The sequence below is a fragment of the Embleya sp. L77 genome (assembly GCF_055557415.1).
The window spans coordinates 851,155-908,105 of the sequence record NZ_CM145710.1 but is presented as its reverse complement, the minus strand read 5'-3'; the positions used below and the strand labels follow the sequence as shown (position 1 = coordinate 908,105).

Annotated in this window: 49 protein-coding genes and 2 pseudogenes (2 of these 51 only partly in view); 31 read left to right on the top strand and 20 right to left on the bottom strand. The window is 71.4% G+C overall.

All coding sequences use genetic code 11. From position 1 onward, the window contains the following. A protein-coding gene (locus tag ACZOOI_RS34010) for an Lrp/AsnC family transcriptional regulator (RefSeq protein ID WP_465283407.1) crosses the window boundary here: on the bottom strand, positions 1-451 show its 5' portion. Its footprint begins 62 nt before the window's first position; 451 of the gene's 513 nt are visible here — the first part of the coding sequence; the start codon lies at positions 449-451; its stop codon lies off the left edge, out of view. A 103-nt stretch (positions 452-554) separates the two neighbouring features. On the opposite strand from ACZOOI_RS34010, the gene ACZOOI_RS34005 reads away from it, so the two are divergent. Together ACZOOI_RS34005 and ACZOOI_RS34000 are read left to right on the top strand one after the other, a co-directional pair. Beyond that, positions 555-1,553: an EamA family transporter gene (locus tag ACZOOI_RS34005; RefSeq protein WP_465283406.1), complete on the top strand. Its 999-nt coding sequence runs from the start codon at positions 555-557 to the stop codon at positions 1,551-1,553. A 141-nt stretch (positions 1,554-1,694) separates the two neighbouring features. Continuing rightward, on the top strand, positions 1,695-2,510 hold the full coding sequence (locus ACZOOI_RS34000; RefSeq protein WP_465283405.1) for a class I SAM-dependent methyltransferase: 816 nt from the start codon (positions 1,695-1,697) through the stop codon (positions 2,508-2,510). A 96-nt stretch (positions 2,511-2,606) separates the two neighbouring features. Here ACZOOI_RS34000 and ACZOOI_RS33995 read toward each other — a convergent pair whose 3' ends face one another. Further along, positions 2,607-2,984 carry a hypothetical protein gene (locus ACZOOI_RS33995; RefSeq protein ID WP_465283404.1) on the bottom strand — a complete coding sequence of 126 codons (378 nt, stop codon included), beginning with the start codon at positions 2,982-2,984 and terminating at the stop codon, positions 2,607-2,609. Positions 2,985-3,407: 423 nt separating this feature from the next. Here ACZOOI_RS33995 and ACZOOI_RS33990 point away from each other — a divergent pair, with 423 nt between their 5' ends. Then, positions 3,408-3,773, top strand: a complete 366-nt coding sequence (locus ACZOOI_RS33990; protein ID WP_465283403.1) for a cupin domain-containing protein — start codon at positions 3,408-3,410, stop codon at positions 3,771-3,773. An 88-nt stretch (positions 3,774-3,861) separates the two neighbouring features. On the opposite strand, the gene ACZOOI_RS33985 is transcribed toward ACZOOI_RS33990, so the two are convergent. Further along, a complete protein-coding gene (locus ACZOOI_RS33985) occupies positions 3,862-4,470 on the bottom strand; it encodes a TetR/AcrR family transcriptional regulator (protein WP_465283402.1) in 609 nt (202 codons plus the stop codon). A gap of 76 nt (positions 4,471-4,546) precedes the next feature. Between ACZOOI_RS33985 and ACZOOI_RS33980 the strand changes: the two genes are divergently transcribed. Both ACZOOI_RS33980 and ACZOOI_RS33975 read left to right on the top strand, forming a co-directional pair. Then, the gene (locus ACZOOI_RS33980) at positions 4,547-5,404 is read left to right on the top strand and encodes a class I SAM-dependent methyltransferase (protein ID WP_465283401.1); all 858 of its coding nucleotides are present in this window, start codon (positions 4,547-4,549) and stop codon (positions 5,402-5,404) included. 405 nt (positions 5,405-5,809) lie between these two features. Next, positions 5,810-6,337 (top strand): DUF1990 family protein, encoded by a 528-nt coding sequence (locus ACZOOI_RS33975; RefSeq protein WP_465283400.1) that lies wholly within the window; start codon positions 5,810-5,812, stop codon positions 6,335-6,337. A 244-nt stretch (positions 6,338-6,581) separates the two neighbouring features. On the opposite strand, the gene ACZOOI_RS33970 is transcribed toward ACZOOI_RS33975, so the two are convergent. Continuing rightward, on the bottom strand, positions 6,582-8,087 hold the full coding sequence (locus ACZOOI_RS33970; protein ID WP_465283399.1) for a S1 family peptidase: 1,506 nt from the start codon (positions 8,085-8,087) through the stop codon (positions 6,582-6,584). Positions 8,088-8,310: 223 nt separating this feature from the next. Then, on the bottom strand, positions 8,311-9,270 hold the full coding sequence (locus ACZOOI_RS33965) for a LysR family transcriptional regulator (RefSeq protein ID WP_465283398.1): 960 nt from the start codon (positions 9,268-9,270) through the stop codon (positions 8,311-8,313). A gap of 272 nt (positions 9,271-9,542) precedes the next feature. Between ACZOOI_RS33965 and ACZOOI_RS33960 the strand changes: the two genes are divergently transcribed. Both ACZOOI_RS33960 and ACZOOI_RS33955 read left to right on the top strand, forming a co-directional pair. Beyond that, a complete protein-coding gene (locus tag ACZOOI_RS33960; RefSeq protein ID WP_465283397.1) occupies positions 9,543-9,971 on the top strand; it encodes a VOC family protein in 429 nt (142 codons plus the stop codon). Between the two features lie 298 nt (positions 9,972-10,269). Then, complete coding sequence (locus tag ACZOOI_RS33955) at positions 10,270-11,469, top strand: serine hydrolase domain-containing protein (RefSeq protein ID WP_465284096.1); 1,200 nt, start codon at positions 10,270-10,272, stop codon at positions 11,467-11,469. A gap of 602 nt (positions 11,470-12,071) precedes the next feature. Here ACZOOI_RS33955 and ACZOOI_RS33950 read toward each other — a convergent pair. Beyond that, a complete protein-coding gene (locus ACZOOI_RS33950; protein ID WP_465283396.1) occupies positions 12,072-13,193 on the bottom strand; it encodes a hypothetical protein in 1,122 nt (373 codons plus the stop codon). 323 nt (positions 13,194-13,516) lie between these two features. Here ACZOOI_RS33950 and ACZOOI_RS33945 point away from each other — a divergent pair, with 323 nt between their 5' ends. Then, a complete protein-coding gene (locus ACZOOI_RS33945; protein WP_465283395.1) occupies positions 13,517-14,368 on the top strand; it encodes a DUF4344 domain-containing metallopeptidase in 852 nt (283 codons plus the stop codon). Between the two features lie 136 nt (positions 14,369-14,504). Here ACZOOI_RS33945 and ACZOOI_RS33940 read toward each other — a convergent pair whose 3' ends face one another. After that, positions 14,505-15,365: a LysR family transcriptional regulator gene (locus tag ACZOOI_RS33940; protein WP_465283394.1), complete on the bottom strand. Its 861-nt coding sequence runs from the start codon at positions 15,363-15,365 to the stop codon at positions 14,505-14,507. A gap of 385 nt (positions 15,366-15,750) precedes the next feature. On the opposite strand from ACZOOI_RS33940, the gene ACZOOI_RS33935 reads away from it, so the two are divergent. From ACZOOI_RS33935 to ACZOOI_RS33925, 3 genes and pseudogenes are all read left to right on the top strand, one after another. Continuing rightward, positions 15,751-16,644, top strand: coding sequence for an NAD(P)H-binding protein (locus tag ACZOOI_RS33935; protein WP_465283393.1), 894 nt, complete (start codon positions 15,751-15,753; stop codon positions 16,642-16,644). A gap of 1,078 nt (positions 16,645-17,722) precedes the next feature. Then, positions 17,723-18,496 (top strand): annotated as a pseudogene (locus ACZOOI_RS33930) (ABC transporter ATP-binding protein); the annotation flags it as partial. Beyond that, the gene (locus tag ACZOOI_RS33925; RefSeq protein ID WP_465283392.1) at positions 18,496-21,039 is read left to right on the top strand and encodes an ABC transporter permease; all 2,544 of its coding nucleotides are present in this window, start codon (positions 18,496-18,498) and stop codon (positions 21,037-21,039) included. The pseudogene ACZOOI_RS33930 and the gene ACZOOI_RS33925, both read left to right, overlap by 1 nt. 324 nt (positions 21,040-21,363) lie before the next feature. On the opposite strand, the gene ACZOOI_RS33920 is transcribed toward ACZOOI_RS33925, so the two are convergent. Then, the gene (locus tag ACZOOI_RS33920; protein WP_465283391.1) at positions 21,364-22,785 is read right to left on the bottom strand and encodes a DUF2252 domain-containing protein; all 1,422 of its coding nucleotides are present in this window, start codon (positions 22,783-22,785) and stop codon (positions 21,364-21,366) included. Between the two features lie 627 nt (positions 22,786-23,412). Between ACZOOI_RS33920 and ACZOOI_RS33915 the strand changes: the two genes are divergently transcribed. Both ACZOOI_RS33915 and ACZOOI_RS33910 read left to right on the top strand, forming a co-directional pair. After that, complete coding sequence (locus ACZOOI_RS33915; protein WP_465283390.1) at positions 23,413-23,766, top strand: VOC family protein; 354 nt, start codon at positions 23,413-23,415, stop codon at positions 23,764-23,766. Positions 23,767-23,922: 156 nt separating this feature from the next. Further along, a pseudogene (locus tag ACZOOI_RS33910) lies at positions 23,923-24,092 on the top strand (transposase); the annotation flags it as partial. 195 nt (positions 24,093-24,287) lie between these two features. On the opposite strand, the gene ACZOOI_RS33905 reads toward ACZOOI_RS33910, so the two are convergent. Further along, on the bottom strand, positions 24,288-24,746 hold the full coding sequence (locus ACZOOI_RS33905; RefSeq protein WP_465283389.1) for a MarR family winged helix-turn-helix transcriptional regulator: 459 nt from the start codon (positions 24,744-24,746) through the stop codon (positions 24,288-24,290). Between the two features lie 63 nt (positions 24,747-24,809). Between ACZOOI_RS33905 and ACZOOI_RS33900 the strand changes: the two genes are divergently transcribed. From ACZOOI_RS33900 to ACZOOI_RS33875, 6 genes are all read left to right on the top strand, one after another. Beyond that, positions 24,810-25,178: a VOC family protein gene (locus tag ACZOOI_RS33900; RefSeq protein ID WP_465283388.1), complete on the top strand. Its 369-nt coding sequence runs from the start codon at positions 24,810-24,812 to the stop codon at positions 25,176-25,178. 521 nt (positions 25,179-25,699) lie between these two features. Further along, positions 25,700-25,834 carry a hypothetical protein gene (locus tag ACZOOI_RS33895; protein ID WP_465283387.1) on the top strand — a complete coding sequence of 45 codons (135 nt, stop codon included), beginning with the start codon at positions 25,700-25,702 and terminating at the stop codon, positions 25,832-25,834. A 61-nt stretch (positions 25,835-25,895) separates the two neighbouring features. Next, positions 25,896-26,543 carry a dihydrofolate reductase family protein gene (locus tag ACZOOI_RS33890; protein ID WP_465283386.1) on the top strand — a complete coding sequence of 216 codons (648 nt, stop codon included), beginning with the start codon at positions 25,896-25,898 and terminating at the stop codon, positions 26,541-26,543. A 215-nt stretch (positions 26,544-26,758) separates the two neighbouring features. Continuing rightward, complete coding sequence (locus ACZOOI_RS33885) at positions 26,759-28,405, top strand: alpha/beta hydrolase (RefSeq protein WP_465283385.1); 1,647 nt, start codon at positions 26,759-26,761, stop codon at positions 28,403-28,405. 369 nt (positions 28,406-28,774) lie between these two features. Beyond that, on the top strand, positions 28,775-30,346 hold the full coding sequence (locus ACZOOI_RS33880; protein WP_465283384.1) for an MFS transporter: 1,572 nt from the start codon (positions 28,775-28,777) through the stop codon (positions 30,344-30,346). A gap of 175 nt (positions 30,347-30,521) precedes the next feature. Then, positions 30,522-31,112: a TetR/AcrR family transcriptional regulator gene (locus tag ACZOOI_RS33875; RefSeq protein ID WP_465283383.1), complete on the top strand. Its 591-nt coding sequence runs from the start codon at positions 30,522-30,524 to the stop codon at positions 31,110-31,112. Positions 31,113-31,600: 488 nt separating this feature from the next. Here the strand turns inward: ACZOOI_RS33875 and ACZOOI_RS33870 are convergent, their stop codons facing one another. Genes ACZOOI_RS33870 through ACZOOI_RS33850 form a run of 5 tightly spaced genes read right to left on the bottom strand, consistent with a single transcriptional unit; the run spans position 31,601 to position 36,987 of the window. Beyond that, positions 31,601-32,440 carry an ABC transporter ATP-binding protein gene (locus ACZOOI_RS33870; protein WP_465283382.1) on the bottom strand — a complete coding sequence of 280 codons (840 nt, stop codon included), beginning with the start codon at positions 32,438-32,440 and terminating at the stop codon, positions 31,601-31,603. After that, positions 32,437-33,516 carry an ABC transporter ATP-binding protein gene (locus ACZOOI_RS33865; protein WP_465283381.1) on the bottom strand — a complete coding sequence of 360 codons (1,080 nt, stop codon included), beginning with the start codon at positions 33,514-33,516 and terminating at the stop codon, positions 32,437-32,439. Before ACZOOI_RS33865 ends, ACZOOI_RS33870 begins: the two co-directional genes overlap by 4 nt. Continuing rightward, positions 33,513-34,412, bottom strand: coding sequence for an ABC transporter permease (locus ACZOOI_RS33860; protein ID WP_465283380.1), 900 nt, complete (start codon positions 34,410-34,412; stop codon positions 33,513-33,515). The genes ACZOOI_RS33865 and ACZOOI_RS33860 overlap by 4 nt, the downstream gene beginning before the upstream one ends. Then, a complete protein-coding gene (locus ACZOOI_RS33855; protein ID WP_465283379.1) occupies positions 34,409-35,368 on the bottom strand; it encodes an ABC transporter permease in 960 nt (319 codons plus the stop codon). Before ACZOOI_RS33855 ends, ACZOOI_RS33860 begins: the two co-directional genes overlap by 4 nt. Beyond that, the gene (locus ACZOOI_RS33850) at positions 35,368-36,987 is read right to left on the bottom strand and encodes an ABC transporter substrate-binding protein (RefSeq protein ID WP_465283378.1); all 1,620 of its coding nucleotides are present in this window, start codon (positions 36,985-36,987) and stop codon (positions 35,368-35,370) included. Before ACZOOI_RS33850 ends, ACZOOI_RS33855 begins: the two co-directional genes overlap by 1 nt. 834 nt (positions 36,988-37,821) lie before the next feature. Here ACZOOI_RS33850 and ACZOOI_RS33845 point away from each other — a divergent pair. Together ACZOOI_RS33845 and ACZOOI_RS33840 are read left to right on the top strand one after the other, a co-directional pair. Continuing rightward, complete coding sequence (locus tag ACZOOI_RS33845; RefSeq protein WP_465283377.1) at positions 37,822-38,220, top strand: SSI family serine proteinase inhibitor; 399 nt, start codon at positions 37,822-37,824, stop codon at positions 38,218-38,220. A gap of 205 nt (positions 38,221-38,425) precedes the next feature. After that, positions 38,426-39,691 carry an APC family permease gene (locus tag ACZOOI_RS33840; RefSeq protein ID WP_465283376.1) on the top strand — a complete coding sequence of 422 codons (1,266 nt, stop codon included), beginning with the start codon at positions 38,426-38,428 and terminating at the stop codon, positions 39,689-39,691. A gap of 97 nt (positions 39,692-39,788) precedes the next feature. On the opposite strand, the gene ACZOOI_RS33835 is transcribed toward ACZOOI_RS33840, so the two are convergent. Next, the gene (locus ACZOOI_RS33835) at positions 39,789-40,103 is read right to left on the bottom strand and encodes an Rv3488 family transcriptional regulator (protein WP_465283375.1); all 315 of its coding nucleotides are present in this window, start codon (positions 40,101-40,103) and stop codon (positions 39,789-39,791) included. A gap of 320 nt (positions 40,104-40,423) precedes the next feature. On the opposite strand from ACZOOI_RS33835, the gene ACZOOI_RS33830 reads away from it, so the two are divergent. The 3 genes from ACZOOI_RS33830 to ACZOOI_RS33820 all read left to right on the top strand — a co-directional run bounded on the left by ACZOOI_RS33830 (position 40,424) and on the right by ACZOOI_RS33820 (position 44,171). Continuing rightward, the gene (locus tag ACZOOI_RS33830) at positions 40,424-40,849 is read left to right on the top strand and encodes a hypothetical protein (protein WP_465283374.1); all 426 of its coding nucleotides are present in this window, start codon (positions 40,424-40,426) and stop codon (positions 40,847-40,849) included. A 587-nt stretch (positions 40,850-41,436) separates the two neighbouring features. Next, a complete protein-coding gene (locus ACZOOI_RS33825) occupies positions 41,437-41,625 on the top strand; it encodes a hypothetical protein (RefSeq protein WP_465283373.1) in 189 nt (62 codons plus the stop codon). 11 nt (positions 41,626-41,636) lie between these two features. Next, positions 41,637-44,171, top strand: a complete 2,535-nt coding sequence (locus tag ACZOOI_RS33820) for an ABC transporter permease (RefSeq protein ID WP_465283372.1) — start codon at positions 41,637-41,639, stop codon at positions 44,169-44,171. On the opposite strand, the gene ACZOOI_RS33815 is transcribed toward ACZOOI_RS33820, so the two are convergent. Then, positions 44,168-44,680, bottom strand: a complete 513-nt coding sequence (locus ACZOOI_RS33815; protein WP_465283371.1) for a MarR family winged helix-turn-helix transcriptional regulator — start codon at positions 44,678-44,680, stop codon at positions 44,168-44,170. The two genes, ACZOOI_RS33820 and ACZOOI_RS33815, sit on opposite strands and share 4 nt — an antisense overlap. A gap of 153 nt (positions 44,681-44,833) precedes the next feature. On the opposite strand from ACZOOI_RS33815, the gene ACZOOI_RS33810 reads away from it, so the two are divergent. Beyond that, positions 44,834-45,691 carry a haloalkane dehalogenase gene (locus ACZOOI_RS33810; RefSeq protein ID WP_465283370.1) on the top strand — a complete coding sequence of 286 codons (858 nt, stop codon included), beginning with the start codon at positions 44,834-44,836 and terminating at the stop codon, positions 45,689-45,691. A gap of 61 nt (positions 45,692-45,752) precedes the next feature. Here the strand turns inward: ACZOOI_RS33810 and ACZOOI_RS33805 are convergent, their stop codons facing one another. From ACZOOI_RS33805 to ACZOOI_RS33790, 4 genes are all read right to left on the bottom strand, one after another. After that, on the bottom strand, positions 45,753-46,349 hold the full coding sequence (locus tag ACZOOI_RS33805; protein ID WP_465283369.1) for a dihydrofolate reductase family protein: 597 nt from the start codon (positions 46,347-46,349) through the stop codon (positions 45,753-45,755). Between the two features lie 128 nt (positions 46,350-46,477). Beyond that, positions 46,478-47,068, bottom strand: coding sequence for a TetR/AcrR family transcriptional regulator (locus tag ACZOOI_RS33800; RefSeq protein WP_465283368.1), 591 nt, complete (start codon positions 47,066-47,068; stop codon positions 46,478-46,480). A gap of 200 nt (positions 47,069-47,268) precedes the next feature. Continuing rightward, positions 47,269-49,596: a HelD family protein gene (locus ACZOOI_RS33795; RefSeq protein ID WP_465284095.1), complete on the bottom strand. Its 2,328-nt coding sequence runs from the start codon at positions 49,594-49,596 to the stop codon at positions 47,269-47,271. Positions 49,597-50,181: 585 nt separating this feature from the next. Then, on the bottom strand, positions 50,182-51,354 hold the full coding sequence (locus tag ACZOOI_RS33790) for a serine hydrolase domain-containing protein (RefSeq protein ID WP_465283367.1): 1,173 nt from the start codon (positions 51,352-51,354) through the stop codon (positions 50,182-50,184). A gap of 979 nt (positions 51,355-52,333) precedes the next feature. On the opposite strand from ACZOOI_RS33790, the gene ACZOOI_RS33785 reads away from it, so the two are divergent. The 6 genes from ACZOOI_RS33785 to ACZOOI_RS33760 all read left to right on the top strand — a co-directional run. Beyond that, positions 52,334-53,158, top strand: coding sequence for a hypothetical protein (locus ACZOOI_RS33785; protein WP_465283366.1), 825 nt, complete (start codon positions 52,334-52,336; stop codon positions 53,156-53,158). Positions 53,159-53,484: 326 nt separating this feature from the next. Continuing rightward, positions 53,485-53,685 carry a hypothetical protein gene (locus ACZOOI_RS33780; RefSeq protein WP_465283365.1) on the top strand — a complete coding sequence of 67 codons (201 nt, stop codon included), beginning with the start codon at positions 53,485-53,487 and terminating at the stop codon, positions 53,683-53,685. A gap of 252 nt (positions 53,686-53,937) precedes the next feature. After that, positions 53,938-54,489 carry a MauE/DoxX family redox-associated membrane protein gene (locus ACZOOI_RS33775; RefSeq protein ID WP_465283364.1) on the top strand — a complete coding sequence of 184 codons (552 nt, stop codon included), beginning with the start codon at positions 53,938-53,940 and terminating at the stop codon, positions 54,487-54,489. Positions 54,490-54,491: 2 nt separating this feature from the next. Further along, complete coding sequence (locus ACZOOI_RS33770; protein ID WP_465283363.1) at positions 54,492-55,049, top strand: hypothetical protein; 558 nt, start codon at positions 54,492-54,494, stop codon at positions 55,047-55,049. Beyond that, positions 55,046-56,908, top strand: coding sequence for an ABC transporter ATP-binding protein (locus ACZOOI_RS33765; protein WP_465283362.1), 1,863 nt, complete (start codon positions 55,046-55,048; stop codon positions 56,906-56,908). Before ACZOOI_RS33770 ends, ACZOOI_RS33765 begins: the two co-directional genes overlap by 4 nt. A gap of 11 nt (positions 56,909-56,919) precedes the next feature. Beyond that, positions 56,920-56,951, top strand: partial view of a S26 family signal peptidase gene (locus tag ACZOOI_RS33760; protein WP_465283361.1) — the start only. Its footprint extends 592 nt past the window's final position; the window shows 32 of its 624 coding nt (coding positions 1-32); its start codon is at positions 56,920-56,922; its stop codon lies beyond the right edge, outside the window.

The window sequence follows — 56,951 nt, the reverse complement described above, 5'->3', positions numbered from 1 at the left end:
ACAGCAGCGGTCGTTCGAACACCGTGCGCAGCACGATCGTGGTTCCGGTACCCCGGATCACCGGGACCGCCCGGATGCGGTCGAGCGTTTCGGCCAGGTCGGCCGTCGAGGCGACCCGGACCTTGATCCAGAAGCAGTCCTCGCCGGCGACCTCGTGCGCCTCCAGGACGGCCGGCTCGCGCCGGATCGCCGCCTCCACCTGGTCGCGTGCAGCCTTGCCGGCGTCGAAGCGCAACGCGATGAACGCGGCGGTGCCCGCCTCGACCGCCTCGGGCGCGAAGGCCGCGTGGTAGCCGGTGATCACCTCGTCGCGCTCCAGCCGCTGGAGGCGATCGCGGACCGCCGGCTCGGACAGGTCCACCGACTTGGCGAGCGCGCGTACGGTCCGCCGGCCGTCGTTGCTCAGTGCGCGAAGCAGTGCCCGGTCGATGTCGTCCAGCGGCCGTGTCATCGAATCCCCTTGTTTCCGCGAATGAGATGGACCTACTCTAAAAAAGGCTAGCAGCCAGTTCCACCTAACTTACTGAGGTATGGGGATCACCTTGACTCCTCTAATGAGGGATCGACTGTTGCCGTGGGTCGCGCTCGTGACCGTCTGGATCCTGTGGGGTTCGACGTATCTGGGCATCCGGTACGCGATCGAGACGATTCCGCCGCTGCTCGCGGCCGGCGCCAGGTTCCTGACCGCCGGCCTGCTGATGTTCGCAGTCGTCGGCCCCCGGCACGCGCGCGGCGCGCAGCGACCGACCTGGCCGCACCTGCGCTCGGCGGCGATCATCGGCGGCCTGCTCCTGGTCGGTGGCAACGGTTTGGTGAGCCTGGGCGAACAACACCTCGACTCGGGTTTCGCCGCGCTGATCGTGGCCACGGTGCCGGTGTGGATGGTGCTGATCAACGCGCTGGTGACCAGGACGCGCGTGTCGGGCCCGGTCCTGCTGGCCTTGCTCCTGGGCACCGTCGGGATCGGCGTCCTGGTCGGCGGTCCGGGCGGTGACGTGCATGCGGGCGGCACGGTGATGGTGCTGATCGCGTGCGTGTTGTGGGCGGCCGGGTCGGTGTACGCGCGGACCGCGCCGCTGCCCAGGCACCCGCTCGTGGTCGCCTCGCTGGAGATGATCACCGCGGGCGTGGCCCTGCTCGTCCTGGCCGCGCTGCGCGGCGAGTTCGGCCGGCTGCACGTGGCCGACATCTCGACCGCCTCGTGGCTGGGCCTGACCTGGCTCGTCTTCGCGGGTTCGATCGTCGCGTTCAGCGCGTACCTGTACGTCAACAGTGTGCTGCCCAACGACACGGTGGCGACCTACGCGTACGTCAACCCGGTCATCGCGGTGCTGCTCGGCGCCGCGATCGCGGGCGAGTCGGTGGGTCTGAACGTCTACCTCGGCGGCGCGATCATCGTCGCGTCGGTGGCCCTGATCGTCGCCACCCGCTCGCGCGGCTCCCGCCCGGCCGCGCCGACCTCCAAGCCCGCCGGCTCCGACGGGAGCGGCACAACGGCGGCCGGGATCCCGAAGCCGGCCGAGGAGACCGACAGGGTCGAGCAGGCGCGATGACCCGGGGCGCGGCGCGTGCGGGCCGCGGCGCGGCGCTGCGTGGCCCGCACTCAGGCCCGAGCCTGGGCGGGCGGCGCGCGGCGGGGAGCGGCCGGCCGTATATCGATTGATGGCTGTCGGGCGGACGGTTAGCGTGCCGTCATGACGGAGATCTCCGCATCGGCGGACTGGCGCGCGGTCAACCGGGCCAACTGGGACGAGCGGGTCCCGATCCACACGGCAAGCGAGTTCTACGACATCGACGGCTTCGTCGCCGGCAAGGAATCGCTGCGCGACTTCGAAGTCGCCGAGGTGGGCGACGTCGCCGGCCGGACTCTGCTCCATCTGCAATGCCACTTCGGCCAGGACACCCTGGCGTGGGCCCGCCGCGGCGCCACCGTCACCGGCCTGGACTTCTCCGCGCCGGCCGTGGCCGCCGCAAGCGACCTCGCCTCGCGGATCGGGGTCGATACGGCCCGATTCGTCACCTCGGACCTGTACGACGCCGTCGACACCCTCGAAGGCCGGACCTTCGACATCGTCTACACCGGACTGGGCGCGCTGTGCTGGCTCCCGGACGTCGACCGCTGGGCCCGCACGGTGGCAGCGCTGATCGCACCGGGCGGCTTCCTCTACCTGGCCGAGTTCCATCCGTTCGCCGACGTCCTGGCCGAGGACGGCCGCACCGTCGAGTCGGACTACTTCCGCCGCGATGCGCAGATGTGGGACGAGCCGGGCACCTATGCCGACATGGCCGCGCCGACCTCCGCGAACGTCACGTTCGAGTGGCAACACGGCATCGGCGACGTGGTCAGCGCCCTGACCGCAGCCGGCCTGCGCCTGGAGTTCCTGCACGAACACGACTTCTCGCTTTTCGCCCGCTTCCCGGTCCTGGACCGGAACGAGGGCATCTATCGCTTTCCGGCAGGCCACCCGCGCGTTCCGCTGATCTACTCCCTGCGTGCGACGAAGGCGTAGCGGCCGAGGCGCAGCGGCTGCGGTCGGTACAGCCGGCTGCGGACCGGGCTGCGGCGGCGCCGGAGGTCTTTGCGGATGCCGTCGGGCCGGGGGCGCTCAGTGGGTCGTGCCGCGGAGGGCTGCCGGGACGTGGTAGCGGGGGACGAGGTAGCCGCCACGCTCGTCGTCGTGGCCGACGGCGCCGATCGCGACCAGGCGGCGGGCGACGTCGAGTACGGCGTCCACGTCGGTCGGTGACTCCTCCTCGCCCGGCAGCAGCAGCGGTTGGGCGTTCAGGCACATCAACACCACGGCGGCCATCGCGCGTTCGGTCCTGGCCGGGATCAGCCCGTGGCCCAGCGCCCACAGCGCCTTGGCGGCATCGACATCCAGCGGCGTGCCTTCGAGGTCGAATCTGTGCGTCGCCGGGAACACCCGGTCGCCCACCACCTCGATCCGCTCGCGGAACACCACGCCCCGCGTGAACGACGGCACCTCGGCCTCCACCATGGGCCCCGGAACCGCCACACGCCCGCCACGCACCCGACTCTTGCGACTCATTCCCTATCAACTGCCGCGGGGCACGCACGGTCACGCCGATCCGGCGCCCGGCACCCGGCACCCGGCGCGCTGCGCCGATGCACTTATTTCTTCGGGTACATGTCGCTGTGCGCGCGTGACGTAGCCGATGTCTGCGAACCCCGACCGACCTCGCTCGATCCGGGCCCGGCGCGATTCGGGCCGATGTGGCTCGGGAAGCCGGCGGCGGACTCGGTCGGGTGGAGTCGGCGGTTCTGCACACACCCGCGGCCGGTGTCACGCTGGAAGGGCCACACCGGATCTCCGCGGTCCGCGCGGCGGCCCGTGGACCCATGCCATGGATCCGAGGTCCGGTCCGGACCGGCCCATGGAGGAGCCATGACCGCAACGACCCGCGACGACACGCCCGTCGCGATCCAGGGCAACGGCGTCGAACTGCGCACACGCGACGTCGGCGGCGGCATGTCCGTCGCATTCGTGCGACTCCCGCAGGGCACCGACATGGGGCCGGGCCTCAAGGGCCTGCCCGACGACATGTGCCAGTGTGCCCACTGGGGTTACCTGCTCAAGGGGCGGCTGCGGATGCGGACCAAGGACGGGGCCGACGTCTACGAGGCCGGCCAGGCGTTCTATTGGGCACCCGGTCACGTGCCGGACGCGCTCGAGGACTGTGAGTACGTGGACTTCTCGCCGACGAAGGAATTCACCGAGGTGATCGACCACGTCAAGTCCTCGATGGGTTGATCCGTCGCCGCTGCTCCGGCCGCCTCGAGGAGGCGAGAACGGGTGGCGCAAGGATCGGCCGGCGGCACTGCGGGATGCGCTCGTGCGATCACCGATTCGGCGTGCGCGGTCGGGTTACGACGCCGGCGACGACTGCGGTGACGACCCTGTGGACGGTTGCCGCCTCCGGTGGGGCGGCCTTGCGGTCGGCGAAGAGCATGTGGCCGGTGCCGATCAGGGTGGGAGCGAGGGTCTCGACGTCGGCGTCGGCCGTGATGCGGCCCAGGGCGCGTTCGGCGGTGAGGTAGGCGGCGATTGCGGCGGCGGCTTCGGTCAGGATGGGGATGCCTGCGGGGGTGGTGCGGCGGAGACGGGCGCGCAGGTCGTCCCGGGAGGTGATCAGGCCGACGATCGCCACGGCGACGGACCCGAACAGGTCCCGCAGGACCTCGGTGAGATTGTCGGCGACGGTGCCGGTGCCGGCGGCGTCGTACAGGACGGCGGCCCGGGCATCGAGCCGGGTGATGCGGTTGCGCACGAGTTCGGCGAGGAAGTCGTCGAAGTCGGCGAAGTGCCGGTGCAGGACGCCTTTGGCGCAGCCCGCCTCGGTGGTCACCGACCGGCTGGTCAGCGCGCTCGGTCCGGCCCGTAGCAGGACACGTTCGGCGGCGTCGAACAGCTGCTCGCGCGCGTCGCGGATGGCTACGCCTGTCGGCACCGTGCATCCCTCCTTCGATCGGTTCTCGCGGCCCGCCCGGTTGACGGGTGGGCGATCGCCCACTCATAGTGGGCACATGCCCACCATACCATCGGGGCGAGCCCCGCTCCCTGCCCCCGAGCCGGCCGAACACCGGGCCGTCGCACGGTCGTTCGGCTCGGATGCCGAACGCTACGACCGGGCCAGACCCCGCTATCCGGACGCCATGGTGCGGCGGATTGCCGCAGCCGCGCCCGGCCCGGACGTGCTCGACGTCGGCTGCGGCACCGGCATCGCCGCCAGACAGTTCCGGGCACGCGGCTGCCGGGTGCTCGGCGTCGAACCCGACCCGCGGATGGCCGAGTTGGCCCGGGGGCTCGGCGGCGAGGTCGAGGAGGCCGCCTTCGAGGAGTGGGACCCGAACGGCCGGGAGTTCGACGCGGTCGTCGCCGGCCAGGCATGGCACTGGATCGACCCGGTCGCGGGCGCGGCCAAGGCAGCCGGGGTGCTGCGCCCGGGAGGCGTGTTGGCGCTGTTCTGGAACGTGTTCGGGTTTCCGCCCGACGTGGCGGATGCCATCGTCGACGTCTGCCGGCGGGTGTTGCCCGACGCGCCGTTCGACATCGAGGCGATGACCAAGGAACCCCTGCACGCCTATCGGGCGATGTCCGCCCGGGCGGCCGACGGCATCCGCGAGGTCGGCGGATTCGGCGAACCGGAGCAGTGGCGATACGACTGGGAGTGGTCCTACTCCCGAGACGTATGGCTGGACCAGATGCCCACCCTGGGCGCCTTCACCCGACTCCCGCCGGCCACGATGGCGCAGGTGTCGGAGGGCATCGGAGCAGCCCTCGACACGCTCGGCGGCAGCTTCACGATGCGATACACGACCATGACCGTCACCGCGACCCGAACCCCCGCCACGAACCCGGACATTGCCCACCCCGGCAACTGACGCATCCGCCACCCGGCAAGTCGGCACGTGTCGGCTTCGGCCCCTGCACACCTTCACCCCGGGTGCCGACGGCCGGTTCACCGCTGCGCGGCGGACCCACTCCGTCCCGGGCGGCGCGGGCTTCGCGAACGCCGGATTCGCGGCGGGCGACGTCACGGCGACCACCGCGCGGACGTCTTCGCGCTGCACCCCGACAACGGCCAAGCCGACACCACCTACACGATGTTGGGCGAGCCCGACGCCGACCTGACCCACGCCTTCCGAGGCTGGACGGGCTGACCCGGACCGAGCCGCCCGGCACCGGTCGTTGCCGGTGGCGCGCGGCCCGCGGCAACGGGTGAACGGACCCGGCCCGTTCGGCGGTGAGGATTCGGGTGGCGTTCGGTGCGGGTGAGTGGGTGGAGAATGGCGCGTATGCCGGGAGCTTTGACCTACCCCGAGGTTGGGGTGACGTTGCGGGATGGAGTGGCGATGCCGGTCGGGTACCACCACGTCGAGCGGCGGGTGCGGGTCGGCGAGGGTGCGGACGTGTTTCGGCGCGTTGCGGACGGGGTTCTGGGCTGGGAGGTGTCGCGCGGGGCGGGGCTCGTGGTACGGACCGATGCGGTGCGCGTTGCGGTGGGGGCGGAGGTGACCTCGACGCTGCGGCTGGGCCCGGTCCGCTTCGCGGCGCCGTGTCGGGTGGTCGGCGTGCTCGACGAACCGGACCGGGTCGGCTTCGCGTACGGCACGCTGCCCGGGCATCCGGAGTCGGGGGAGGAGGCGTTCGTGGTCGAGCGGGACGCCGACGGCGTCGTGTGGTTCACCATCCGAGCCTTCAGCCGACCCGGCACGTGGTGGTCGTACCTGGGCGGCCCCGCCGCCCGCGCGGTCCAGCGCCGCGTGACCACCCGCTACCTCGCCGCGGCTTGCCGGCTCGCGGGCACGACGTGACCCGGCAGCGCACGACGGCCGCCGACGCGAGCACCGTCCGGGGCCGGCCCTGCGCTCCGGCGAACAGCCCGCCTCGCGGATCGGCGGTCCCGGAGCCCGCGCACGGCTCGCCCCCGCCTGTCGTATGCGACGACGGGTACAGGCGTCCGGGACGACGCCTGTACCCGTGCGGCGGTGCGCTGTCGGCCGTTCACCTGCTCGGCCGGTCGAGGCCCCGGCGTTCAGGGGCCGGGCGCGGTGGTGGTCAGGGCTTGCTCACGCCCAGGGTGTAGCTGCCGGAGCCGCTGTAGGCGAGCACGATGTAGCGGTAGCGGCCGGCGGTTCCGTTGTAGGAGATCGTCTCGTCCGGCTCCGGGGTCGTGCCTTCGGCCACGTCGGTCCAGGTGGAGCCGTTCCACTTCTGCAGGGTGAGGTCGAAGTCCGCGCCGGCCGGGCCGGTCAGGCAGCCGGTGTGCGTGCCGGAAGCTGTGGTCTCGTAGTACGAGTTGTTGGGCTGCACGGCCTGCGCGCCCGATGCGAGCGTGCCGGAGTAGGTGTTCTGTGCCCCCGCGCATCCGGTGGGCGGATTGCCGCCGCCGGTGGCCAGGGTCAGACCGTAGGTCTGCAGGATCTCGTTGACCGGCTGGTGGTAGGTCTCGCCGCCGGAGGAGCAGTTCCCGGACCCGCCCGAGGTGACCCCCTGGGCCTGGCTCCCGGAGATGAACGAGCCGCCCGAGTCGCCCGGTTCGGCGCACACGGTGGTGCGGGTGACGCCGGTGACGGTTCCCTGGGGGTAGGTCACGGACGTGTTGTGCTGCTGGATCGTGCCGCAGTGCCAGCCGGTCGTGGAGCCGGAGCGGCAGATGGAGGAGCCTGCCGGGGCCTGGGTGGATCCGGCGACCGGTACCGTGCCCGGGTAGCGGTTGACCAGCGGCTGCGGGGTCCAGTTGGCGTTGGTGGCGACCCACGCGTAGTCGTTGCCGGGGAAGGACGATCCCTGGAACGTGCCCTGCGCCGCGCCGTTTCCGGTGGTCGTGGCACCGACCCGGCCACAGTGGCCGGCCGTGACGAAGCCGCCCTGGGTGCCGCGGGTGATCGGGAACCCGATCGAGCAGCGGGTGTTGCCGTTGATGTTGTAGGCGTCGCCGCCGCGCAGGTCGGCCAGTGCGCGCGGCTGCACGGTGGAGGGCACGATCTCGACACCGGCCGCGTCGACTCCGGCGGCCACGACGAACGCGCGGGTACGGGCCGTGTCGTGGGACTGGAGTACGACCTTGTTGGAGGCGACGTCGACGTACCACAGCGGCGTGTCGACCGGACTCCGACGCAGCGCAGAGCGGTCGAGCGCCTCGCGGATCCGATCGAGGTCGGCGAGCGAGTGCGGGACCACGCGGGCGGTCGCGCCGTTCGCCTCGATGGCCCGGACGTCGCGCCGGTCGGTGGTGGCGATCACGAACTCGGCGGTGTCACCGCTCAGCCAGGCGCCGGCCCAGTGCGCGCCCAGGCGTTGGCGCAGTAACGGCTCCTGGATCCCGGCCCGATACTCGTTGGCCAGGCGGGCCTTGGCCGCGTCGGCGGTGAGGCCGAGATCGCGTTGGAGTGCTTCGACGATGCCCTCGGGGGCGGCGGGGGCGGGATCGACGGGAACGACGAGGGCGTCGTCGGTGGGCGGGGGAGTGGGGTCGGCTCCGGTGGCGGAGGCGGTGCCTCCGAGGGTCAGGACAGTGAGCAGGGCGGCACAGGACGCGGCCGCGACGCGCTTGAGGCGCATGGGGGGACTCCTGTCGGTGGGGACGACAGAAACGTATCTTCGAGCGGTCGGGCGAGGTACCTGTCAACAACCCCCTGTCGTGGTGTTATGGCCCGGCGTCCGGTGGCTCGGTGCGGTGGGCGTACCTGAGCCCGGTGAGATGCCGAATGCCCTGGTGGAGAGGTGGATTGACGCCGTGTCAGGTGCTCGTGCGGGGACAGTCGAGGGGGCGGGTGACACGGCGTCAGTTCGCCGTTCCGTAGCCGTCGTGACGGGCGAGCCAGTCCGGGTAGCGCGGCGCGTCCCGAACCGCCGCCGCGTGGGCGGCGCGGGCCTGGGCGGTCACCAGGGCCGCCGTGCGCGCGGCGGGTGCGTGCGGATGCCAGCCGATCAGGTGTCGCCACGACAGCGGTACGCCGGCCAGCGGTATCCGGGCGATGCCCGGCGTCGGCGGCATCGTCGCCCGACACAGTCCGACGGCCCGGCCGACCTGGGCGAGGTACACGCACGAGGCCACGTCCGTCTCGTAGATCGCCTTCGGCGCGAAGCCCGCCCGGGCGCACGCGGTGGAGAAGCAGTCGCCGAAGCAGCCTTCGCCGGGGACCACCGCCCAGGTCTCGCCGGCCAGCGCCGCCAGGTCCACTTCCGGCTCGCCGGCGAGCGCGTGATCGTGCGCCAGCATCAGGAAGACCGGGTCGGTGCCCACCTCGCGCCAGGCGAGACCAGCGTCGTGTGCCGGGCGACTCTCGCCGCACGCGCCCACGAGGACGAAGTCCAGCCGTCCGGTCGCCACCATGGCGGCCAACTCCCGGTTGGACCACGACATGTGCGTCGTGACCGCATCGGCGCTGTGTTCCTCGGCGAGGCGGTCGACCAGGCCCCCCAGCAGCGGCCCGTGGGTGCCCCCGAGGCGGAACTTGGGTGCCACCTCGCCCCGATTGGCGAACCGGACGGCCTCCTCCTGGAGTTCCCGGGCCGCGGGCAGCAGCACCCGGGCCCGATCCAGGACCAGTTCGCCCAGCGGAGTCAAGGTGACACCCTCGCGGCCACGCTCGAACAGGGCGCCGCCCAAAGCCTTTTCGATGCGTTTGAGTTGGGTACTGAGCGCGGGCTGGGCCAAGCCCAGAACGGCGGAGGCGCGGGTCAGGCTGCCCGCATCCGCGATCGCCCGAATGGTGCGCAGATGGCGCAATTCCATGTCCATGCCCGGCAAGGTACGGCCGACCGGTGGCGGCTACAAGGTACTGACGTGCCGTCACGCTGGACATGACGCAGGCGCCGAATCGCCGTACGGACGCCGGCGGCCGGGATCGGCCCGGCGGCGCGCGCCGCGCACGATCCCGAACACCGTGACCACCCGCCCGGGCGTCCGTAGATCGCCCGGCCGGGCCCGGAACCGCGCACGCGTCGGTTACGTTGGCCCCCCGCCGGTGATCGCGCAACGACCCGGCCGCGATCACGAACGAAGGTACGGACATGGACTGGACGCTGGAAGTGGTGGTTCTGCCGGTCGGCGACATCGACCGTTCGGTGATCTTCTATCGCGACAAGGTGGGCTTCGACCTCGACCACGACACGCACAACGAGCACATGCACGTCGTGCAATTGACCCCGCGCGGCTCCGGCTGTTCGATCGTCTTCGGTGACCTGCCCGCGCAGCAGGCCATGGAACCGGGGTCGATGAAGGGCCTGCAACTGTGTGTCGCCGACGCCGCCGCGGCGCACGCGGAACTCGCGGGCCGCGGTGTCGAGGTGAGCGAGATCGTGTCGTTCGGGGACCAGGACGGCAGCAAGTTCTTCGGGTTCAGCGATCCGGACGGGAACACCTGGGCGGTGCAGGAGTTGAAGGTGCGCGCCGACAAGCCCCTCATCCCGATCGAGGCCCGCGGCCGATTCGGCGGGTAGGAGTACGGGTCGGCGACCGGCGCGCCGGGCTCCGGGCTCCGGGCCGAAGTGGTGGCGGGTTCGGCCGGGATCGGCGCGTCGTGTGGCCGGTCGTCGCTTCGTGATCGACTACCGTCGGATCGACGGGATTTCGCGAGCCCACCCGACCGGGCCCGCGCGCCCTGTGCTGCCTCGGCAGGGCCGTGCGCGCTCGATGGGCGCATCGAATTACCGGCCGTGGACGTCCGGAGAACATGGGAGTAATGCCTTGCGACGCATTCCGTTGACACGTGCCGCCGCGGCAACAGCCTTGCTGAGCCTGGTTGTCACCGCCGGACCCGCGACCGCGGCCGAGGTCTCGGGGACGGAGGCCGCCACATCCGCCCGGTCGGGGAGCGCGACGACGCTGCCCGCACCGAACCTGGCGGGACTGCGCGATGCCCTGACCCGGACGCTCGCGGCCGGCGCCCCGGGGGCGATGACTCGGATCGACGACGGACGCACCGTCCACCGCGAGACGGCCGGCGTGAGCGACACCTCCACCGGCGCGGGCATGGACACGAACGCCCGCTTCCGCATCGGCAGCGTGACCAAGACCTTCTCCACCGTGGTGCTCATGCAACTGGTCGGCTCGGGCGCCGTCGATCTGGACGCGCCCGTCGATCGATACCTGCCGGGCGTCCTGCCCGACACCCGGATCACCGTGCGCCGGCTCCTGACGCACACGAGCGGGCTGTGGGACTACTCGAACGAGATGTTCGCCCGGACCATCCCGGGGTTCGAGGCGGTACGCAACAAGGTCTTCACCTTCCGTGAGCTGATCGACCTCTCCACCGCGCACCCCGCCACGGCGGAGCCCGGGACCACCTACCAGTACTCCAACACCAACTTCGTCGTCGTCGGCGCCCTGATCGAAAGGGTGACCGGACGGTCGGTGCAGGAGGAGTACGAGCGACGCATCATCCGCCCCCTGCACCTGCGGGACACCGCATACGTGCACCCGGCGACCACCATCCCCGGGAAGGAGATCCGCGGCTACCTCACCCCGGACGAGGCCGGAGCGCCGCTGATCGACTCGACCGAACAGACGGTCTCCTGGGCCCAGTCGGCCGGCGCGATGATCTCCAGCCCGGGCGACCTCGACCGGTTCGTCTCCGCGCTGCTCGGCGGTCGACTGCTGCGTGCCGACCTCCTGGACCAGATGCTCCAAATGACCCCCAGCGATGCGTCGGGCACCCGCTTCTACGGGCTGGGGCTGCGCCGACGGGACCTCGCCTGTGGCATCTCGGTGTATGGGCACACCGGTACCGTGCAGGGCTACTACACCTATGCGTTCACCACCCGCGACGGCCGACGCAGCGTCACCTCGGTGGCCAACGCCACCAACAACGGCGCCGTGAACACGGTTTTGGGCGACACCCTGGAGTCGGCCTTCTGCGGCACGGCACCCAAGCCGCGCGCACTGACGGCCGCCGCTGCGCTGCCCGAGGAGGAGACGGCCGGCTCGATCGGGCGATAGCCGGTCGACGCCGCGGCCCGTACATGCCCGCCCCCACCCTCGGATGAACCGCCGGCAGTGTGTCCGACACCCAACCGCCGGGCGAGGGCCGCGAGTTCGAGCCATGCCGGCGGCCCGGACGGCCCGGGCTCGACGCGCGGGCAGGGCCACCGGTGGGGACAGCGGGCGGCGTCCGGGGCGAGGAAGGTCTCCGCGTACACTCCCGGCGCGGCACTACATACAGTGCCCCCATGGTCGCGGTGAGGGCATCCCCCGAGGGCCCGTGGTCTTTCGAAGTTCCCGGTTGTACGCAAGGTAGTTCGAGGAAGCCGACGCCCCGGCGGCATTCGCGAGGTGGGCCGATCCCGCGGTGACGCGCTTCACCGGGGACGAGTCGCCCGCCGAGGAGGTGGCGGTGTACGTCAGCCGGGGGGTGGACGCCGGCCGGGGGACGGATGGGGCGGACGGCGGCTGCTGAGCTGGTTCACGCTCACCGGGTGTGGCTCACCTTGGTCGTGGTCCGAGCGCGGTCCGGGCCCGATCGGGCGCGGACCGGACGTGATTCACGGCGGAGCTTCGTGGTGGCGCGGACGGGATCGGGCTTGGTTCATCCGGCACTTGACTCACGCCGGGGCTTTCGCGGTGGCACAGACGGGACGGCTCCGGGCGGCGTAGGAGCGGGCGGCGGTCAGGAGGCCCAGGCCCAGGCCGCCGAAGGCCAGACCGCCGAAGGCGACCAACCACAGGGTGCCGGACGGGGTTGCGCCGAGGTCCGCGTCGGGTTCGGGGGCAGACACGACATCCAGCGCGGCAAGCGGGGCGTAGAACGCGAGGAGGACCCCGTACACCGACAGGGCGAAGCCGACCGACCAGGCAGGGGCCAACGGCAGCAGTCGCGGCACTCGACGCCCGCGCAGGAACGGCGTCCAGCCCGGAAACACCTGGCCCCAGGGGTGCATCAGGCCGATCAGCAGGAACACGCCGGCTCCCGCCGCCAACACGGTCGTATCGATGCCCACCGCCGCGAGTGCGTCCACCGCCGCCGATCCGCCGGAATTGGACTGCTTCCACTTCTCGGCCGTGATACCGAACGCGTCGCCGCCCGACGTCCAGACGGTCTTGGTCGCGGCCCACGGCAACAACCCGCACATCAGCAGGTGGGCCCGCCTCCTGGTGCGCCGGGCGGCGACCGAGGCACGAGGATGCACGAGCGCGACGTCGTACCCGCCGGAGTGCCGCAGCCCGCAGCGCGGACAAGTGCCGGCCGGCCGGCGCAGATGGGCCACACCCACCAACACCAGGAGGGCGGTCAGGGCCGCGCCGAGCAACTCGTGGGCCAGGCCGGTGGCGCTCTCCAGGCCCGAGCCCGACACCAGGGTGACGAAGTACGCGGGCAGGCCGACCATGCCCACCGCGAGCACCGGCGTCGCCACGACCAGCACACCGCCCACCACCCACCGGCCCCGCCGCCGCAGGGGCCGCCGGGTGCCCAGGGCAGCGGCGCCCGCGGCGACGGCCAGGCCGGCCAGAAGCCACTGGGCGAGCGGCGCATACGCGGTGTGCCGCGTCCACGGCACCGTGGTCGCGGTCACGGCCCACGTCGCCTGTACGGCGGCGAACACCACGCTCCCCGTCGCCGCCGCGGTGGGCGCCCAGCCGGGCCAGCGCCGCGGCCACCCGGAACGGGCCGATGTCGGCGGCGACTTCGTGCGCCGATCCGTGCGTACCGGTGCGGGGACGGCCACGGCGACCTCCGGGTCGGGGAGCGGAAACGAGACGCCCCATGCTCAGCCCGCCCGCCGGTCGATCACATCAGCCGTTCCGCCCCCGCCGATCCCCCAAGCGGGGGACCACCCTGCTCCACAGGACCGACGCCATGGCTCCGCCGGCAATCTTGTATCGAGGTCGGCGTCGGCACCCGAAGTGAGACCGTTGCGAACGGGCGAAGGCGGTTGTTGTGGCTGCCGTGGGGGCCGGCCGGTCTCGGGAGTGGGTCGGCCTCGGTGTTGTGGGTGCGTATCGCGTCGGGTGCTCGGAGGTTGGCGCAATCCTCGGGAGGGTCTTGCACATGCGGATTTCGATGCGGCGCGATCGTGGGCACGGGCGAAGCGGGTTTTGGGCGGGGCTGCTCGCGGTCGTGCTGCTCGCCGGTTGCACCGCGTCGGACGATGGGATCGACGGCATCGAAGACACCGACCGGGATGTCAGTCGATCGCCGGAGCAGCGCGGCTTCGTGGTCCGCTTCGAGCAGCCCTCCGAGGCGGATCGCGGCCATGCCGCTTTTCTGCACGACCGGAAGGTGATGGAAGCCGCCTCGGATCGCCTGAACGCCTTCGTCGGCTTGGATCACCAGGCGTTCGTCGTCGCCCGTTCGTGCGGGGGAGAAGGCTCCGAGTACGACCCGGAAGCGAAGCGCATCGTGATCTGCTACGACCAGATCGGGGAGGAACGCGAACTCTTCGAGCGCGCGGGGCACCGTCCGGCGGACGACGAAGTCGTCGCCGTGTTGGTGGAAACCATCTACCACGAGGCCGCCCACCACATCATCGATACGTTGCACCTCTCCCTCACCGAGCGGGCCGAGGAAGACGCCGCGGATCAGTTCGCGGCACTGCTGCTTCTCCGTCAAGGTGCGGACGGGGAAAGGCAGTTGCGGATGGCCGTCCAGGAGTACGAACTTTCTGCGGCCGAAGACGACGACACCGCCGGCGACAACGATCGCAGGGACGAACACTCCCCGGACCTCGTACGCGCTGCGAATCACCTGTGTTATCTCCACGGTTCCGCGCCCGGTCGGGAACGTGATCCGGCGAGTGAGCGCCTTCTTCCCCCACCGCGTGTCACGGGATGCGCGAACGAGTGGGCGCAGGTACGGGACGCCTGGATGAAGAACCTGACTCCCATCCTCCGAAAGCAGTGACGCCGGCTGCACCTTCGGTTCTCCATCGACAGCGCTCCCTTGGGGTCGGGTTCCCTTGGGCCGCGGTTGAGCACGGCTCCGGCTCGCATGCGCTGGTCGAGGATCTCGCAACCGTCCGTATCCGGCGCCGCGTTGGCTACAAGTCGCGAGTCCGGACCGCTTGGTGGTCTGGGGCGGTGGCCGCTGTGGTGGCGGCGGTGCGGATGAGGGCTGCGGTCGCCGTGGAGCGGGATTGTTGGGGCCAGGCGATGGCGAGGACCGAGGGTGGGGCGTCGGAGACCGGACGGTAGACGACGCCGGGGCGCGGATAACGGGCGGCGACGGAGGCGGGCAGCAGGGGAGTGACGCGGCCCAGGCCGACCAGGGTGAGGAGTTGGGCGAGGTCGCGGGTCTCCTGGCGGATCTCGTCGAGGAAGCGGTACAGCTCGCCGGCGTGCAGGCCGAGGTCGGCGAGCGTGAGGTGGTTGCGGTCGGCCAGCGGATGGGCGGTGGCGAGGGCGACCACGCGCGGTTCGGCGGTCAGCGTCTCGGCGTCCAGGCCGGTGTGGTCGAACGGCTCGTGGACCAGGGCCACATCGGCCTCGCCACAGCGCAGGAGACGCGGTTGTTCGTGCCATCCGCACAGCCGGATGGCGACCGGTACGGCGCCGGGTTCGCCGGCGTAGCGGTCCAGGATCGGTTCGAGCAGTCCCGCGTCACCGTCGGCCTTGACGGCCAGGACCAGTTTCCGCTCCGGGTCGGCGGCGCGCTGGGCCCGGCGTCCGGCGGCCTGCAGGGCATCCAGGGCGATCCGGGCTTCGGCGAGGAGCACGGTACCGGCCGAGGTCAACGCCACGGTATGGGTGGTTCGCTCGAACAGGGTGACGCCCAGGTCGGCCTCCAGGCGGCGGATCGCGCGGGACAACGGCGGCGCGGAGATGCCCAGTCGCTCGGCGGCGCGGGCGAAGTTGAGCTCCTCGGCGACGGCGACGAAGTAGCGCAGCGGGCGGGCTTCCATGGTCGGGCCCTCCGTTCGGTGGGGTCGTCGTCGGGAGTTGTGGGGTGTCGGCAGGTGTGGTCGGTAGGTGCCTGGTAGGTGCTGGGAATCGTCGGGTGTCTGTGCATGTCCGGGCGGGGCGTCCTCGGGCGTTGCCCCCGGTCGGTGCCGTCGGTGTCGGCTCGGTGTCGCTCGCCATCGGTCTCGGTAGCAGGGCCAGTGGTTCGGAGCTCCGAATGGCCACGGTATTACCCGGAGGGTAACAAGCGGGAGCGGGACGGTCCTTCAGTTCCGGCTCGGCACGCGGCAGGCTCAAGGACATCCCGCGAGGCTCTCCTTCCTGTGAAGCATCCCCGCGAAGCATGCCTTCCCGTTCTCTTCTTCCTCTCGTTCCTCGGAGTTGTTCATGATTGTCGTCACCACCCCGACCGGGCAGATCGGCCGACAGGTCCTCGATCGGCTCCTCGACGTTCCCGACCGCAGCAACCCGGAAATTCGAGTGATCGTCCGCGACCCCGCCCGACTGTCCCCGCGGGTGCGCGCACACGTCGAGGTCGTCCAGGGTTCGCACGCCGACCCCGTCGTGCTGACGAAGGCCTGCGCGGACGCGGACCGCGTGTTCTGGCTGGTGCCCCCGACATCGACGGCAGACAGCGTGGAGGGCCATTTCCGCGCCTTCACCGCGCCACTGTGCGAGAAGATCCGGCACGGGCGCATTCGGCGGGTCGTCGCCGTCTCCACGCTGGGCCGCGGCGTGGCCCGGAACGCCGGGCAGGTTTCGGCGTCGCTCGCCATGGACGAGGCGATCGAGGCCACCGGCGTGCACTACCGGGCGCTGTGCGCACCGTTCCTGATGGAGAACCTGCTGGGCCAGGCGGAGTCGATCCGGGACGCGGGCATGTTCTTCCTGGCCCTGGCCCGGGACCGCGTGCTGCGCACCTGCACCACGGGCGACATCGCCGCCACCGCGGCCCGGTTGCTGCTCGACGACACCTGGACCGGTCAGGAGGACGTCCCGGTGGTTGGACCCGACGACCTCTCCCCGGACGGCATGGCGCAGGTGGCCTCCGAGGTGCTGGGACGTGCGATCCGCGTGCAACAGACCGGCCCTGCGGACTACAAGGCGACGGCCGTGCGCTACGGCGCGAGCGAAGCCTGGGCACAGGGACTCGCCGACATGGTTGCGGCCATCGACGACCAGGGCTTCTACGGCACCGCCGCACCCGGTACCCCGGAATCCGCACCCACCGATTTCCGCCGCTGGTGCCACGACGTCCTCAAGCCCGCCGTTCAGGGCTGACCGCCGCCTCCCGGTACGCCCCGGCGGTACGGAACCCGTTGCGAGACGGCTCCCGTATCGCCTGGGCGCGAAGCCCCGAAGCACCGAAGCACCGAAGCCCCGAAGCCGCGCGGCGCCGCTTGGGGGAACCGACGTCCGTGGGTGCCGTCAGTGTCCGGCGTCGAACTCTTCTGCGGCAGACCCGAGTTCATGGCCGGGGCGCGAAAGTGGCCCTGCTGTCAAGGCCGGTTGGCGCCGCGTCGCACCGCAAAGGAAGCGGTGGCGGCTTCGGCGGCTTCGGCTCGAGGGGCTGTGGCACACGAGGTGAGGAAGCCGTGCACCCGGCTCCCGCCCAGCCGGCACGCGGCGCCGGCCGGCCTCGTACCCGTTACCCGTACCCGTCCGCCCCGCACCGCCCCCGTGGGCGGGATGTGACCCCGTGCAGGAGGCACCTCGGGTACCGGTACTCCGGTACCGCCCCCGTGCGGAATTCTCGTCCCGTCGCACGACGGACCGCCCCGAATGCCCTGGCAGAGTTGTGATCACAAGGCACGGGGGCGGTTCGGAACACCGATCGAGTCCCCGAATCGAGCTTCGGCCGCGCCACTTCGGCGCAGCCGGACCCACGACGAGTCACCGGTGCCCCGCGCACCGCCGGAGTGCGGGACCCCCCACCCGGGTCGGCACGGACATCCGTCGCCGCAGACCCCATCGCGTCGTGGTCGCCGAATTCTCGACGGTCGAAATCTCTACGGGAGGCACCATGTTCGGGCGAGGCAAACGAGGCGACCGACGGGCGAATACGGGGCCCGCCGCCTCCCCGCGCCCGGACCAGCCCGGACCGCACCACCTCCCACCGCACCAGGCCGACCCGTACCCGGCCCGCCCGCATCTCGCCGAGCCGTACTCCGCCGGCCCGCACCCGGCCGGCCCGTACCCCGGCGAGCCCGCCGCCTTCCCGTACGCACCCGCCGCCGCACCCTCTTCCGCACCCGCCGCCGGCGCACACCGCGGCCGCCCCCAAGACGGCCCGCGCCGCTCCGCGCACCCGGAACACCCCGGGCACCCGGCCCACCAGGCATACCCCGCACACCCGACCCACCCGGCGCCCGCGTCCGACGGTGCGCCCGCCGTACGGCTCGAAGGCGTCGTCAAGACCTACGGCAGCGGCGCGGAGACCGTGCACGCCCTGCGCGGCGTCGACCTGCAGATTCCCAAGGGCACCTTCACCGCCGTCATGGGCCCCTCCGGCTCGGGCAAGAGCACCTTCCTGCACTGCGCCGCCGGACTCGACAAGCCCGGCTCGGGCCGCGTGCTGCTCGGCGACGACGACCTCACCGCGATGAACGAGAACCAGCTCACCCGGCTGCGCCGAACCCGCCTGGGCTTCGTCTTCCAGGCGTTCAACCTGCTGCCCTCGCTCACCGTCGAGAAGAACGTCCTGCTCCCGCTGCGCCTGGCCGGCGACCGTGCGGACCGCCGCCGCGCCGCCGAGGTACTGGCCATGGTCGGCCTGCACGAGCACGCCAACCGCCGCCCCGCCCAGCTCTCCGGCGGCCAGCAGCAGCGCGTCGCGATCGCCCGCGCCCTGGTCACCCGACCCGACGTGCTGTTCGCCGACGAGCCCACCGGGGCGCTGGACACCACCACCGCCGCCGACGTGCTCGCACTGCTGCGTCGGGCCGTGGACGAGAGCGGCGCCACCATCGTCATGGTCACCCACGACCCGGTCGCCGCCTCCTACGCCGACCGCGTCGTCTTCCTCGCCGCCGGTCAATTGGCCGGCCACCTGCACGCACCCACCCCCGAAGCGGTCGCGGCCCGGATGGTCGCGCTGTCGCAGCCGGCCCGAGCGCAGGGGCAGGCCGCCTGATGCTGCGCACCAACGGGCTCGCCCGTACCTCCGTGCGGTTTCGGCCCGCCTCCTTCGCCGGATCCTTCATCGCCCTGCTGTTCGCCGCCACGCTGGTGACGATGTGCGGGATCTTCCTCGAAAGCGGGCTGCGCGCGCACGTACCGCCCGGCCGTTACGCCGACACCCCGATCGTCGTCGCCGGCCAGAACAGCGTGCACAAGACCTTCGGCAGCGGCGAGGACAAGGAGGAGGTCTCCGTCGCCCTGCCCGAGCGCTCCCGCATCGACGCCGGGCTCGCCGCGCGCATCGCCGCCGTACCGGGCGTCGCCACCGTCCTGCCCGACCTCACCTTCCCCGCGCAGACCCCCACCGCCGTCCTCGACGCCCACCCCTGGTCCGCCGCCCGGTTGGCCGGCACCCCGCAGAGCGGCACGGCCCCACGGGCCGGCGAGGCGATCCTGACCGCCGACGCCGCAGCCCGCGCCGGCAGCGGCATCGTCCCCGGCGGCACGCTGCGGGTGACCACCCCCTCGGGCGAGAGCACCCTCAAGGTCGCGGCCGTGGTCCCGGGTCGGGGCGCGCACCTGTACGTCGCCGACGCCGAGGCACCCAAACTCGCCGGGAACCCCGGCAAGGTGACCGCGTTCGGCGTGCTCCTCGCCGACGGCGCCTCCACCGGAAAGGTCGCCGGCGACCTGCGCAAGGCCCTCGCGGACGCCGACGTGAAGGTCCGCACCGGCGACGGGCGCGGCGAGGCCGACCACCCCGGCCTGGGCGACACCAAGGCCATGCTGACCGGAGTCGGCGCATCCTTCGGCGGCGTCGTCGCCATGGTCTCCATCTTCGTCGTCGCCGGCGCCACCTCGCTGTCCGTGGCCCAGCGCCGCCGCGACTTCGCCCTCCTGCGCGCCGTGGGCGCCACTCCCTGGCAGATCCGCCGGATGATCGCCACCGAGGCCGGTTGCGTGGCCCTGGTCGCGGGCCTGGTCGGACTGTTGCCCGGCACCCTGCTCGCCCGGCTGTGGTTCGACCAGATGGTCGACCGCGGCATGATCGAGAGCGGCGTGACCCTTGCGATCGGCCCGATCCCGATGCTCGCCGCCGTCGGTGCGGGCCTCGTCTCCGCGGTGCTCGCCGGACTCCTGGCCGCGCGGGCAAGCGCCCGGACCAAGCCCACCGAGGCCCTCGGCGAAGCCGGCATCGAGCGGGCCCGCCTCGGTTGGTTCCGCCTCGTCCTGGGTCTGGTCGCCGTCGCCGGTGCCGCCGCCCTCTCCGGCCTCGCCATGAAGGCCAGCGGCGACCAGGCGGTCGCGGCGGCCGCCGGCGTGATCATGCTGTTCATGCTGGGCATCGGCCTGCTCGGTCCGCTCATCGCGCACCTGTTCGTTCGGCTCGCCGGAGTCGTTCTGCGGCTGTTCGGTGCCCCCGGACAACTCGCCTTCGACAACGCCCGCAGCAACTCGCGCCGGCTCGCCTCCGCGATCACCCCGATCACGCTCACCGTCGCCTTCGCGACCACGCTCATGTTCATGTTCGCCGCCCAGGACCACTACAGCGAAAAGCAGTCCAAGGCCGCCCTGACCGCCGACCGCGTGGTCACCGGCCCGGGATTCCCGGCGCGCGCCGCCGGCGACGTCGCTCGCATCCCCGGAGTCGACGCGGTCACCTCGGTCCTGACCACCAGCGTGGTCATGTCCACCTCCGACGCACTGGAGAAGTACCCCACCCAGGCGATCGGCGGCACCGACAGCGACCTCGCCAAGGTCCTCGACCTGGGCATCCGCAAGGGCAGCATCGACGCCCTGCGCCCCGGCGCGGCCCAGCCCGCCGGTGGCGCGGTCGCGATGGACCGACTCACCGCCGACGTCGTCAAGGCGCGGGTCGGCAAGCCCATCGAGATGCGCCTCGGCGACGGCACCAGGATCAAGCCGACCCTGGTGGCCACGTACGACCGCGGCCTGGGCACCGCCGCCGTCACCCTCCCGCGCGCCGCCGTGGAGCACCACGTCGACGCCGCCCTGGACGGCCGACTGCTCGTGCGCTTCGCCGACGGCGCCGACCCCGCCGCCGTGGACACCGCACTCACCAAGGTCACCGGGCAACACCCCGCCGCCAAGATCTCCGACCGCGCCGGATACGCCGCCGAACGCGACCAGGCCCGCGAAACCAACAAGTGGGTCAATCAGGTGATGCTGATCATCCTGGCCGGCTTCGCCACCATCGCCGCCGTCAACACCATGATCGTCTCGACCGTCGCCCGACGCCGCGAACTCGGCCTCATGCGCATGATCGGCAGCACCCATGCCCAGGTCCGCGGCGTGATGCGGGGCGAAGCCGTCCTGGTCGGCGTCATCGGCCTCGTCCTCGGTCTGACCATCGCGATGATCACCCTCGTCCCGTTCGGCAAGGGCGCCTTCGGCGAGAGCACTCCCTACATCCCGATCCCGCTGCTCCTCGAAATCAGCGCCGCCGCCCTGCTCCTGGCCCCCCTCTCGGTAGCCCCGGTCACCCGACGCCTCCTCCGCATCGAACCGATCGACGCGGTCGGAGCGAAGGAATAGCCGCCGCCACGTGGGCGCGCCGCCCGCTGCCATCCCGTTTGCACGGGGTGGCAGCGGGCGGCGGCGTGGGGGCTTCGGGCCTTCGGAACGGGTCTGGACCGGCATGGCGGTTCGACGGGCCAAGGACCATCCCGAGGGTCGGCGGCGTGTGGCTGTCGGAACGGACCCACACCGGCTGCCCTGAGCGGTAGCGGTTGGCAACTGCCGCCTCCCCGGCGGGCGGAGGCGCCGGCGCCGCGGCCTCGGAACGACGATGCGATGTCCGCCGGGGACGGAACGCGGCGATCACCCATCGTCGTGGCCGCCGCGCCCCTGCGATTTTCGCTACGCGTCCTCGGCGGCCACCCGTCCCGACTTCACCGCCTCCAGCAGGGCCGCGTGGTCGCGCTCGTTCTGGTCGGCGTAGGACTCCGCAAAGCGCGTCACCGCCCGGTCGAACACGTCACCGCCGCCCAGGTAGGCCGCGATCGCGATGCGATCCCCGGACCTGGCGTGCGCGCGGGCCAGCGTCGCGCCACACAGTTCGCCGAACGCGCGCATGCCCCGCGGGACCATCAGCGAAGGCTCCGCGATGCCCTTCCAATCGCGCAACTGGCGTACGTAGAAGTCCCGTTCCCGGCCATCGATGCCCTCCAGTCGCTCCCAGCCCAGAAGCATGTCGCCCGCGGCCTGCATCAGGCGCTGACCCGCGACCACCCGTTCCCCCTGCGTCGGGTACTCGCTCGCGCCCGCATGCGCGGCCAACACCGACGCGCCCGCCTCCTTGGCCTGGAGGAACAGCGGATCCCGGCCGTCCCGCCCCAGCAACAGGATGATCCAACAGCGGGTCCCGACACTGCCGACCCCCACCACCTTGCGGGCCATGTCCACCACGGTGTACTGCCCGAGCAGATGACGAAGGTCCGAACGCAGCGTGCCCCGATACCGCTCGAACAGCTCGTCGAGGCGCTCCCGCAACGCATTGTGCTCACCCTCGGGGACGAGTTCGGACACCGGAGTGATCAGCGGCGGCGAAGAGACGATCCGCGGCCGGCCGTCCACCTCGTGGGTGAGCTTGCCGAACGCCTGGAGGCTGTCCCGGGTACGCGCCTTGGCCAGCGCCCGGGACATGCGTTTGCGCCCACGCTTGTGCAACTGCCCCGCCGCCAACGCCCGGAGCAGGTCCGCATCGGCCTTGGCGTACCACACGTCGAGATTGCGCATCCCGGCGAACCGGCGCATCTGCTCCCGATAGGAGCGCACCGTCGCGCCGACCACCCTCGTACGCTCCCGATCCGAGAAGCCGTTCTCCCTCCCCGCGATGACCAAACTCGTGGCCAACCGCTTCACGTCCCACTCCCACGGACCCGGCAACGTCTCGTCGAAGTCGTTGAGGTCGAAAAGCAGAAGCCGCTCGGGCGAGGCCAACAGCCGAAAATTCAACATGTGCGCATCACCGCACAACTGCGCCCGAAGCCCCGATGCCGGCGTACCGGCGAGATCACCCGCCATGATCGCGGCGGCTCCCCGATAGAACCGAAACGGCGACTCCGACATGCGCCCATAGCGAATCGGCACCAACTCCGGTACCCGCGACGCCGATTGCGCCTCGATCACGTCCACCGGATCCGGCCGCCGCGGACCCGGCGCATACTCGCCATGACTGGACCGAGACGCCTTTGTCCGCGCCGCCCTGCCACGATCGGCCCGCTCCCGCGGCGACGGCCACGAGGTATCGCGCACGGTGGTACCCGCCTTCGGCGTCATCACATGCCCTCCGGACCCGCATCGACAAACCCGCCATCACCGGTCGGCGCCGCCGCCGGCGTGCCGGGCTCCGTCACCAGTGCGGCGGCAGGGTTCCCGACCCCACCGACCCTGGCGCCGGGCCCGGGCCTGGCCCCGACATCGGCATCGCTGTCGGTATCGGCCGGGGACGAGACACCGTCCACCCCTCAGGAGACCGGAGCCCACGGCTTCCGGCGAGCCGGGTGCTTCCAACGAGTGACGGCCGGGGGCGCCGATGCGCGTATGGGCCCTGTGCACGGGTTCGCGGGTGCGCGGTCCGTGGATTGGTGAATTCGTGGATTCGGGGGCGCCGTCGGAGAAGACTTCGCAGGGGAATCGGCCATTCCCGAGACCGGCCCGGCTCGACCCGGGCCGTCTTGGACATGTACCACGCATGCCTCGCAACCGGACGTTTCCAGGCCCGATGAGTCGGACCCCTTGCCGCAACGTCGGGTGGTGTCCCCTGGAGTGGTGTAGCAGCGATCGCTTCTCGCGACTTGCTGCTGCTACATCGCTTTGCGGGATACGATCCGCGCACCGGATCGGCGGTCGGCGGTACTTACCCCCAGCCCTGGCAGTCGGTCGACCCTGTTTATGCTCACGCCCATGGCACTCGAGTGGGAACAGATCATCGTCGACTCCGCCGACCCCGTCGCCCTCGGGCGCTGGTGGGCCGAGGCTCTCGGCTGGGTAGTGGTCGACGAATCCGAGGAGATCATCGAGATCCGGCCTGAGCCGGACCGGATGCCGGGGCTGCTCTTCGTGCCTGTCCCCGAGGGCAAGACGTCGAAGAACCGGCTCCACCCAGACTTCCGCCCCGACGACCAGGAGGCCGAGGTCGCCCGGCTGCTCTCCCTCGGTGCCCGGCGCGCCGACACCGTGCAGGACGAGCAGCACTGGGTGACCCTCCTCGACCCGGAGGGCAACGAATTCTGTGTCCTGGGTGAACGGAAGAGCTGAGCCGGACCGGGCAGCCGTTCGGGCGGAAGTGCCGGACGGTTTCGCCCACCCGCAGCTGCCCCCGGCCGCTGCTCGCGGCCCCGGCTGCGCCGGGTGCTCCGACCGTGGTCTCCGTGCATGGCTCCGGCTGGTGCGTTGACGACGCGCGGCTCGGCCCGGACGACCCGGCGCAACGGGCACCGGGAGGGGGTGCCGACCACGCAGGCCGGGGGCCTGGACTTGGCGATCCCCACGGTCCGCACCGGCAGCTTCTTCCCCTCGCTGCCGGAACGCCGCGCCGCATTGATCAGGCCCTCTACGTGGTCATATGCATGGACAAGATCCACCCCCAGGACATCGACCAGCTCGACGCGGCTACACCACTACACGGGACATGACCCGGTGTCGGTGTCGGTGTCGGTGTAGGTGTCGACGTCGATCACGACGCAATCGCTCTCGGAGAGCAGGGCCTCGCGGCGGCGGGTGGAGGCCGACACCTGCCCCCGGCCCGACGGCGAGGGTGCCGTGCGCCGGGGGAAGGGCTATGCGCCGTCGTTGCCATCGCGTAGGGACCGAATCATGCTCTGCAGGATCCGGAACGCGCTCGACTGCTCGGTCTCGGTCATGCCGGCCAGCATTCTGACCTCGACGGACCGGACCGCCACGGTCGCCTTCTCCAGGCTCCGTCGGCCGCGAGGCGTGAGCCGCGTGGGAAGAACCTTCCCGACGGGGGCCTCGGCGGGCCTGGTCACGTAGCCGTCTCGTTCCAGGGCCTGGAGCAGCACGTTCATCGTCTGCCGTGTCACGAACGCGCCCCGCGCGAGCTCGGAGTTCGACAAGCCCGGCCGTTGAGCCAGCAGCTCGAGACACGAGTAGTGCGTCACGCTCATCCCGAGCGGCCGCAGCACCTCCTCCATGGCTGCGCGCAGGGCGCTCGAAGCCTCTTTCAGCAGGTAGCCCAGTGATTTGTCCAGGTCGATGCCGGCACCGTTTTGACTCATGTCAGAATTCTGACATACATTGATCCGTGTCAGGAATCTGACACGGAGAGAAGGAGTATCACCATGCCCGCCACCGGCCCCGACTTCATCTCGCTCCAGGCGCGCGACCTCGACGTGTCGCAGGCGTTCTACGAGCATTACCTCGGCCTCGTCCGCTCGCAGGCCGGACCACCGCACGCCGTCGTTTTCGAGACGAAGCCGATCGCGTTCGCACTTCGCGAGATTGTTCCCGGCACCGATCTCGCATCCGTTGCCCAGCCCGGCATCGGTGCCGCGATCTGGCTCCACGCCACCGACGTCCAGGCCATCCACGATGCTCTCGTCGCCGACGGTCACACCATCGTCTCCGCCCCGATCGACGGCCCGTTCGGCCGGACATTCACCTTCGCCGACCCCGACGGCTACCACGTCACACTCCACGACCGCACCTGACCCGCCCGACGCCACCGGACGATCACCGGTCCCCGAAGACCGCCGGTTCCGCCCGAGGCGCGAGAAGCCCGGCGACACTCGTCGGCTCTTCGCACTCGACCGCGTGCGACCGGTCCGGTGCGTCCGTGACGGCAGCTGTGCCAGGAAGTCGTAGACATCCGTGCGGTCACTCCAGTGCTTGGCGTTCTTCCGAGATCCGTACTCGATCGGCATGTCACGGCCCTACGGCGGGGACTCGGCCTCGCCGGATTCCCTCCCCTGCGGCAGTGGGGCACGACCTCACCCGGTCTGCCCCTCGTTCGCCATCTCGCGCAGACAGGGTGGGTCCTCGGTAGACGCCGGCGTCGCTCCTGGATGGACGGTGCGTCGATCCGGCGACAGCGGAGCCGACCTGCGGTACGGGACTTCGCGCGGAGATTCTTTTCTGGAATTCGGTGGAAGGCATGTCGAGAACGGCTCATGGGCTCCGACCTCCCCGTGAGAACACCGGATACGAGCAGTGCACTGCACGGGAGTCGAAGATGCGGAGGATCGTCCACCTGCGCCCGCCCGCTCCCCGGGCGGAGCCGAGGCACGGACAGGTGATCGACGTGCTGGTGGCCAACCGGGAGCCGGCCCGCAAGGCTGCGGCCGCCCGCGGCGACATGCGGCGATGAGTTTTCCCGGCCGGTCAATCGTTCGTCAAGTGATCAGAAAATGCGAAGCAGGAGGAGCGACATGAGCCAGTTGTTGCGGGTCCAGAACTTCACCGTCTCGAGCGACGGGTTCGGCGCCGGCGAGGGCCAGAGTCTCGAGAAGCCGTTCGGCCACGCCGATCCGGGGAACTTGCTCGCCTGGGCCTTTGCCACCGACCACCCGCCCATCAAGCGCTCCGAACCCGGTGGCAGCCGAGGTCTGGACGACTACTTCACGCGGGACTACGCCCGCAACATCGGCGCCGAGATCATGGGACGCAACAAGTTCGGGCCCCAGCGCGGGCCCTGGCAGGACCACGAGTGGCAGGGATGGTGGGGTGACGAGCCCCCGTTCCACACGCCGGTGTTCGTCATGACCCACCACAAGCGCCCGTCGTTTGCGCTCTCCGATACCACGTTCCACTTCGTCGACGGCGACCCGGCCACGGTCCTCGCCCAGGCGAAGGAGGCAGCGCAGGGCCGGGACGTCCGGCTTGGCGGTGGGGCCACGATCATCCGGCAGTTCCTCGATGCCGACCTCATCGACACCTTGCACGTGGCGGTCGCGCCGACGAAGCTCGGCTCCGGGGCCCGGCTGTGGGAGTCCCCCGATGAGCTGCTCGACCGGTTCCACCGGGACGTCGTGCCCAGCCCGAGCGGCGTGACGCACCACCTGTTCTGGCGGAAGTGAGGCCGGACCAGCCGGCCGGCGCGGGCTCCGTCACCGGCGCCCGCGGCATGGCCGCCGCCCGGCGGTGTCCTGGCCCCGCATCGCGCGGGTCGCTGCGGGTGCTTGGCGTCGGCCGACCGGTGCGGTGAGTGGAATGTCCGGTGTGGGCGGTGCCTTTGCCGGTGGCGGGGATATTGGTGTGCCGTGCCGGAACGGCGACTGATAGTCCTTGGCGCGTGATCACTCCTTTTCAGGCGGCGTCCTTCCGTCGTTCCATACCCGTGGCCGTGGCCCTGTTGTTGGCGGCCGGGTGTACCGGGGGCTCCGGTGACAGTGCGTCCAACGCCGCCGACGGCAAACCGGTCCCCACCCAGGTGACGACCGGGACGGCCGCGGCCACCCCGCCGAAGCCCAAGGGGGCGGCGGACCCGACGCTGCGTGCCTTCTACGAACAGAAGATTTCGTGGAAGGCGTGCACGGACGACCCGAAGACGAAGAAGAAGGACGAGGGCGAATTCCGGTGCGGGACCTTCAAGGTGCCGCTGGATTACACCGCTCCCGACGGCAAGTCGCTGGACATCGCCGTCATGCAACACCCGGCTGCCAAGCCCGATCAGCGGATCGGCTCGCTCGTGTTGAATCCGGGCGGACCCGGGGGCTCGGGCCAGGATTTCGTCAAGTACGGGTTCGACGAGTTCGACGGACCTCTGCACGACCGCTACGACATCCTCGGCTTCGACCCGCGTGGTGTGGCCGACAGTGCGCCCGTACGGTGCCTGGACGACAAGGCCCGGGACGAGCGCAACGCCCGGGACGCGCCCCGCGATCCGGTCGAACGCAAGGCGCGCAGCGAGCGCAGCGGCAAGGAGTTCTCCGCCGCGTGCCAGGCCGAGTCCGGCGAGTTGTTGCCGTTCGTGGGCACGCGCAACGCGGCTCGGGACATGGACGTGCTGCGCGGCGCGGTCGGTGACGACAAGCTCAACTACCTGGGCATCTCGTACGGAACCTACCTCGGGACCATGTATCTGGACGAGTTCCCCGACCGCGCCGGCCGGATGGTCCTGGACGCGGTGGTGGACCCGGCGGCCGACAAGCTCGATGCGAGCATCGACCAGACCGTCGGCTTCGAGCGCTCGTTCCGTGCGTTCGCCGCCGACTGCGCGGCCCGGGCGGGCTGTCCGCTGGGCGGCGACCCGGCCAAGGCCGCCGAGATCGGCGCGACCTTCCTCGACGCGTTGCAGGACAAGCCGCTGCGCACCGCCTACGACGGCCGCAAGCTGACCTCCTCCCTCGGTTGGACGGGCACCAACAGCCTGCTGTACGGCGACAAGGAAACCGCGTGGAAATACCTGCGGGAGGCCCTCGCCCTGGCGATGAACAAGAAGGACGGCAGCGCCCTGCTCTTCTACGCCGACAACTACCTCGGCCGGGACGAGAAGGGTCACTACGACAACAGCACGGACTCGCGCTCGGCAATACGCTGTGCCGACGGCGCCGCCCCGGCGCCCTCTCCCGAGCGGATCGAACAGGTCCTGGCGAAGCTCAAGGCGGATGCTCCGCTGCTTTCCAAGGACACCGTCGCATCGGACATCGAGGGCCCCGGCTGCGAGTTCTGGCCGTACAAGACTCCCGAGAAGCCGCATGTGATCCGGGCCGAGGGCGCCGCGCCCGTCCTGGTGGTGGGCACGACCGGTGACCCGGCCACGCCGTACGCCGCATCCGAGAAGCTGGCCAAGGACCTCGCGCACGCGAGCCTGCTGACCCTCAAGGGCGAAGGCCACGGCGCGTTCGGCCGCAGCAAGTGCGTCGATGCGGCGGTGGCCGCCTACATCATCGAGGGCAAGCTGCCGGCCGCCGGCACGCAGTGCACCGACGGCAAGTAGCCGCCGAAGCCGCCCACTCCCGCCGCGCCCGGGCCGCCGCGGGCCGGAGCGCGCCGGGAGTGGGCGGCGCCGCGACCTCCGCCGATGTGCGGCCGCGGGGTCGCCGCCGACGCCACCCCGGTCGCGGATACGCCCCCGGGCTGACGACACGGTCCGGGATCGGTGGCCTCGCGGGGTGCACGGTGTGTGCGGGGCGCGCGGCAGGACGTTCGCCGGGGCTCGGGCGGCTAACTCGAACACGGTTGTACGGCATGGGTGGATGCGATTCGCTTACTCGAACACGCCTGTACGAGATGTGCCGGGCGGTTTCGGCGGCCGAACCCGGTCGACGGCCCGCCCGCTCGGGCCGGCACTTCGAGGAGCGAAACGATGTCCCACGACAGTCGATCGACGCATGACGCGCACGACGCGTCCGGTGCGCACGACGTACACGACCTACACCACCCACACGGTGCGCACGACCCACACGGCGACGCCGCCGGTGGCCACGCGCACGCGCACGCGCATTCACACGCACACGCTCACTCGCGCGTCGAGGTGCAGGATGCGCCCACGTCGCGGCGCTGGTTCGTGCTGACCCTGGTGTGCCTTGCGCAGTTCATGTTGATCCTGGACGTCACGGTCGTGAACGTCGCGCTGCCGAGCATCGGCGCGGATCTGGGCCTGGGGCGAGAGCCGCTGACCTGGGTGGTCACCGCCTATGCGCTCGCGTTCGGCGGTCTGATGATCCTGGGTGGGCGGATTGCGGACACGCTGGGCCGGCGGACCGCGTTCCTGCTCGGCCTGGGTGTTTTCACCGCCGCGTCGCTGGCCGCCGGGTTCGCCCCGAACGGCGCGATGCTGCTCACCGCCCGAGTTGCGCAGGGTGCCGCGGCCGCGCTGTTGTCGCCGGCCGCGCTTGCGCTCGTGACGGTCACGTTCCACGGCCCCGAGCGCAACCGCGCACTCGGCGTGTGGGCGGCGATCGGCGGCACCGGGGCGGCGGCCGGCGTTCTGGTCGGCGGACTGCTGACCGCCGGCCCGGGCTGGGAATGGATCTTCTTCGCCAACGTGCCCATCGGTGTGGCCGTACTGGTCCTGGCCGCGTCGGTGATCCCGGTCCGGCCGCGTACCGTCTCGGGCACCCGCCCGGACCTGCCGGGAGCGCTCGCGGCCACGGCGGGCACCGCGGCGTTGATCCTGGGTGTGACCCGTGCGGGCGACGTCGGCTGGGCGTCCCCTTGGACGTTGTTGTCGTTGACCGGCGCGGCGGTCGGCTACGCGCTCTTCGTCCTCGTCGAGCGCACGACCGCCGATCCTCTGGTGCCCCTGGTCCTGCTGACCCGCAGGCCCGTGATCTCCGGCGCGTTCGTGATGCTGGTGGCGAGCGGACTGTTGATCCCGTTGTTCTTTCTCGGCTCGCTCCACATGCAACACACCCTGGGTTTCGATTCGTTGCGGACCGGGTTGGCCTTCCTGCCGGTCGCCGTCGCGGTGACCGTCGGAGCACACGTCGGGGGCCTGCTGGTCGGCCGCATCGGCGCACGGCCGGTGGGGGCGGGCGGCCTGGTGCTCGCCGCGGCGGGTGCGCTGTGGCTGAGTCGGCTGCCCGAGCACGGCGGCGGCATGTCCGACGTGGTCCCCGGACTGGCCCTGGCCGCGGCGGGCCTGGGTCCCGCGTTCGTCGCGGCGACCACCACGGCGATGTCCCGTGTGCACCACGACGAGGCCGGCATCACCTCGGGTGTGGTGAACACGTTCCACGAACTCGGCGGCGCACTCGGCGTCGCCCTGGTGTCGGCGATCGCGGCGCCCAGCATCGCGGACGGTGGCGGAGTCGGCGGGTATACCGACGCGTTCCTCGCCTGCGCGGGCACCGCTGTGGTCGCGGCGCTCGTGGCATTCCTGCTGGTTCCGGCGGGCAGGCCGCCTGTCTCCGACGGGCCGCGGCACGTGCACTGACCACGGCGATGGGGACCGGGACCGGGACCGGGACGACCCTGGCAACCATGGCAAATATCGCAACTGTGCCATCGGGACCGGGATATCCGGCACGAGCGGGAAGACCGGCACGACCACCACGACCACCACGCCTGCCGCGGCCGGCGTGAAGATTCCGACAGTAGGGTTGACCACCATGGGTGCGACATCATCGCCGGGCGTACGGCGACGGGCCGATGCCGAACGCAACATCGCGGCCATCCTCGCCGCCGCGCTCGGCGCGTTCGCGCGCGACCCCGAGGTCACGATGACCGACATCGCGCGGGAGGCCGGGGTCGGACGGGTGACCCTGTACGGGCACTTCGGCACCCGGGACGTGCTCCTGGAGGCGGCGATCGGGCAGGCCCTGGGCGAAGTGGACGTGCTGCTCGACGACGTCGAAATCACCGTCGGACCGGCCGACGAGGCACTGGTACGACTCGCCCGCGAGGGCTGGCAGGTGTTGGACCGCACCCGCGGCCTGCGCCGGGCAGCCCTGAAGGCGCTGGGCGAGGCGAGCCTGCGCCGCCAACACGCCCGGGTCCTGACCAGGGTCGACGAACTCGTCGCGCGCGGCCGCAGCGAGGGCGACATCCGTACCGACCTCCCGGCCGCGTGGCTGACCGCGACCTACTACGGCGTGATCCACACCGCGGCGGACGAGGTCGACGCCGGCCGACTCGACCGCGCCGCGGCCGGCGACACCATCGCCGCCACCCTACGCTCGGCCCTCGCCACGCCCCGCTGAGGACGGGCCACGCGGCGCCTGTTGCCCGGCGGGCGCGCGGAGGCGCTCGGCCTGCGATGCGCACGTGCCCGCGCGGCGTGGGGTGGCCACCCGACCGCGTTCCCCGCCGGGCCCGCGGCGGCCGTGTGGCTGTGATGCCGGCGCGGCCGGTGACGCCCGCGATGATGCCGGCGCGGCCCGTGACGCCCGCGATGCTCACGCGGTCTGCGACGCCACGCAGTGTGCGCTGCTCACCCGAAGCCCGCGACGGCAGCCCGGCCGCGTTGTCCGCTCGGCGTGGGGCGGTCACCCGATCGCGTTCCCCGCCGGGCCTGCGACGGCCGCCCCGCCCCGCCGCGATGCGCGCCGGGCCTGCAACGGCCGCCCCACTGTGATGCCCCCGCGGCTCCCGATCGCCGCCCGACCGCTGTCGCCCGTGTCGAGCGCCGGTGCGCCCACCCCGGGACGCGGTCGGCGGCGGGCGGGCGGGCGTGGGTGGGTGTGGCTCGTCACGCCTCCGGTGCGGCGAGTGCTCTTCTGCTTTCGGCGATGCGTTCCGGGTCCCAGCCCACGCCCGGTACCGAGTCGATCAGCAGCCTGGTGTACGGGTGTTGCGGTGCGGAGAGTACCTCCGCGGTGCGGCCCGATTCGACGATCCGGCCGTTGCGCAGCACCACCACGTCGTCGGTGATGTGTCGGACGACGGCCAGGTCGTGGCTGACGAAGAGGTAGCCGATGCCCTGCTCGCGGCGGATGCGGGCGAGCAGGTCCAGGATCTGGGCCTGGATGGACACGTCGAGTGCGGCGACCGCCTCGTCCAGGATCAGCACCCTGGGCGAGGCCGCCAACGCGCGGGCGATGGCGACGCGTTGGCGTTGGCCGCCGGAGAGCCGACGCGGCAGGGCGCCGGCCTCGCGGGAGCCCAGGCCCACCTGGTCGAGGAGTTCGGCCAGGCGTGCGGCGCGGCCGGGCCGGTCGGTTTCGCGGGCGTGCAGGCGCAGGACCTCGTCGATGCTGTCGTGGACGGTGATGCGCGGATCGAGGGAGAGGTAGGGGTCCTGGAAGACCATCTGGATCTCCCTGGCCCGGGACAGGCGTTCCGCGCGGGTGCGCGGTCGGTGGGCGCGTTCGCGGCCGTCGACCGTGATGCTGCCGGCGTCCGGGGTCTCCAGGCCGACGAGCATGCGGGCGGTGGTGGTCTTGCCCGAGCCGGATTCGCCGACGATGCCCAGCGAACCGCCAGGCGGCAGGGTGAAACCGATGTCGTCGACCGCCTTGTGATCGCCGAACGTGCGGCACAGGCCGCGGACTTCGAGGGCCGCCGGGGTCGGGGAGGCGGGTGTGCTCACTGCAGGATCCCTTCGTCCGCGCGCAGGCATGCGACGGCCGCCGGGCCGTCGTGTACCAGTGCGGGGGCCTCGGTTCGGCACCGCGCGGTCGCGAACGCGCAACGGGCCGCGAAGGCACAGCCGGTGGGCGCCTCCGCGAGGGACACGGGCCGTCCGGGGATCGGCTGCGGCGGCGCGGCGTCCGTCTCCAGGCGCGGTGTCGAGGCCAGCAGCGCGGCCGTGTAGGGGTGTCTGGGTCGGGCGAACAGGTCGGCGACGGGCTGGGATTCGACGATGCGTCCCGCGTACATGACGTAGATGCGGTCGCAGATCGCCGCCGCGAGTTCCAGGTCGTGGGTGACGAACAACATGCCGGTGCCGTGCCGGTGTTGCAGGCGCCGCAGGATGCCGACGACTTCCGCCTGGGTGGTGACGTCGAGTGCGGTGGTGGGTTCGTCGGCGAGCAGGAGTGCGGGGTCGCCGGCCAGGGCCGCGGCGATCACCACACGCTGGAGCATGCCGCCGGAGAACTGGTGCGGGAAGCGGCGCAGCGCGCCGTGCGGATCGCGGATGCCGACCTCGGTCAACAATTCCTGCGCCCGGGCCAGTGCCTGGTCCCTGGCGGTCCCGCGCACCCGCAGTCCCTCGGTGAGGAAGTCCCCGATCCGGCGCATCGGGTTGACCGATGCGCGCGGGTCCTGGAACACCATCGCGACCTTGTTCCGGCGTACCTCGCGCAATCCGGCGGCGCCCAGGGCGAGCACGTCGGTGCCTTCGACGCGGACGCTGCCCTCGGTGCTCGCCCCCTTGGGCAGCAGGCCCAGTACGGTGCGGCAGGCCACCGATTTGCCGGAGCCGGACTCGCCGACCAGGCCCACCGTTTCACCGCGTCCGACCCGCAGGTCCACCCGGTCCAGGATCGGTCGTGCGGCGGCGTGGTCCGGCAGGCGCAGGGTCAGACCGGTGATGTCGAGCAGCGGTACGTCGCGCTCACCCGAGTCGGCGCGCGCACGGGCGTCGGTGTCGGCCTCGGTGCCGGCCGCGGCGGGCCGGATGGCCGGGTCGTCGGCCGTCGTCTTGTCGAACACGGCGCTCACCTCTCCCGCTTGGAGACGCGGTCGGCGAGGCCCTCGCCGACGATTCCGAATGCGACGACCGCGATGACGATGGCGGTCGCGGGGGCGAGGGCGGGCAGCATGACGTCCTTGAGGAGCGGGTTCTGGCCCTCGCTGACCATGACGCCCCAGTCGGCGGTGGGTGCCTGGACACCGAAGCCGAGATAGGACAGGCCGGCGAGTTCCATCAGGGCGTAGCCGAAGTTGATCGCCGACTGGGCCAGTACGGTCGGGGTGATGTTGGGGATCAGGTGCCGTGTGCAGATCGACCAGCCGGACCAACCCTGGACCCGGTAGGACTCGATGTAGGGCCGGGCCTGTTCCTGGCGGGCGATGGAGCGCACCAGGCGGCCGACGTACGGCGTGTAGGCGATCATCATGGCGATGACGGGTGCGGTCAGTCCCGCGCCGAACACCGCCACGCACAGGATCGCCAGCAACATCGCGGGGAAGGCGAACAGCAGATCCATCGAGCGGGAGAGCAGCGCGTCGACCCAGCCGCCGCGCCACGCGGCGACGACGCCCATGGCGATGCCGAGCACGGTGGACACGCCGACCACCGCGAGCGGTCCCAGCAGTCCGGTGCGGGCTCCGTACAGCAGCCGGCTGAGGATGTCGCGGCCCGACTGGTCGGTGCCCAGCCAGTGTTCGGGCCCGGTGCCGGCCAGCGAGTTCTTCAGGTCGATGGCGTCCGGTTCGTAGGGTGCGAGTAGCGGTGCGCACACCGCGAGCAGCACGAGCAGCGTCAGGACCAGCACGGCCGCGGTGAACAGCGGTCCCTGGGCGGCGAGTTTCCGGATCCGGGCCGGTGCCCCGCGCCGGAGGGGCGGCGTCGGTACGCTCGCGTCCTTGCCGGACGCGGGTGCGGAGGCACTCACTTCGGGTCACCTCCCAGCGCGACGCGCGGGTCGATCAGCGGTTGGAGCAGGTCGACGATCAGGTTCGCGATCAGGAACGCGGCGACCACCAGCAGGGTCAGCGCCTGCACCACGGGGAAGTCCTTGACCGTGACGGAGTTGATGAGCAGTGAGCCGACTCCCTTGACGCTGAACGCCGTTTCCACGATCGAGGTCGCCACGAGCATGCTCGCGACCATGGTGCCGACGACGGTGACGATCGGGCCGAGGGCGTTGCGCAGCACGTGTTTGCGGATGACCCGGCTCTCGGGCACGCCACGGGAGCGGGCCACCTCGACGTGCTCGCGGGAGAGTTCGTCGAGCATCGCGGAGCGGGTGACCCGGGCCAGCAATCCGGTGAAGGTCAGCGCGAGAGCGATGGCCGGGAGCGTGAGGTGCCACAACCGGTCGCCGAAGCCCTGGCCGGCGCCGTAGAGCGGGAACCAGCCCAGTTTGACGGCGAAGACCGAGGTGAGCACGGTCGCGGCGATGTAGGACGGGATGGCGATCGAGGTGCCGGTCCAGGCCAGCACGAGCTTGTCGATCAGGCCGGGCCGCAGCGCGGAGGCGATGCCCAGGATCAGCCCGACGACCGTGACCAGCACCATCGCGTACCCGACCAGGAAGACCGTGGTCGGCAACTTCTGGGAGATCAACTCGCCGACGTCCTGGCGGAATTGCACCGAGCGCCCGAAGTCGCCGCCGAGCACGTCGCCGAGCCACAGCAGGTACTGCTTGGCGAACGGTTGGTCCAGGTGGTACTGGGCGGTCAGCGCGGCGCGGGCCTGCGGGGTGACCGGGCGGCCGCGCATCAGGAAGGACACCGGGTCGCCCGGGGCCAGGTGCACGGCGCTGAAGACCACGAACGAGGTCGCCAGCAGCACGAGTACCAGGCCCACGAGCCGGCCCAGGAGGAAGCGGAGCAGAGGACGGTTCATCAGTTCGCGGCACCCAGGGTCGCGGCCCACGGGAAGGAGAGCTGGGTGATGTTCGGGGTGGCGCCGGTGACGCGCTTGCCCTGGTAGAGCGACAGCGGCGAGTCCCACAACGGGATGCCGGGCAGTTCGCGCAGCGCGATCTCCTGGAGCTTGGCGGTCAGTTGGGCGCGAGCGGCGGGGTCGGCGGTGCCCAGTGCCTGCTGCGCGATCGCGTCGTACTCGGGGTTGGACCAGTTGCCGTAGTTGGCGAACTCCCCGGTCTGCAGGGACTGGTAGAACTCCAGCGGATCGGGGGTGACGTCGTAGCCGCTGGTGACCAGCACGTCGATGCCGGCCCGGGAGGACGGGTCGGTGAACAGCGCGGTGTACGCGTCCGGTGCGATGGTCTTGAGTTCGACGTCGAGGCCGATGGACTTGCCCGCGGCCTGGATGGCGTTGGCGGCCACGCTGATCTCCGGGGCCAGGTTGCTGGTCGCGACGACGACCTTCCTGCCGGTCGCGCCGGCCTCCGCGACGAGCTTCTTGGCGGCGGCCACGTCCGTGGTGACGGCGGGCAGCGCGTTGTACATGCTCTGCGCCTGCTCCGCGGGGATGGTGGCCCAACCGGAGACGGGCACGGGCGCCTTGGCGACGGTGCCGTAGCCGTTCAGGCCCGCCCGGACGATGCCTTCGCGGTCGATCGCCATGGACAGCGCGCGCCGCACGCGCGTGTCGCCGAGGGCACCCTTGAGGTTGGTGACGGCGGCCGAGTAACTGCCGGTGATGTCACCGAAGTACAGCTTGCCGTCGCCGGACTTGAGCTTGTCGTAGGAGTTGCTCGGCAGCAGGTATCCGCCGTCGACCTCGCCGGTCAGCAGCGCGTTGGCACGGGCGGCGGGGTCCTGGATGAAGACGAACTCGACCTCGCCCGTCTTGGGCATGAGCGTGCTGTCCCAGTAGGCGTCGTTGCGCTTGAGCGTGATGGACGTGCCGGGCTTCCACTCCTTGACGGAGAACGGGCCGGTGCAGTTCACGCCGCCCTGCGGGTTGCCGTAGTCCTTGCCGGCCTTGGCCAGGAAGGCGGCGCTTTCGATGGTGCCCGCCGACGCGCCCAGTTGCTCGTTGAGCAGCACGTTGGGGCGGGTGAGCTTGATGGTGACCTCGAGCGGGCCGGAGTCGGTGATGGACTCGACGTCCTTGAAGGCGGTGCTGTACGCGGCGCCGACCTCGGGGTCCATCTGGCGCTTGAGGCTCGCCACGACGTCCCGGGCGGTCATGGTGGTGCCGTCGTGGAACCTGACACCCTCGCGCAGGGTGTAGACCCAGGTCAGCGGGTCCGGGTTGGTGTACTTGGCCGCCAGCCCGGGGGTGATCGTCAGATCCGGGTTGATCCGCAGGAGTTGGTCGCACACGTTCGCGAGCACGGTGTTGATCGGGTAGTCGAAGCCGTACGCGTAGTCCAGCGTCTGCGGTTCGGCGTACAGCGACCACTTCACCTTGTCGAGCGGCCCCTTGGCGGCCGGGCTGTCCTTGGTGATGCGGTAGCCGGGCTCCGTGGCCGACGAGTCGTCGCCGCCACCACCGGAACACCCGACGGCGGTCAGGGCCACGACGGCGGCGAGGGCGGCGGTTTTGGGCATGCGCAAGTAACCCACCTCTTTCGGAGGGACGGCGAAGGCACGGAGACGGATGCGGCATGGCACGCGTCAGGACAGGTGCCGGTGAGTATTGACGCGGGAACGTTCCCGCGCAAGGGTTTGCGAGCAGGCATCTCACGCATGGCGAGGAGGTTTCCAACACGTCACGAGGCGGCGCTCCGGCGTCTTTTTGACGACCCGTCACGAGTTCGGGACGGACGGTGGCGGGGGCGGGGAGTGCCTGGTGGGGTGGGGTGCCGGGGTGACGGGGAACCGCGCAAGGTCGCGATGTCGGCGAGAGGGCGGGCGGGGCGCGCCGGATGCGTTCGCCTGGTGCGGGACGGGGTTGGTGCCGGCCGTGCGCGGGGTCGGGGGCGTTGGTGGCGGACGGCGGGCCTGGGTGAGCTGCGGGCGTTGCCGGGTGCGGGTGCGGGTGCGGATGGCGGCCATGGCGGCGACGGCGAGCGCGACAGTGGTGGGCGGATTTGTCGCGAGATGGTCGCGTAGCGTGTCTGGTTGACTACGCTGGTGCCATGATCGGGCTTGGTTCGTTTTGGGAACTGCGTGGCGTGCCGGAGCCGTTCGGCGCGTGGGTTTTCCAACCGCCGCGCCATCGTCCGGATCCATGACGGTCGGGCCGACGTCCGCGTCCCGACGCCGATGCATCCGTGCGGCGACGCCTCCGTTCTTCCGCCGTTGCCCCATGCCGGGTGCCGTTCGGGGTCGTGTCCGGTCGGATCGGCGGTGCGCGGGCGGGCTCGTGCGGCTTCGCCTCGACCTCTTGCCCACCCCACCCCCCCCGTGCGCGATGGCGTGCGTTCATCCCGGGAGTCGCCCATGTTGTTCCGTCGTCTTGTCGTTGCCGCGGCCGTCGTCGCCGCCGCCCAGTGCCCGATTCCCTCCGCCGCCGCCCGGACGGTGGACCGGCTCATCGTGACGGTGGCCGACAACCCCGAGGGAGTGCAGACGTACACCCTGGAGTGCCACCCCGCCGGCGGCAGCCACCCGAGGCCCGCGCAGGCATGCGACCGGCTCGACGCCACGACGGCCGACGGGGACCCGTTCGCGCCGGTCCCCGCCGGCGCGCGGTGCACGATGATGTACGGCGGACCCGCCACCGCGCGCATCACCGGCACCTGGGCGGGCCGTCCGGTCGACGCCGGTTTCAACCGCAGCAACGGGTGCGAGATCGCGCGCTGGGACAACCTCGTACCGGTCCTGCCGAGCACGCGCTGATTTGCCTTCGGGGCGGCCGGTGCGGGCGGGGCTGCTCGATGGGCCCCGCCGGCGGACCACGGCGGTCGAGCGGGAGCGGCGTCACGCGCGGACGTATGCGTCGTCCGGGTGGCGCCGCTCAATGGCGGGGAGGGAGTCGGGGTCCTATATCGTGTGCCGATATCGGGAGCCGTAGCGGTCGTGGGCCATGTTCGGGGAGCGAGCGATGGGGACGTCGGCGGCATCTGCCGAAGCGGGCGAGCTGAAACGGCACCTGGGCGTGTTCGACGCCGTGGTGATCGGGCTCGGCTCGATGATCGGCGCCGGGATCTTCGCCGCGCTCGGCCCGGCCGCCGACGCGGCGGGATCGGGCCTGCCGATCGGCCTGGCCCTGGCCGCCGTGGTGGCCTACTGCAACGCGACCTCCTCGGCCCGGCTGGCCGCCCGCTATCCGCAGTCCGGCGGTACGTTCGTCTACGGACGCGAGCGGCTGGGCGACTTCTGGGGCTATCTGGCCGGCTGGGGCTTCGTGGTCGGCAAGACCGCCTCCTGCGCGGCCATGGCCCTGACCGCCGGCTCCTATGTGTGGCCCGAGCAGGCACACGCGGTCGCCGTCGCCGCCGTGGTGGCGCTGACCGCGGTGAACTACGTCGGCGTACAGAAGTCCGCGTGGCTGACCAGGGGCATCGTCCTCGCCGTCCTCGCCGTGCTCGCCGCCGTGGTCACCGCGTGCCTGACCGGTGGCACCGGCGAGACCGGGCACCTGCGGATCGGCGCGGACGCCGGCCTCGGCGGCGTGCTCCAGGCGGCCGGCCTGCTGTTCTTCGCCTTCGCCGGCTACGCGCGCATCGCCACGCTCGGCGAGGAGGTCCGCGATCCGAAGCGCACCATCCCGCGGGCGATCGCGACCGCGCTCGGCATCACGCTGGTGGTGTACGCGGTCGTCGCCGTGGCCGTGCTCGCGGTGCTCGGACCCGACCGGCTCGCCCACACCGCCGACCCCCTGGCCGAGGCCGTGCGCGCCGCCGGTGCTCCGGGACTTGTCCCGGTGGTCCGCGTCGGGGCCGCGCTCGCGGCGCTCGGCTCGCTGCTGGCGCTGATCCTCGGGGTCTCGCGCACCACGCTGGCGATGGCCCGCGACCGGCACCTGCCACACGTACTGGCCGCCGTGCACCCGCGGTTCGGCGTCCCGCACCGGGCCGAACTCGCGGTCGGCGCGGTCGTCGCCGTCCTGGCCGCGACCACGGACGTGCGCGGTGCGATCGGCTTCTCGTCCTTCGGCGTGCTGGCCTACTACGCCGTCGCCAACGCCTCCGCCCGGACGCTCACCGCCGCCGAGGGCCGCCCGGCCCGGATCGTGCCGATCGTCGGTACGGCAGGGTGCCTGATCCTGGCCTTCGCGCTGCCGCCGACCTCGGTGTTGTGGGGCGCCGCGGTGCTCGCGGCGGGCGCCGCCGCGTACGGCCTGCGCAAGGCGACCGGCCGCGCCTGACCTGACGCGCCTGACCGGCCGCGGCTGATCAACTGCGCCTGACCGGCTGCGCCTGACCGGCCGGCGCCGCCGTGGCCGGCACCGGACCGGGCGCCGGCTACGGGTGCGGCCGGTCCGCCTCGGGCAGCACCTCGCGGGCCAGTTCCGCCAGCGCGCGTCGATCCTCGGCCAGCGCCGCCCGTCCCGCGTCCGTCGCCCGATAGACGCGCCGGGTGCGGCCCTCGACCACCCGCTGCTCGGAGGTCAGCAGCCCGTCCGCCTCCATCCGGTGCAGGGTCGGGTACAGCGTGCCGGGGCTGATCCGGTAGCCGTGGCCCGCCAGCTCCCGGGACATCCACGCACCGTGGATCTCCTCCTCGGCCGCGTGATGCAGGATGTGCAGCCGCACCGCGCCCCGTTGGAACTCCCTCACGCGTCAACCACCTTCCCGCTCCACCACCAAGGGCGACGAATCCGATATCGAACTCCGATATTACGGGCGCCCGCCGGTGCCGGCGCACCGCGACAACGCGCCCGCCACGGCGGGGGAGCCGTGGCGTGCGCGCGTATCCGCGTTGCCGGGTCGAGGAGGATTGCGGCATTCGTGGCATTGTGGCCGCCCGTTCGGCGCGCTCCGGGCGCGCGGGTGGGGTGGGCGTGCTGGAGTCGATGGCGTGCCGGGCTGTGGGCGCGAGGACGAACGTGTCCGCGGCCCGGTCGACGTATCGGCGACGGGTCCCCTCAGGAGCTGTGATGACTTCCGATATCCACATCGAAGACCTGGACGAGGGCGGGCCCTGCCCGCTGGGTGCGCACTCGGCGCACGCGTGCGGCGGGCCCACCGACGAGTGGGGTGTGCCGATGTGGGGGCGGGTGCCCGGGATCGGCGAGGTCGGCGACAGCCTGCCCGGGTGCGGTGTGCACGTGGGCGAGGTCCTGGTGACGCGCGACCCGGAGCTGTGGGTGGGCCTGGTGTTCGAGACGCCCGCCGGCAACACCGACCCGGATCGGGAGGAGCGGGCCGCGGTGACGGAGTTCGCCGAACGCCTGGCCCTGGACGTCATCGACCAGCGCAGCGGTGACGCCGACGACCCGGACGCGGTGGTGCTGCGGCCGGTGAGTGCCGACGAACTCGCGCGAGCGGTGGCGTACGCGCTGAGCGCGATCGGCGTGGGCTGAGCCGACATCGCCCGAACCGACCCGGAGCCGGGCGAGTTCGCGGTGGGTCCGGGGCCCTGCGGGTGTCGTCGGACGGAGGTTCCCGGCCTCCCTCGGTGATGGATGTGCCGCCGCCGGCGGGCTGTTCGTCGCGGACCGGCGTGTCTCGCCGCACTTTCGCAACTGTTCGAACCGGGCATCGACCCCCGCCACGAGCGCGTCGGCGTCGGGGCGGATGCCTCGGGGGTTGCGTCCAGTTCCTCGCGCAGCGCGCGGGAGAACAGTCCCGTCCGGGCGCGGTCGTCGTCGACCGCGCGTTCGCCGGGGCCGGTGGCCAGGAGCGCGTACTGTTCGTGCCCACGATCGAGGGGCTGCCGCCCGCCCGACCGTCGGCCGACCCGGACCCGGACCCCGGCCTTGCGGCGTACGGCGCGGCGGGGTTCTGTCCACCCTGGGGCTGATGCGTTCGTAGCCCGCGCGGCCGACGTCGGCCACCATCCCCGTCGATAACTTAGACCGACCAGTCGATTTATTATTCGGCTCGCCCTTCGGCGCGGGCTCGCCTCGCGCCTCGATGGAGGCGCGGGCTCCACCGATGGAGAAACCCGATGAGCACACCCCGCCACACTCGCCGCGTCTCCGGACCGCGCCCGCCCTCCGCCCACGACGTCGTCGTCGCCTCCTACGCCGACCGGGTGGCCGAGCCCAACTCCGACCGGGTGCTGGAGCGCATGCGCGCGTTCAACCGGAAACCGGGCGATCCCGCCGCTGCCGCCGTCTCCGCCCTCGCCCACTGAAGGACGCGACCGTGCTTCGCACTTCCCTGCGCAACCTCGTCGCCTACAAGGTGCGCCTCGCCCTCACCGCACTCGCCGTCGTCTTCGGCGTCGCGTTCGTGGCGGCCGTCCTGGTCTTCGGCGACACCCTCAAGCAGGCCATGACCGAGGCCGCGCTGCGCGATCACCGCGGCATCGCGGTCGACGTCCGCGGCACCAAGTACGCCGTCGAACACCTCCAGACCCCACCCCTGGACGAACCCCTCGTCGCCAAACTCCGGGCGCTGCCCGGCACCGCGTCGGTCACCGGCCACGTCACCGGCTTCACCGCCGTGGTCGACCGCGAGGGCAGACTCGTCCGCAAGAAGGCGAACGCGACCGGCGCCAACGCGGCGCCCGGCCGCGACGGCAAGGACCCCCGCTACCCGCTGACCGCCGGCCGACTGCCCGCCAAGGCAGGGGAAGTCGCGCTCGACACCGAGACCGCCAAGGCCGCCGGATACCGGGTCGGCGACCGCATCCGGATCGTCGCCCGCGGACCCGTCCTCGACGTGAGCGTCGTCGGTGTCTTCACCACCGACAGCGCCGCCGTCGAGGCCGGCGGCTCGCTCACCCTCCTCGACACCGCCACCGCGCAGGAGCTCTACCTCGAACCCGGCGTCTACGGCGAACTGCGCCTGAACGCGAAGCCGGGTACATCCCAGGAGCAACTGCGTGCCGCAGCGGCCCCGTTGATACCCAACGGTGCCGAAGCCCGCACCGGCGACGAACTGCGCCGGGACGACCGGGACAAGGTGAACAAGGAGATCGCGTCGCTGCGCACACTGCTTTTGGTCTTCGCCGGCATCGCCCTGTTCGTCGGCAGCTTCATCATCGCCAACACCTTCTCCATGCTCGTCGCCCAACGCACCCGCGAACTCGCGTTGTTGCGCGCGATCGGCGCCACCCGCGAGCAGGTGACCCGCTCGGTGATGTTCGAGGCCCTCGCGGTCGGCATCGTCGCCGGACTCGCCGGGTTCGGCATCGGCATCGGCCTCGCGATCGGCCTACGCGGCATCCTCGACGACATCGGCGCCGACCTCACCCCGGGACCGACCGTCGTCACCGGCGCAACCGCCTTGTGGAGTCTGGCCGTCGGCATCGGCGTCACCCTGCTCGCCGCCTGGCTGCCGGTACGCCGAGCCGCCAAGATCCCGCCCGTCGCGGCGCTGCGCACGAGCCTGCCGTCCAGTACTTCGAGCCTCCGCCGCCGCAACATCGCCGGCGTGCTGACCGTCGCGCTCGGCGGGCTCGTGCTGGTCGCCGGCATCAAGGGCTCGGCGACCGGCAACGCCAAGGTGTTCACCGTGATGGGCGGCGCGGGCATCGTCCTGATCGGCGTCATCGTGCTCACCCCGCTCATCGCCACGCCCGTCGTGCGCGTATTCGGCGAACTGCTGCGGCGCGTCCACCCCGTCGAGGGTCGGCTCGCGTACCGCAACGCGGCCCGCAACCCACGGCGTACCGCCGCCACCGCGTCCGCCCTGATGATCGGCATGGTGCTGGTCACCTCGCTGACCATCTTCAGCACGTCGCTCAAGCAACTCGTGGACCGCACCCTGTCGAAGGGCATCACCGCCGAATTCGTGCTCAGTTCGTCCTCCGACGGACAGACGCTGACCCCGGAGATCGCCGCCACGATCGCCAAGGTGCCCGGCGTCACCGCCGTCAGCCCCGTGCGCGAGGCACAGGTGACCGTCGACGGAAAGGAGCACAAGCTCACCGCCGTCGACCCCGCGAGCGCGTTCTCGGTGCTCGCCACCACATTTACCCAAGGCGGCCCGCAAACCCTGACAACGGGACTGCTGGTGTCCAAGCAGACCGCCGACGACCGCAAGTGGCGCATCGGGACGCCCGTTCCCGTCACCTTCCCCGACGGACAACAGGACCGCCTGCCGATCGGCGGAATCTACGACGAGGCGCCGCTGCTCGGTGCCCTCACCGTGTCGTTGCAGACGCTGACGCCACACATCGACGTCGTCGGCGACGACTTCGTGCTCGCCAAGGTCGCGCCGCAGCACAGGGACACGATGCGGGACGCGCTGCGCAGGGCGGTCGGCAACAGTCCGGCGATCAACGTGCAGACGGCGAAGGAGGTGCGCAAGGACTTCAACAAGCTCTTCGACGTCATGCTCGACATCGTCTACGGGCTGTTGTCGATGGCGATCGTCATCGCGGTGCTCGGCGTGGTCAACACGCTGGCCATGTCCGTCTTCGAACGCACCCGCGAGATCGGCATGATGCGCGCCATCGGGCTGGACCGGCGGCGCACCCGACGGGTGATCCGTCTGGAGTCGCTGATCATCTCGTTCCTCGGCGGCCTCCTGGGCGTGCTGCTCGGACTGGTCGGCGGGGTCGGCGGAGTGAAGGGCATGGCCCGCTCCACTAAGGACCTGACCGTGGTGATCCCGTGGGACAGGATGCTGCTCTTCCTGGTCCTCGCCGCGATCGTGGGCGTCCTGGCCGCGGCGTGGCCGGCCCGGCGCGCGGCCAGGCTCGACGTACTCCCCGCGCTGCGCACCGATTAGCCAGGGTCGCCCGACGCGCCGAGGTGCGGTGGGTGCGGGGTGTGGTGGTCCAGCAGGCGGGTGAGCATCCGGACGAACTGGTCGCGTTCGGCGGGGGCCAGGGGCGCCAGCAATTGTTCGTGGAGGTCGTCCAAGGCCCGGTCGAGGAGGGTGAGGCGGCTGCTGCCCCGGTCGGTGATCGTGATGACGTTGCGCCGGCGGTCGTCGGGATCGGGTGTGCGCTCGACGAGATCGCGTGCGGCCAGCTCGTTGAGGACGCCGACCATGTCGCTGCGGTAGATGCCGGTGCGTCGGCTCAGCGTCGCCTGGCTGCCCGGGCCGTACTCCTGCAACGAGGCCAGTACCGCGTAGTGCCACTTGCGGGCGTCGAGGCGGGCCAGGCCCTCGGCGATCAGCCGATCCGACTGCGTGGACAGCTGTGCCAGCAGCCGGCTCGCCTGTTTGCGCAACCTGTCCGGCGTCCGTCTCTCGCAGTCGGGAACGTCCATCGCTTCGGCGTCGCTGGTCATGGCGGTGATCCTACCCCGTTGCGTTAGTCGGACTAACGATGTAGGTTCGTTCACGCCAGAAACGTTCGGGCCATAAACATTCGCTTGACAAACGAGTAGGGTCACGGCGCGGTTCGGGTCAACCCCGCACATCCAGCCTCTGAGGAGCACCTCATGCCCACGATCGACGTTCTCGACTCGACCATCCGCTACGAGGACCAGGGCAGCGGACCCACCGTCGTCTTCCTGCACGGCAACCCCTCCTCCTCCCATACGTGGCGGAACGTCCTGCCCCTGGTCGGAGCGGGCCGGTTGATCGCCCCCGACCTGATCGGCATGGGCCGCTCGGGCAAGCCCGTCGGCGATTACCGGTTCGGCGACCACGCCCGCTACCTGGACGCGTTCTTCGACGCGCTCGGCCTGGACGAGGTCGTGCTCGTCGGCCACGACTGGGGCGGCTCGCTCGCCTTCGACTGGGCGGCCCGACGCCCGGACCGGGTGCGCGGCCTCGCCTTCTTCGAGACGATCGTCCGCCCGATCGCCTCGACCGAGCTTTCCGAACAGGCCCGTGCCCGCTCGGTGAAGCTCCGCTCCGACGAGGGCGAGTCGCTGGTCCTCGACGGGCACTTCATGGTGGACGCGGCCTACACCGGGGGCGTGCTCAACCCGCTCGGTGACGAGGACATCGAGGTCTACCGGGCTCCGTACCCCACCCGCGAGAGCCGTCGTCCGCTGCTGAACTGGACCCGCTCCCTGCCGATCGACGGCGACCCCGCCGACGTGACCGCCCGGATCCGGGCGTACGGCCCCTGGCTGGCCGACAGCCACGACGTGCCCAAGCTCCTGCTCACCTTCGACTCGGCACCGACCCTCCTCATCACCCCCGAGGTCGCCGCCTGGTGCCGGGACAACATCGCCGCTCTCCGGGTCGAGCACATCGGCCCTGCCGGCCACCACGCCACCGAGGACCAGCCCGAGGCGATCGCCAAGGCCGTCTCCACCTGGCTGGACGAGCACCACCTTCGCCGGTAGGCCGTGTCCGGCCGCGTGTGTGGTGCGCGCGGCCGGACACGGCGCCCCGAGATTCGTGAACTCAGCGGATGCCCCGGTCGTAGGTGAGGAAGGCCGCGCCGCCCTTGAGGATCGTGTGGTCGACGAGTTCCCAGGCATCGGGTGCGAAGACCGCGGACCGCCCGAAGAGCGGAATGCCGGAACCGATGGTGAGCGGGCTGAGTTTGACGATCACCCGGTCGATCTCGCCGTAGAGGGCGCCGGCCAACTCCCCGCCGCCGACGAGCCAGATGTCCTTGCCGTCGGCGCGCTTCAGCTCCCGGACCTTCGACACCGGGTCGTCGGCGACGAGTTCGACGCCGGGGTCCGGGCTTTCGGTCAGCGTCCGGGAGAAGACCAGGTGCCTGAGGTGGGGGTAGGCGTCGGTCACGCCGGCCGCGAGGCCGACCGCGTAGCTGTTGCGGCCCTCGACGACGGTGTCGAAGCAGGTGCCCTCGGCGGTGACGCCGAGCGCGGTGCGGGCGGGCCCCGGCAGGGTCTCGGGGTACTCCTCGACGAGGTGTCGGATGTAGTCCTCCGACGGGGACCAGAAGCCGCCGGGGCCGGTGGGGTCGGAGCCGTCGGGCCCGGCGATGAAACCGTCGAGCGTGGTGGCGATGAAGTACACGAGCTTGCGCAAAATGGGTCCTTTGTCGATCTGTTGCGGTGTGTTGGGGTGCGGTGCGGCGCGGGACGGCGCGGCGCAGTGCGGTTGCGATGAAGTGCGGGGTCGGCGGGCGCTGCTGGGGAGCGGGTGCCGTCGCGGGGTTACTTCGTGGTGGCGGGGAACGGAGTGACGATGCGCTCCACCGCCCGGGTGACGAGCTCGTCGCGCTCGGCGTCGGTGAACACGTCCGGCAGCGTGAGTTGTTCGACGACCAGCCAGTTCATGGCCAGGTACATCAGCAGGACGGCGGTTGCGCCGCCGGGCAGGCCCGCGCCCTCGTGCCAGCTGACGTTCTCGTCGATGTCGGCGCGGACCCGCTCGGTGAGCAGGGTGCGCAGCTCCGGCCTTCGGGTGGCCTCCAAGCGCAGCTCCAGCAGCGCCAGATGTCCGGAGGGGAAGGCGGTGATCCTGCCGAGGCTCTCCCGCAACATCGCGCCGTACGACGCGGCGTCCCGCGCCTGGTCGAACATCTCGGTGAGCGCGCCCTCCTCCGGCCTGAGTCGCTCGTAGACCCGGGCGCCGGCCTGGACGAGCAGGTCGTCGCGGTTGCGGAAGTAGTTGGACGCGGTGCCGACGGGCACCCCCGCCTCCTTGTCGACGGCGCGCTGGGTCAGGCCCCGCGCCCCTTCGCGGGCGAGAACCTCGATGGCGCCGTCGAGCAGCGCGGCCCGACGGGCCGGGTTCTGACGCATCTCGCACACCCCTCTTCGCTCTGAAGTACATCGAGAGTGAAGCACTTCAGTTGAAGTACGTCAAGTGAAGTACATCAATTTAAGTACGTCGGATGAAGTGATCGGGGATGGCGTGAAAGAGGTTGCCTCGATTCGAGGGTGTTCCGGTGACCGGCTCGCCGAGGGCGGCGAGCCGGGACGGGCGTGGCGCGCTCCGTCCGTCACGCCGCCGGGGCGAGGCCGGTGAGGCCCGAGGGCAGGTCGCGGGTGTGCACGACGCCGAGCCGCTGCGTTGCCCGGGTCAGCGCCACATACAGGTCGGCCAGCGCGAACGCGGCCGGCTCCACCACGATCACCGCGTCGAACTCCAGCCCCTTGGCCTGCTTGGGGTCCAGCAGCACCAACGGCCGGGTGAGGTCCGGCTCGACGCCTCGTTCGGCGTGCGGAACCGCCGCCGCCACCGCGTCGATCAGCTCGCGCGGCGCGATCACGGCGAGGCGTCCGTCGACCGGAGTGTCCGGCTCGCTGCCGTCGATGCCTTCCCGCGTGCCCGACTCCCGGGCGGCCGCCGCGTCGGCGACCCCCTCGTGGGCGACCGCCCACGCCACGGCCGCCGGCAGGTCCGCGGTGTGGAGCGACCACGGCTTCACGCCGGTCGAGCGCACCGACTTCGGCGGCTCGAACCCCGGGTGGGCGGCCCGCATGACGTCGGCCGCCACGTCCATGATCTCGGTCGGCGTACGGTAGTTCACGCCCAGTCGGACCCGTTCCCAGCGGCCCTCGACATACGGCACCAGGATGCGCTCCCACGACCCGCATCCGCCCGGCTCCGAGGTCTGCGCGGGGTCGCCGACCAGGGTCATCGACCGGGTGGGGCTGCGCCGCATCAGCAACCGCCAGGCCATCGCGGACAGTTCCTGGGCCTCGTCGACCACGATGTGGCCGTACGCCCAGGTGCGGTCCGCCGCCGCGCGCTCGGCGGAAGTGCGGTGGTCGAGTTCCTCCTGACGTTCCGCGAGGCGCTCGGCGTCCACGAGGTCGTGGGCGCTCAGCACCTCGGACTCCTCGTCGTCGCGGTCCTCGAACTCCTGCGTGCGTGAGCCGTACGACAGGTCGAGCACGCCCTGCGCGTACGCGATCTGCCGCCGCCGCTCGGCCGCTGCCGCAGCCCGTGCCAACGAGTCGTCCTCACCCAGGAGTTCGGCGGCCTCGTCGAGCAACGGCACGTCGGCCACCGTCCATTCCTCACTCGTCCGAGTACCGAAGACCGGGTCGTACACGGTCGGACGCCGCACCGCGGCCGCGTCCTCCTCGGACAGGTACACCGGTTCGGCAAGGTAGTCCGCGACCAGCCCCTGCGGAGTGAGGCGCGGCCACAGCTCGTCGACGGCCGCCTGCACGGCCGGGCTCTCGGCGACCGACATCGCCAACTGCGCGATCTCGCCCGGACCGAGGAAGTTCGGCCCGCCGAACGGGTCCGCACCGAGCCGGTCGACCAACTGCTCCGTAAGGCCGTCGATCACGCGCGACGCGAACGCCGCGCGGGCCAGGTTGTGCGGCAGCAGCGTTGCCCGCGCCCTGCTCCGGGCGGCCTTCGCGATGTCCGCGTCGAGGAACAGGTCGCCGTCGTCGTGCCCGATCACCAACGGCGTCTCCGGCACCGTCTGTTGGTCGGCCACGAAGCGGCCCAGCACCTCGGCCATCGCGGCCCGGCCCTTGACCTCGGCGGCCTCCGGGGTGTCCACGGCGGTCGCGGTGACGCCCGGGAACAGCTCGCCGGGCGTGGCGAACTGCACGCCCGTCTCGCCGAGTGAGGGCAGGACGTCCTCGATGTAGCCGAGGAAGGCGGGGTTGGGGCCGACCACGAGCACGACGCGGCGGGTCAGGTGCTCGCGGTTCGCGTACAGCAGGTATGCCGCGCGGTGCAGGGCGACGACCGTCTTGCCGGTGCCGGGGCCGCCCTCGACCACGAGCACGCCGCGATGCGGCGCACGGATGATCCGGTCCTGCTCGGCCTGGATGGTCTGCACGATGTCGTGCATGCGCCCGGTGCGCGCCGCGTCGAGCGACGCGAGCAGGACCGCGTCGGCGTCCGAGCCCTCGAAGCCGGTGCGAGTGTCGTCGGTGAGATCGAGGATCTCGTCGTGCAGACCCGTGACCCGCTGCCCGGAGGTGGTGATGTGCCGTCGGCGCCGCAGACCCATCGGGGTGTGCCCGGTCGCCAGATAGAACGGCCGGGCGAGGTCGGCGCGCCAGTCGATCACCATCGGGGTGTGCTCGGCGTCGTCGCGGCGGATACCGATCCTGCCGATGTGGTGGTCGGCGCCGTCGCGGAACAACAGTCGCCCGAAGCACAGGCCGTTCGCGCCGGCGTCGAATGCCGCGAGCAGACCCGAGTGCTCGAACACCGCGATGTCCCGCTCGACGCGTGCCTGCCGGGTGCCGTCGTGCTCGCGCCCGAGCGCGCTCGTCACGGCGGCCTCCGTCTGGGCACGCAGCTCCGCGAGGCGTGCGTACAACACATCGACGAATTCCTGCTCGTGTCGCAATTCGGCGTTTGACAATTCGACTCCCGGCCGGATATAATGTCGTCATTCAGCTTCCCGAATACCGTGAAGTACCGGTATTCAGAACCATCCAATATACCTCGTGTAAAACCATGGATGTCAAGAAACCCCGAGCGTCGAGACGCTCGGGGTTTTCTCGTTGCCTCGCGCGTCGTTGCCCAGCGCGTTCTTGCCTCTCCGCGTCCTTGTTCCGGGTAATGGAATCGCCTCGCTTGCTGCGAGCGAATTGTCCGCGAATACCCGCGGGCGAACGGCTCAGCCGGTCGCCGCGTCCATCGATTCGGCCGGACTGCGCGGGCGCATGTCGGTCCAATTGGTCTCGACGTACTCCATGGCCAGGCGGGGCGGCGGCCCGGGCCTGGAACAGGTCGGGCAGCGTGCTGCGTTCGACGACGTCGTGCGGGCACCGGCCGTGGCCGTTCAGCAGCAGGTCGCGCTCGGTGTGGGTGACCACGTCCCAGCTGCCGAGCGACCGGTGGCCCCGTCGCACACACCGGGGGACTCGGCCGGCCGCGCACTGCGACGCTCGCCGATCGTTGTCCCGTCGGCCGGACCGTCCGGCGGTCGCTACCGTCGCTCGCGCACGGCCGCCAGGACGATCCGCCAGGCCACCGGGTTGATCGACTCGCCCTTCGCGTCCGTGGCGCCGACCGAGTGCACGAGGGTGCGGCGCAGGTCGCGGGTCGCGGCGATCGCCGTGCTGTAGCCGTACCGGGCACCCGTTTTGATCCAATAGACCGTGCCGTCGTACTCGAAGCGTTGGAGCCCGGCGCTCATGGTGGCACCCTCGATGTTCGCCGGGACGGTGAACATCTCCTCCAGTTGCGGCGCGGGCACGATCCGGCCCCGGAACAAGGTGGTGATCAGCCGTTCCAGATCTGCGGTCGTGGAGATCATGTCGCCCGCCGCCCAGCGGTCCGCCTGGTTCCAGTCGGTGACGTCGACGAACCGGGTCGTGCCGTCGGCCTTCGCCACCGCCTGGTAGCCGTGGTTGTGCGGGCCGTGGATCCGAGGATCGGTGCCGGGGAAGTAGGTGTCCCGCATGCCGGCGGGGCGCAACACGCGGCGGCCGGCCTCCGCGGCGTACGAGTGTCCCGTCACCTTTTCGATCAGCATGCCGAGGATCGTGTAGTTGATGTTGAGGTAATTCTGTCGGGTGCCCGGGTCGAACTCCGGGCCCTTCGCCACCGCCGAGGCCACGACCTGCCGGGGCGTCAGCGTGTCGAAGCGGTGTGCGTACGCTTCCTCGAAGGTGTCCCCGAGACCGTCGCCGGCTCGGATGCCACTGGTGTGGTTCAGCAACTGCCGTACGGTGACGGGTTTGAACGACCCGTCGAGCAGCCCCGGGAGGTAGTGCTGTAACGACTCGCCCAGGTCGACCTTGCCCTCGGCCGCGAGTTGCAGCACGACCGCGGCCGTCACCACCTTGGTCGTCGAGCCGGCCCGGAAGCGCGCATCGGCATCCGCCTCCCGGCAACTCCTCAGGTCGTGGACACCCGCACTGCCGCGCCAGGTTCCTTCGGCGCCGCCGACCCGAACGAGGGCGGCGGTCGCGTCCGCGTTCGGGAGCCCGGCGATCGCGGCGGCCAGGGCCTGGGCATCCGGACCCGTCGTGGTGCCGCGTACGGTCGTCGGGGCGGAGGCGGGTGCGGAGGGTGTGGCGGATGCGGATGCGGCCAGGGGGCCGGTGGTCAGGGTGAGGACGAGGGCGGATGTGAGGACGCGGGTGCGGACCTGCATGGGTTGCTCCTGAAGGGTGCGGGATATCGGCATCTCATGGTGCGGCTGCACGAAGTCCCCGCGGATCGTCGGCGAGAAGTGCGTCGTCCCTGATCCGACCCGGAGCAATTACCTTGATCGACACCGGAGTTGCCGGGGTTCGCCCCTACGGGAAGGCACCCGCTCGATGCCCTGCCCGGGTCGACGCACGAAGCGGCCCGCAGCCGAGGCCGCGGGCACCCGGCGTTGCGGTGTGATCCGTGTCGGCTCGCCGCACCATCGATATGGGGGAGCCGCACCATGTCCGACCCTGTGGCACGCGCCGATTCGGATCCCGTGCCCGACCTGTCCTACCCCGCACTCCGGCAGCGCGGCGGGCTCGAACGGCCCGTGACCCCTCGGCCACGTCCGGTCAGCGGCCACCGCGGCGGCGGCGGGACGGATGCGGCTTGAGTTGCGACCGGTGGAGAGGGGGCGAAGAGTTGGTCATGTCCGATACGTGTGCACCGTTGAGTCCTGGTCTCCGGTGAACGTGGGCCGTCTCAGTGGCAGAGCCGAGCCGACAACGGCACTGCGGCACCTGGAACAGAACACACCTGGAATCACCATGTCCAAAACCACGCGGCGACAAATCTCCCGTATCGTCGGCACGTCCTGTCTGGCGGCCGCACTCGCCCTGCCCACGGCCGCGGCGGCAGCGCCGCACGCCTTCGCCCAACAGAGCACGGCCGGTGTGCCCGCCGACACGCCGCCGCCACCGCCGGACACACCGCGTGCGCCGGACCCGAACACACCGGAGCCGAAGACTCCGGAACCGAAGACTCCGGAACCGAACACTCAGGAACCGAACACGCCCAAGCAGGAGGAGTCGAACACGCCCGGTTCGCAGCAGCCGAACTCACCGGGCACACCGAGCTCCGGCGAATCGAGTGGGCCCGCCACGGAGGGTCCGACGAAGTCCCAGGCGCCGCAAGGGTTCGGGCCGAACACGCAGAAGGAGGTGGAAGCGCAGATCGCGGCGCTGGACGTGCCGGAGGACGTGAAGCAGAAGCTGCGCGACGGGCTGACCCTGGCGGCCAACGCGATTCGGGATCCGAATACCCCGCAGGCGGCCAAGGACCAGTACGCCCGGATCGTGGACGAAATCAACAGCACGTTGAAGGTGATCCGGAGCCCCACGACGTCCCCCGCGGACAAGGCGACGTACACGAAGCTCATCCGCGGAATCAACGAATCGGTGCGCCTGAGTCTGGACCCGAAGATCGCGCCGGCGGACCGGGACGTGTACCGGAAGCTCGCGGATGAGCTCGCGAAATCCATGAAGCAGCTCCAGGACCCCACGCTGCCGCCGGACCAGCGGGCGTTCGCGGTGAAGGTCCTGGAGGGGCTCAGCGACGGGCTGTTGGCCATGCAGAATCCGAAGACGGCGCCGAAGAAGGCGCAGGACACGCAACGGATCCAGCAGGTTCTCCAGGAGAGCGGCGTGGCGCTGGCGACCCTCCGGGACCCGAATGCGCCGCAGCCGGCGAAGGACGCGGCCAAGAAGACGCTGGACGACCGGGCCGCCTCGGTCCAGAACTCCAAGTACCTGGAATTCCTGGCGGAGGTCAAGCGGTACAACCCCTCCGCGGCGTGTCTCGCGACGATCGACAGCCGCACGAACGAGGCCGGTTGGCCGGAAGGATCCCTCTGGGGCCTGTCCGACGACTCCTGCGCGGACACGTTGGCCAAGGCCGCCGCTGACAACAGCTCTCGGTGGAACGCGCTGTTCCAATGCGTGCAACAGAGCCCCTTCTCGACATGCCTGGTCTACATCCCGCAGTAGCCCTCGTGGCCTCGACGGCCGGGTCGGTCCTTTGGCCGGCCCGGCCGTCCGCGTTCCGCACCGTCGAGGAGCATCCCCGCGAGGGTCCGCGAGCCTCGGGGCCGCGCTTCCAACTGTTCCGTTTGCCGTTCCGGTCGTCCGGAACAGCGCTCGGACAGCCGTTTGACCAGGACGGACGGCCGCCGGGCTGTTCGGAACGGGCCCGGGCCGTTGTGGGCGCCGGGCCCGCTCAACCAGGCTCAGTCGTGGCCCGCCGGGCCGAGTAGGGCATTCCGATTCGACCGCGTCGAGCAACGGCGACGCGGTGTCAGCGAAGGGGAAAATCCATGACCAAGCTCACGCGGGCGATCGCCGATCGCCTGGTGGAACGGCTCGTTCCCGCAGGTACGGCACACGCGGTCGCCTGCCACAAGGCCGGTTCGAAGTGCATCAACGGCAGCTGCGCCGGTCAGAGCAAGTACACCCAGTACCGGATGAACTGTGACGACGGCAGCTACTACTACGCATTCGGCCACTGCGGCTGCTGACGCCGGCCGGTCGGAGGAGTCCTCGGGCACGGGGGCGGGCTCGGTCCGTACCGCAGAAGTGAGGGGGCGTCGGTGGTCTCCACGCGGGTCCACCGGCGCCCCCGATCCGTTTCCGCGGGGATCCCGTCCCGTTCGTGTTCTCTACCCCCGTTCAGGTCCCTCGTCAGGTCTTCGTGCACGTCCCTGTTCTCGTTTCGTGGGCCGACCGGCCCGACGGCGTCGAGCCGTCACGATCGAAGGGTGGCCTGCGCCATGGAGCTCGCCGCGATGTCCTGCCGGGCCCTGTTCGTGGTCGTTCTCGCGGTCGCGGTGGTGAGCAAACTGCACTCCGCGCAATCCTTCGCGGCGTTCGTGCGCGCGGTCCGCGCGTTCGCCGTGTTGCCCGCCCACCGCGCCCGTGCCGTGGCCTGCCTTGTCGTCGGGGCGGAAACCGCCGGGATCGTGTTGTTGTCGTCGCCGGGACCGGCGGCGTTCGTGGGGTTCGTGCTGGTGGGCTGCCTGCTCGCGGCCTTCACCCTCGCGATGGCGGCGTCGCTTCGACGCGGCGTGCGGGTGTCGTGCCGCTGCTTCGGGGCCTCCGCGATCGACACGGGCCCGCTCCAGCTCGGTCGCAACGGCTTCCTGATCGTCGTGGCGGCCATCGGCGCGGTCGGGGCGCCCCACGGCCTGCCGGACGCCCCCGGCGGCCTCGCGGTCACCGTCGGCATCGGCCTGACCGCGGGCGTGGTGGTGACCGTCCTGGACGACGTATCCGAATTGCTGCGCGACGCCTTCCCCGTCGCCGCACGGAAAGGGCAAGGGTGACCATGCCGTATCTCATCGCGGCCGTCGTGCTCGTCGGCGCGCTGTGTCTGCTCGACCTCCTGCTGACCGTGGGCCTGGTCCGAAGACTGCGCACGCAGCAGGCCCAGGGCCCGCGCCGGTCCCCGGACACGGTCGACGACGAAGGCATGTTGCCTCCGGGCGCCCTCGTGGGGGCTTTCGAGACCCGCACCGTCGACGGCCGACCCCTGCACAGGCGCGACCTTCGCACCGGGACCGTCGTGGTGTTCATGTCGCCCGGATGCCCGCCGTGCCATGAGAAGTTGCCGCGGTTGGCGGCGGCGCTGCGGGCAACTGCCGCGGATGCGGCCGTTGTCGTCGTCGCGGGCGGACCGGCGGCGGATCCGGACACCCGGCAGATGATCGAGGAACTGGCACCGGTCACCCGGGTCGTGCACGAATCCGTCGAAGGGCCCGTGACCGAGGCGTTCGCGGCCCGCGCCTTCCCGGTGATCTGCCGGGTGCGCGCCGTCGGGGACGAACTCGTGGTGGAGGCCGTCGGCGACCACGTGCTGCCGGCCCTCGTGCCCGCGGTCCCGTGAGCGCGCAGACGTCGTCGCCGGGGTTGCGGCGGTTGGCCGCGGTGCTGCGATCGGCGGCGGGACTGGCCTTCCGGGCGGCGCCCCGGCATCTCGCGGCCCTGACGCTGCTGACCGCGCTGGGCGCGGTGTTGCCGATCGCCGCCGCGTGGACCGTGCGGGCGGTGCTGGAGCGGCTGGCCGCGGGCGGCGGGGTCGAGGCGCTCCTCGTGCCGGCCGGGCTGCTCGCCACGACCGGAGTGGCCGCCGCTGCGGTGCCGCATCTGGCGCAGTACGTACAGGCCCAGACGCAGCGCGCGACCGCGCTGCGCGCCCAGGACTCCCTCTACCGAGCGGTCGACGGCCTGACCGGTCTGAGCAGGTTCGAGGACCCGAGGTTCCTGGATCGGCTGCGGCTGGCCCAGCAAGCCGGCGGCATGACGCCGATGCAGGCGGTCAACAGCACCCTGGGGGTGCTGCGCGGGGTGCTCACCATCGGCGGTTTCCTCGGCTCGCTGATCGTCGTGAGCCCGCTCCTGGCCGCCGCCGTGCTCCTGGCCGGGGTGCCGGTGCTGCTCGGCGAGTTGGCGATGAGCCGGCAGCGGGCGGCGATGCTGTGGGACATCGGGCCCGCGGAGCGCCGTGAGATGTTCTACTTCCAAGTGCTGACCAACGCGCGGGCCGCCAAGGAGATCCGGCTGTTCGGGATCGGCGGATTCCTGCGCGAGCGCATGCTCACCGAACGACGCAGGGCCGACGCGGCGAAACAGGCGATGGACCGCCGGGAGTTGACGATCCAACTCGGCCTCGGGGTGCTCGCGTCGGTGGTGGCCGGACTGGGCCTGCTGTGGGCGGTCCGGGAGGCGGGACGGGGCCGGATCGGCATCGGCGACGTCGCGCTGCTCGTGGCCGCGCTGCCCGCCGTACAGACGGCACTCGCCGCGCTGGCCAACGACATCGCGGGTGGACACCAGGCGCTCCTGCTCTTCGACCACTACGTCGTCGTTCGGGAGATCGGGGACGACCTGCCGGTGCGCGCCTGCCCCGAGCCGGTGCCCGCGCTCCGGAACGGCATCGAGCTGCGCGACGTGTGGTTTCGCTACGGCCCGGACCACCCCTGGGTGTTGCGCGGGGTGAACCTCACGATTCCCGCGGGCCGTTGCGTGGGTCTGGTGGGGCTCAACGGCGCGGGTAAGACGACGCTGATCAAGCTCCTGTGCCGGCTGTACGACCCGGAGCGCGGCCGGGTGTTGTGGGACGGCACCGACCTGCGGGCGTTCCACCCCGTCGAGTTGCGCAGGCGGATCGGGGCCACCTTCCAGGACTACATGGAATACGACCTCACCGCCGGTGAGAACATCGGACTCGGCGACCTGGACCGGCTGACCGAGCGGGACGCCATCGAACGCGCCGCGCGCCTGTCCGGCATGCACGAAACGATATCCCGCCTGCCCGACGGCTACCGCACCATGCTCAGCCGAATCTTCTTCTCCGAGGAGGACAAGGGCGACCCGGGCACCGGCGTCGTCCTGTCCGGCGGACAGTGGCAGCGCGTCGCCCTGGCGCGTTCGTTGCTGCGCGCGGACGCCGACCTGCTGATCCTGGACGAACCCAGCTCCGGGCTCGACGCCGAGGCCGAGCAGGAGATCCATCTGCGGCTGCGCGAACACCGAGCGGGCCGGACGAGCCTGCTGATCTCGCACCGGCTCGGCGCGCTGCGCGACGCCGATCTGCTGGTCGTGCTCGAACACGGTCGGATCGTCGAACAGGGCACGCACGACGAACTGATGCGCACGGGCGGGGCCTACGCCCGGTTGTTCACGATGCAGGCCGGCGGCTACCGGCGCGGATCCGGTGACGTCCCCGACTCGCTCGTCTCCTGAGGAGGTACACCATGTGGCCGGTCGGCAGACGGCTGTTGCCGCT

Bases quoted from the DNA above. Each gene is read 5' to 3' on its own strand.
- ACZOOI_RS34005 (WP_465283406.1), top strand. From the start codon at position 555: ATGAGGGATCGACTGTTGCCGTGGGTCGCGCTCGTGACCGTCTGGATC.
- ACZOOI_RS34000 (WP_465283405.1), top strand. From the start codon at position 1,695: ATGACGGAGATCTCCGCATCGGCGGACTGGCGCGCGGTCAACCGGGCC.
- ACZOOI_RS33990 (WP_465283403.1), top strand. From the start codon at position 3,408: ATGACCGCAACGACCCGCGACGACACGCCCGTCGCGATCCAGGGCAAC.
- ACZOOI_RS33980 (WP_465283401.1), top strand. From the start codon at position 4,547: ATGCCCACCATACCATCGGGGCGAGCCCCGCTCCCTGCCCCCGAGCCG.
- ACZOOI_RS33975 (WP_465283400.1), top strand. From the start codon at position 5,810: ATGGCGCGTATGCCGGGAGCTTTGACCTACCCCGAGGTTGGGGTGACG.
- ACZOOI_RS33970 (WP_465283399.1), bottom strand. From the start codon at position 8,087: ATGCGCCTCAAGCGCGTCGCGGCCGCGTCCTGTGCCGCCCTGCTCACT.
- ACZOOI_RS33965 (WP_465283398.1), bottom strand. From the start codon at position 9,270: ATGGACATGGAATTGCGCCATCTGCGCACCATTCGGGCGATCGCGGAT.
- ACZOOI_RS33960 (WP_465283397.1), top strand. From the start codon at position 9,543: ATGGACTGGACGCTGGAAGTGGTGGTTCTGCCGGTCGGCGACATCGAC.
- ACZOOI_RS33945 (WP_465283395.1), top strand. From the start codon at position 13,517: ATGCGGATTTCGATGCGGCGCGATCGTGGGCACGGGCGAAGCGGGTTT.
- ACZOOI_RS33940 (WP_465283394.1), bottom strand. From the start codon at position 15,365: ATGGAAGCCCGCCCGCTGCGCTACTTCGTCGCCGTCGCCGAGGAGCTC.
- ACZOOI_RS33935 (WP_465283393.1), top strand. From the start codon at position 15,751: ATGATTGTCGTCACCACCCCGACCGGGCAGATCGGCCGACAGGTCCTC.
- ACZOOI_RS33925 (WP_465283392.1), top strand. From the start codon at position 18,496: ATGCTGCGCACCAACGGGCTCGCCCGTACCTCCGTGCGGTTTCGGCCC.
- ACZOOI_RS33920 (WP_465283391.1), bottom strand. From the start codon at position 22,785: ATGACGCCGAAGGCGGGTACCACCGTGCGCGATACCTCGTGGCCGTCG.
- ACZOOI_RS33915 (WP_465283390.1), top strand. From the start codon at position 23,413: ATGGCACTCGAGTGGGAACAGATCATCGTCGACTCCGCCGACCCCGTC.
- ACZOOI_RS33905 (WP_465283389.1), bottom strand. From the start codon at position 24,746: ATGAGTCAAAACGGTGCCGGCATCGACCTGGACAAATCACTGGGCTAC.
- ACZOOI_RS33900 (WP_465283388.1), top strand. From the start codon at position 24,810: ATGCCCGCCACCGGCCCCGACTTCATCTCGCTCCAGGCGCGCGACCTC.
- ACZOOI_RS33895 (WP_465283387.1), top strand. From the start codon at position 25,700: ATGCGGAGGATCGTCCACCTGCGCCCGCCCGCTCCCCGGGCGGAGCCG.
- ACZOOI_RS33890 (WP_465283386.1), top strand. From the start codon at position 25,896: ATGAGCCAGTTGTTGCGGGTCCAGAACTTCACCGTCTCGAGCGACGGG.
- ACZOOI_RS33880 (WP_465283384.1), top strand. From the start codon at position 28,775: ATGTCCCACGACAGTCGATCGACGCATGACGCGCACGACGCGTCCGGT.
- ACZOOI_RS33875 (WP_465283383.1), top strand. From the start codon at position 30,522: ATGGGTGCGACATCATCGCCGGGCGTACGGCGACGGGCCGATGCCGAA.
- ACZOOI_RS33855 (WP_465283379.1), bottom strand. From the start codon at position 35,368: ATGAACCGTCCTCTGCTCCGCTTCCTCCTGGGCCGGCTCGTGGGCCTG.
- ACZOOI_RS33850 (WP_465283378.1), bottom strand. From the start codon at position 36,987: ATGCCCAAAACCGCCGCCCTCGCCGCCGTCGTGGCCCTGACCGCCGTC.
- ACZOOI_RS33845 (WP_465283377.1), top strand. From the start codon at position 37,822: ATGTTGTTCCGTCGTCTTGTCGTTGCCGCGGCCGTCGTCGCCGCCGCC.
- ACZOOI_RS33840 (WP_465283376.1), top strand. From the start codon at position 38,426: ATGGGGACGTCGGCGGCATCTGCCGAAGCGGGCGAGCTGAAACGGCAC.
- ACZOOI_RS33830 (WP_465283374.1), top strand. From the start codon at position 40,424: ATGACTTCCGATATCCACATCGAAGACCTGGACGAGGGCGGGCCCTGC.
- ACZOOI_RS33825 (WP_465283373.1), top strand. From the start codon at position 41,437: ATGAGCACACCCCGCCACACTCGCCGCGTCTCCGGACCGCGCCCGCCC.
- ACZOOI_RS33815 (WP_465283371.1), bottom strand. From the start codon at position 44,680: ATGACCAGCGACGCCGAAGCGATGGACGTTCCCGACTGCGAGAGACGG.
- ACZOOI_RS33810 (WP_465283370.1), top strand. From the start codon at position 44,834: ATGCCCACGATCGACGTTCTCGACTCGACCATCCGCTACGAGGACCAG.
- ACZOOI_RS33800 (WP_465283368.1), bottom strand. From the start codon at position 47,068: ATGCGTCAGAACCCGGCCCGTCGGGCCGCGCTGCTCGACGGCGCCATC.
- ACZOOI_RS33790 (WP_465283367.1), bottom strand. From the start codon at position 51,354: ATGCAGGTCCGCACCCGCGTCCTCACATCCGCCCTCGTCCTCACCCTG.
- ACZOOI_RS33780 (WP_465283365.1), top strand. From the start codon at position 53,485: ATGACCAAGCTCACGCGGGCGATCGCCGATCGCCTGGTGGAACGGCTC.
- ACZOOI_RS33775 (WP_465283364.1), top strand. From the start codon at position 53,938: ATGGAGCTCGCCGCGATGTCCTGCCGGGCCCTGTTCGTGGTCGTTCTC.
- ACZOOI_RS33770 (WP_465283363.1), top strand. From the start codon at position 54,492: ATGCCGTATCTCATCGCGGCCGTCGTGCTCGTCGGCGCGCTGTGTCTG.